49 protein-coding genes, 2 tRNA genes and 1 other RNA gene (1 of these 52 cut by a window edge) are annotated in these 55,892 nt (G+C 69.1%); 28 read left to right on the forward strand and 24 right to left on the reverse strand.

Annotated features, from left to right (window positions below):
- The 3 genes in view from K3A85_RS17050 to K3A85_RS17060 are tightly spaced (each overlapping or abutting the next) and all read left to right on the forward strand, a layout consistent with a single transcriptional unit that may run on beyond the window.
- Positions 1-1,509: the 3' portion of a Tad domain-containing protein gene (locus K3A85_RS17050; protein WP_225207710.1), read on the forward strand. 303 nt of this gene lie to the left of the window's left edge; only the last 1,509 of its 1,812 coding nucleotides appear in the window; its start codon lies off the left edge, out of view; it ends in the stop codon at positions 1,507-1,509.
- The gene (locus K3A85_RS17055) at positions 1,506-2,102 is read left to right on the forward strand and encodes a TadE/TadG family type IV pilus assembly protein (protein WP_225207711.1); all 597 of its coding nucleotides are present in this window, start codon (positions 1,506-1,508) and stop codon (positions 2,100-2,102) included. Before K3A85_RS17050 ends, K3A85_RS17055 begins: the two co-directional genes overlap by 4 nt.
- Positions 2,099-2,767: a TadE/TadG family type IV pilus assembly protein gene (locus tag K3A85_RS17060; protein ID WP_225207712.1), complete on the forward strand. Its 669-nt coding sequence runs from the start codon at positions 2,099-2,101 to the stop codon at positions 2,765-2,767. The genes K3A85_RS17055 and K3A85_RS17060 overlap by 4 nt, the downstream gene beginning before the upstream one ends.
- Before the next feature lie 66 nt (positions 2,768-2,833).
- On the opposite strand, the gene ndk is transcribed toward K3A85_RS17060, so the two are convergent.
- The 5 genes from ndk to K3A85_RS17085 all read right to left on the reverse strand — a co-directional run bounded on the left by ndk (position 2,834) and on the right by K3A85_RS17085 (position 6,683).
- Positions 2,834-3,256, reverse strand: a complete 423-nt coding sequence (gene ndk, locus K3A85_RS17065) for a nucleoside-diphosphate kinase (protein WP_225207713.1) — start codon at positions 3,254-3,256, stop codon at positions 2,834-2,836.
- A gap of 88 nt (positions 3,257-3,344) precedes the next feature.
- On the reverse strand, positions 3,345-3,788 hold the full coding sequence (locus K3A85_RS17070) for a DNA polymerase III subunit chi (protein WP_225207714.1): 444 nt from the start codon (positions 3,786-3,788) through the stop codon (positions 3,345-3,347).
- Positions 3,789-3,791: 3 nt separating this feature from the next.
- Positions 3,792-4,979, reverse strand: a complete 1,188-nt coding sequence (locus tag K3A85_RS17075; RefSeq protein WP_225207715.1) for a M24 family metallopeptidase — start codon at positions 4,977-4,979, stop codon at positions 3,792-3,794.
- Between the two features lie 80 nt (positions 4,980-5,059).
- Positions 5,060-5,203, reverse strand: coding sequence for a DUF2256 domain-containing protein (locus K3A85_RS17080; protein WP_263624931.1), 144 nt, complete (start codon positions 5,201-5,203; stop codon positions 5,060-5,062).
- Between the two features lie 19 nt (positions 5,204-5,222).
- Positions 5,223-6,683 (reverse strand): leucyl aminopeptidase, encoded by a 1,461-nt coding sequence (locus K3A85_RS17085; protein WP_225207717.1) that lies wholly within the window; start codon positions 6,681-6,683, stop codon positions 5,223-5,225.
- A 116-nt stretch (positions 6,684-6,799) separates the two neighbouring features.
- Here K3A85_RS17085 and K3A85_RS17090 point away from each other — a divergent pair, with 116 nt between their 5' ends.
- From K3A85_RS17090 to rsmA, 4 genes are all read left to right on the forward strand, one after another.
- Entirely contained in the window at positions 6,800-9,097 is a 2,298-nt protein-coding gene (locus tag K3A85_RS17090; RefSeq protein WP_404822972.1) for an LPS-assembly protein LptD, read from the forward strand.
- Positions 9,098-9,288: 191 nt separating this feature from the next.
- Positions 9,289-10,680, forward strand: coding sequence for a peptidylprolyl isomerase (locus K3A85_RS17095; RefSeq protein WP_225207719.1), 1,392 nt, complete (start codon positions 9,289-9,291; stop codon positions 10,678-10,680).
- A 43-nt stretch (positions 10,681-10,723) separates the two neighbouring features.
- Complete coding sequence (gene pdxA, locus K3A85_RS17100) at positions 10,724-11,740, forward strand: 4-hydroxythreonine-4-phosphate dehydrogenase PdxA (protein WP_225207720.1); 1,017 nt, start codon at positions 10,724-10,726, stop codon at positions 11,738-11,740.
- Positions 11,737-12,573 (forward strand): 16S rRNA (adenine(1518)-N(6)/adenine(1519)-N(6))-dimethyltransferase RsmA, encoded by an 837-nt coding sequence (gene rsmA, locus K3A85_RS17105; protein ID WP_225207721.1) that lies wholly within the window; start codon positions 11,737-11,739, stop codon positions 12,571-12,573. The genes pdxA and rsmA overlap by 4 nt, the downstream gene beginning before the upstream one ends.
- On the opposite strand, the gene K3A85_RS17110 is transcribed toward rsmA, so the two are convergent.
- The gene (locus K3A85_RS17110) at positions 12,570-12,788 is read right to left on the reverse strand and encodes a DUF4287 domain-containing protein (protein ID WP_225207722.1); all 219 of its coding nucleotides are present in this window, start codon (positions 12,786-12,788) and stop codon (positions 12,570-12,572) included. The two genes, rsmA and K3A85_RS17110, sit on opposite strands and share 4 nt — an antisense overlap.
- Before the next feature lie 39 nt (positions 12,789-12,827).
- Complete coding sequence (locus tag K3A85_RS17115; RefSeq protein WP_225207723.1) at positions 12,828-14,954, reverse strand: malate synthase G; 2,127 nt, start codon at positions 14,952-14,954, stop codon at positions 12,828-12,830.
- 189 nt (positions 14,955-15,143) lie between these two features.
- Between K3A85_RS17115 and K3A85_RS17120 the strand changes: the two genes are divergently transcribed.
- The 3 genes from K3A85_RS17120 to K3A85_RS17130 all read left to right on the forward strand — a co-directional run bounded on the left by K3A85_RS17120 (position 15,144) and on the right by K3A85_RS17130 (position 17,814).
- The gene (locus K3A85_RS17120) at positions 15,144-16,349 is read left to right on the forward strand and encodes a hydrolase (protein ID WP_225207724.1); all 1,206 of its coding nucleotides are present in this window, start codon (positions 15,144-15,146) and stop codon (positions 16,347-16,349) included.
- Between the two features lie 7 nt (positions 16,350-16,356).
- Positions 16,357-17,394: an arginine N-succinyltransferase gene (locus K3A85_RS17125; protein WP_225207725.1), complete on the forward strand. Its 1,038-nt coding sequence runs from the start codon at positions 16,357-16,359 to the stop codon at positions 17,392-17,394.
- A 165-nt stretch (positions 17,395-17,559) separates the two neighbouring features.
- Complete coding sequence (locus tag K3A85_RS17130; protein ID WP_225207726.1) at positions 17,560-17,814, forward strand: hypothetical protein; 255 nt, start codon at positions 17,560-17,562, stop codon at positions 17,812-17,814.
- 124 nt (positions 17,815-17,938) lie between these two features.
- On the opposite strand, the gene ssrA is transcribed toward K3A85_RS17130, so the two are convergent.
- Positions 17,939-18,305: a transfer-messenger RNA gene (gene ssrA / locus K3A85_RS17135) on the reverse strand.
- A 71-nt stretch (positions 18,306-18,376) separates the two neighbouring features.
- Positions 18,377-18,820 carry a large conductance mechanosensitive channel protein MscL gene (gene mscL / locus K3A85_RS17140; protein WP_318248101.1) on the reverse strand — a complete coding sequence of 148 codons (444 nt, stop codon included), beginning with the start codon at positions 18,818-18,820 and terminating at the stop codon, positions 18,377-18,379.
- A 203-nt stretch (positions 18,821-19,023) separates the two neighbouring features.
- On the opposite strand from mscL, the gene K3A85_RS17145 reads away from it, so the two are divergent.
- The 6 genes from K3A85_RS17145 (at position 19,024) to purU (ending at position 23,558) form a co-directional block, all read left to right on the forward strand.
- A complete protein-coding gene (locus K3A85_RS17145; RefSeq protein WP_225207727.1) occupies positions 19,024-19,701 on the forward strand; it encodes a LemA family protein in 678 nt (225 codons plus the stop codon).
- Positions 19,702-19,728: 27 nt separating this feature from the next.
- Positions 19,729-20,520 (forward strand): TPM domain-containing protein, encoded by a 792-nt coding sequence (locus K3A85_RS17150; RefSeq protein ID WP_225207728.1) that lies wholly within the window; start codon positions 19,729-19,731, stop codon positions 20,518-20,520.
- Between the two features lies 1 nt (position 20,521).
- Positions 20,522-21,202, forward strand: a complete 681-nt coding sequence (locus K3A85_RS17155) for a TPM domain-containing protein (RefSeq protein WP_225207729.1) — start codon at positions 20,522-20,524, stop codon at positions 21,200-21,202.
- A gap of 78 nt (positions 21,203-21,280) precedes the next feature.
- Positions 21,281-21,829, forward strand: a complete 549-nt coding sequence (locus K3A85_RS17160; protein ID WP_225207730.1) for an NUDIX hydrolase — start codon at positions 21,281-21,283, stop codon at positions 21,827-21,829.
- A 20-nt stretch (positions 21,830-21,849) separates the two neighbouring features.
- Entirely contained in the window at positions 21,850-22,632 is a 783-nt protein-coding gene (locus K3A85_RS17165) for an SDR family oxidoreductase (protein ID WP_225207731.1), read from the forward strand.
- Between the two features lie 74 nt (positions 22,633-22,706).
- Positions 22,707-23,558, forward strand: coding sequence for a formyltetrahydrofolate deformylase (purU, locus tag K3A85_RS17170; protein WP_225207732.1), 852 nt, complete (start codon positions 22,707-22,709; stop codon positions 23,556-23,558).
- A gap of 3 nt (positions 23,559-23,561) precedes the next feature.
- Here purU and K3A85_RS17175 read toward each other — a convergent pair whose 3' ends face one another.
- On the reverse strand, positions 23,562-23,987 hold the full coding sequence (locus K3A85_RS17175; RefSeq protein WP_225207733.1) for a DUF983 domain-containing protein: 426 nt from the start codon (positions 23,985-23,987) through the stop codon (positions 23,562-23,564).
- A gap of 4 nt (positions 23,988-23,991) precedes the next feature.
- Positions 23,992-25,383, reverse strand: a complete 1,392-nt coding sequence (gene der / locus K3A85_RS17180) for a ribosome biogenesis GTPase Der (protein ID WP_225207734.1) — start codon at positions 25,381-25,383, stop codon at positions 23,992-23,994.
- 124 nt (positions 25,384-25,507) lie between these two features.
- On the opposite strand from der, the gene K3A85_RS17185 reads away from it, so the two are divergent.
- The gene (locus K3A85_RS17185; RefSeq protein ID WP_225207735.1) at positions 25,508-26,320 is read left to right on the forward strand and encodes a CHAP domain-containing protein; all 813 of its coding nucleotides are present in this window, start codon (positions 25,508-25,510) and stop codon (positions 26,318-26,320) included.
- A 12-nt stretch (positions 26,321-26,332) separates the two neighbouring features.
- On the opposite strand, the gene mmsB is transcribed toward K3A85_RS17185, so the two are convergent.
- From mmsB to K3A85_RS17205, 4 genes are read right to left on the reverse strand one after another with little or no spacing between them, the layout of a single operon-like run.
- A complete protein-coding gene (mmsB, locus tag K3A85_RS17190) occupies positions 26,333-27,202 on the reverse strand; it encodes a 3-hydroxyisobutyrate dehydrogenase (RefSeq protein WP_225207736.1) in 870 nt (289 codons plus the stop codon).
- Between the two features lie 11 nt (positions 27,203-27,213).
- Positions 27,214-27,996, reverse strand: a complete 783-nt coding sequence (locus K3A85_RS17195; RefSeq protein ID WP_225207737.1) for an enoyl-CoA hydratase-related protein — start codon at positions 27,994-27,996, stop codon at positions 27,214-27,216.
- Positions 27,993-29,051 carry an enoyl-CoA hydratase/isomerase family protein gene (locus K3A85_RS17200; RefSeq protein ID WP_225207738.1) on the reverse strand — a complete coding sequence of 353 codons (1,059 nt, stop codon included), beginning with the start codon at positions 29,049-29,051 and terminating at the stop codon, positions 27,993-27,995. Before K3A85_RS17200 ends, K3A85_RS17195 begins: the two co-directional genes overlap by 4 nt.
- The gene (locus tag K3A85_RS17205; protein WP_225207739.1) at positions 29,048-30,190 is read right to left on the reverse strand and encodes an acyl-CoA dehydrogenase family protein; all 1,143 of its coding nucleotides are present in this window, start codon (positions 30,188-30,190) and stop codon (positions 29,048-29,050) included. The genes K3A85_RS17200 and K3A85_RS17205 overlap by 4 nt, the downstream gene beginning before the upstream one ends.
- A 152-nt stretch (positions 30,191-30,342) precedes the next feature.
- On the opposite strand from K3A85_RS17205, the gene K3A85_RS17210 reads away from it, so the two are divergent.
- Positions 30,343-31,392, forward strand: a complete 1,050-nt coding sequence (locus K3A85_RS17210) for an AraC family transcriptional regulator (protein WP_225207740.1) — start codon at positions 30,343-30,345, stop codon at positions 31,390-31,392.
- 99 nt (positions 31,393-31,491) lie between these two features.
- Positions 31,492-32,313 (forward strand): sterol desaturase family protein, encoded by an 822-nt coding sequence (locus K3A85_RS17215; RefSeq protein WP_225207741.1) that lies wholly within the window; start codon positions 31,492-31,494, stop codon positions 32,311-32,313.
- 8 nt (positions 32,314-32,321) lie between these two features.
- Here K3A85_RS17215 and K3A85_RS17220 read toward each other — a convergent pair whose 3' ends face one another.
- The gene (locus K3A85_RS17220; protein WP_225207742.1) at positions 32,322-33,818 is read right to left on the reverse strand and encodes a CoA-acylating methylmalonate-semialdehyde dehydrogenase; all 1,497 of its coding nucleotides are present in this window, start codon (positions 33,816-33,818) and stop codon (positions 32,322-32,324) included.
- 100 nt (positions 33,819-33,918) lie between these two features.
- Here K3A85_RS17220 and K3A85_RS17225 point away from each other — a divergent pair, with 100 nt between their 5' ends.
- Positions 33,919-34,815, forward strand: coding sequence for a LysR family transcriptional regulator (locus tag K3A85_RS17225; RefSeq protein ID WP_225207743.1), 897 nt, complete (start codon positions 33,919-33,921; stop codon positions 34,813-34,815).
- Between the two features lie 90 nt (positions 34,816-34,905).
- On the opposite strand, the gene K3A85_RS17230 is transcribed toward K3A85_RS17225, so the two are convergent.
- Positions 34,906-35,202, reverse strand: a complete 297-nt coding sequence (locus K3A85_RS17230; RefSeq protein ID WP_225207744.1) for a DUF3297 family protein — start codon at positions 35,200-35,202, stop codon at positions 34,906-34,908.
- Positions 35,203-35,293: 91 nt separating this feature from the next.
- On the opposite strand from K3A85_RS17230, the gene K3A85_RS17235 reads away from it, so the two are divergent.
- Positions 35,294-35,368 (forward strand) — tRNA-Val (locus K3A85_RS17235).
- 1,067 nt (positions 35,369-36,435) lie between these two features.
- Positions 36,436-36,512: transfer RNA gene (locus K3A85_RS17240), tRNA-Pro, on the forward strand.
- 104 nt (positions 36,513-36,616) lie between these two features.
- Here K3A85_RS17240 and K3A85_RS17245 read toward each other — a convergent pair.
- Positions 36,617-36,961: a hypothetical protein gene (locus K3A85_RS17245; RefSeq protein WP_225207745.1), complete on the reverse strand. Its 345-nt coding sequence runs from the start codon at positions 36,959-36,961 to the stop codon at positions 36,617-36,619.
- A gap of 657 nt (positions 36,962-37,618) precedes the next feature.
- On the opposite strand from K3A85_RS17245, the gene K3A85_RS17250 reads away from it, so the two are divergent.
- Positions 37,619-38,140, forward strand: a complete 522-nt coding sequence (locus K3A85_RS17250; RefSeq protein ID WP_225207746.1) for a hypothetical protein — start codon at positions 37,619-37,621, stop codon at positions 38,138-38,140.
- 25 nt (positions 38,141-38,165) lie between these two features.
- On the opposite strand, the gene K3A85_RS17255 is transcribed toward K3A85_RS17250, so the two are convergent.
- Positions 38,166-38,759: a gamma carbonic anhydrase family protein gene (locus K3A85_RS17255; RefSeq protein WP_225207747.1), complete on the reverse strand. Its 594-nt coding sequence runs from the start codon at positions 38,757-38,759 to the stop codon at positions 38,166-38,168.
- A gap of 14 nt (positions 38,760-38,773) precedes the next feature.
- Positions 38,774-40,312, reverse strand: coding sequence for an acetyl-CoA acetyltransferase (locus tag K3A85_RS17260; RefSeq protein WP_225207748.1), 1,539 nt, complete (start codon positions 40,310-40,312; stop codon positions 38,774-38,776).
- A gap of 147 nt (positions 40,313-40,459) precedes the next feature.
- Here K3A85_RS17260 and K3A85_RS17265 point away from each other — a divergent pair, with 147 nt between their 5' ends.
- On the forward strand, positions 40,460-42,088 hold the full coding sequence (locus K3A85_RS17265; RefSeq protein WP_225207749.1) for a GMC family oxidoreductase: 1,629 nt from the start codon (positions 40,460-40,462) through the stop codon (positions 42,086-42,088).
- Positions 42,089-42,106: 18 nt separating this feature from the next.
- A complete protein-coding gene (gene acuI / locus K3A85_RS17270; RefSeq protein ID WP_225207750.1) occupies positions 42,107-43,084 on the forward strand; it encodes an acrylyl-CoA reductase (NADPH) in 978 nt (325 codons plus the stop codon).
- A gap of 36 nt (positions 43,085-43,120) precedes the next feature.
- Here acuI and K3A85_RS17275 read toward each other — a convergent pair whose 3' ends face one another.
- The 3 genes from K3A85_RS17275 to K3A85_RS17285 form a co-directional block, all read right to left on the reverse strand.
- Entirely contained in the window at positions 43,121-45,007 is a 1,887-nt protein-coding gene (locus K3A85_RS17275; protein WP_225207751.1) for an AMP-binding protein, read from the reverse strand.
- Between the two features lie 74 nt (positions 45,008-45,081).
- Positions 45,082-46,845, reverse strand: coding sequence for an MFS transporter (locus K3A85_RS17280; RefSeq protein ID WP_225207752.1), 1,764 nt, complete (start codon positions 46,843-46,845; stop codon positions 45,082-45,084).
- Positions 46,846-46,879: 34 nt separating this feature from the next.
- Positions 46,880-48,325 (reverse strand): DcaP family trimeric outer membrane transporter, encoded by a 1,446-nt coding sequence (locus tag K3A85_RS17285; RefSeq protein ID WP_225207753.1) that lies wholly within the window; start codon positions 48,323-48,325, stop codon positions 46,880-46,882.
- Positions 48,326-48,510: 185 nt separating this feature from the next.
- On the opposite strand from K3A85_RS17285, the gene acs reads away from it, so the two are divergent.
- From acs to K3A85_RS17300, 3 genes are all read left to right on the forward strand, one after another.
- Complete coding sequence (gene acs / locus K3A85_RS17290) at positions 48,511-50,460, forward strand: acetate--CoA ligase (RefSeq protein WP_225207754.1); 1,950 nt, start codon at positions 48,511-48,513, stop codon at positions 50,458-50,460.
- 162 nt (positions 50,461-50,622) lie between these two features.
- Entirely contained in the window at positions 50,623-51,564 is a 942-nt protein-coding gene (locus tag K3A85_RS17295; protein ID WP_225207755.1) for a MerR family transcriptional regulator, read from the forward strand.
- Positions 51,565-51,642: 78 nt separating this feature from the next.
- A complete protein-coding gene (locus K3A85_RS17300; protein WP_225207756.1) occupies positions 51,643-52,266 on the forward strand; it encodes a LuxR C-terminal-related transcriptional regulator in 624 nt (207 codons plus the stop codon).
- Here K3A85_RS17300 and K3A85_RS17305 read toward each other — a convergent pair.
- Entirely contained in the window at positions 52,263-55,619 is a 3,357-nt protein-coding gene (locus tag K3A85_RS17305; RefSeq protein ID WP_225207757.1) for a hybrid sensor histidine kinase/response regulator, read from the reverse strand. The two genes, K3A85_RS17300 and K3A85_RS17305, sit on opposite strands and share 4 nt — an antisense overlap.
- Positions 55,620-55,892 lie beyond the last annotated feature (273 nt).

Here is a 55,892-nt window from a genome sequence, read left to right on the forward strand (position 1 = left end):
AAGGTCATGCAGATCTTCGGCATGTCCAGCCTGTCGATCTCGGTGAACTGCTCGGCGACGATGGGCGTCGGCAATGCCGATGTCGTCATGGTGCTCGACACGACCGGATCGATGCTCAAGACCGCGTCGGGTGCGACGCCCAGCGGCACGCAGACCAGCAAGCTGCAGGACCTGCGCGCGGCGATGAAGAGCTTCTACACCACGCTGGCGACCGCCAGCGCCGGCACCAACGCGCGCCTGCGCTACGGCTTCGTCCCCTATACCCAGTCGGTCAACGTCGGCCGCCTGCTGCAAAGCCTCAACCCGGCCTTCCTCGCCAACAGCCGGACGATCCAGTCGCGCTTGTGGTCTTCATCCACCAGCTCGCCGACCTACTCGACTGTCACCACCGGCAATTTGACCTCGTATTCGGGCACAGCCTATACCCAGAGCGGCTGTACGACCGCGATCGCGACGCTTCCGAACACCAGCTGGACCAACACCGGGACCGCGACGTCGAACACTGTCCTCGCCAGCAATGGCTATCAGTACGTGACCACGGTGTCGCAGCCGCAGACGCTCAATACCTACAGCTGCAGGCAGAGCGGCAGCAGCTGGTACATCTGGTACACCACCTCGTCGCGCACGATGTATACCGATACCACCAGCCAGTATACCTACCAGGCGGTCGTCTACGACACGAGCCAGTTCAAGAACTTCAACCCGGTGACGACGCGGACCGGCAATGCCGGCGCCAACATCACCACCACCTGGGACGGCTGCATCGTCGAGCGCTCGACCTCGGCATCGGCCACATTCAGCTTCTCGACCCTGCTCGGCATCAGCCCCTCGGCGGCCGACCTCGACATCGACACCGCCCCCGACCCCTCGACGCCGTCGACGCAGTGGGCGCCGATGTGGAAGGAAGTGGCCTACTACCGGACGACCTCGGGCGGGAACCTGACCACCAGCAGCACGTCGTCTTACGGCGGTGCCGCCGCCTATGGCTGCCCCTATCAGGCGCGCACCCTGGCGACGATGACGCAGACGGAATTCAACGCCTACGCCGATTCGCTGACCGCCGATGGGGCGACCTACCACGACATCGGCATGGTCTGGGGCGCACGGCTCAGCTCGCCTGACGGCATCTTCTCCGACATCGTCAACGATCCTCCGGGCAACGGCGGCAAGGTTTCGCGTCACATCATCTTCATGACCGACGGCATCACCGACACCGGCAATTCGATCGATACCGCCTGGGGTGTCGAATGGCACGACCGCCGGGTGACGTCCGACGGTTCCAAGTCGCAGAGCGACTCACGGCATATCTCGCGCTTCCGTGCGCTGTGCGACGCGGTCAAGGCCAAGGGCATCCGCGTGTGGATGATCGCCTTCGGCACGTCGCTGACGACCGACATGAGCTACTGCGCCTCGGACCAGAGCTCCTATACCGCGGCCAACTCCTCCCAGCTCAACGCCGCGTTCCAGGACATCGCCAAGCAGGTCGGCGAATTGCGGATCTATCAATGACCCGCCTCCTTGCCCTGCTCGATCGCCTGCGCCGCGACAGCGAAGGCGCCTACATCCTCGAATTCGGCATTCTCGCGCCCGTGTTCGTGCTGATGATCTTCAGCCTGGTCGACCTCGGCCAGCTGGTCTACGGCAAGGTGCTGCTCGAAGGCGCGGTCGAGGCCGCCGCGCGCGACTCCTCGCTGGAGACCGCCGACACCGTGGCGGCCGACGCGACGGTCACCTCCACGGTCAGGAACATCCTGCCCGGCGCCAACGTCACCTCGACCCGAACCAGCTACTACGACTTCGCCGACATCGCACGCGCCGAGAAGTGGAATGACACCAACAAGGACGGCGCCTGCGCGAGCGGAGAAACCTATGTCGACGAGAACCGCAACGGCCGCTGGGACGCGAACATCGGCCAGTCGGGCAACGGCGGCGCCTATGATGTGGTCATCTACACCGTCACCGTCACGTACAACCCGCTGATCAAGCTGCCCTTCGTGCCGGGCTTTTCCGGTCCGCAGACGCTGGTGTCGAAGTCGGTGCGCAAGAACCAGCCCTTCGCGACGCAGAAGAAGTACGGTTCCTCGAGCGGAATCTGCACATGAAGCGGCAGGTGCGCCCGGCGCTGGCCCGCCTTGCGATCGGCCTCGGCCGCGATCGCTCGGGCGCGGCGCTGATCGAGTTCGCCATCGCCCTACCGGTGCTGATCTCGTTCGGGATGTTCGCGACAGAAGTGGCCAACATCACCATGGTCGACATGCAGCTCAGCGAAATCGCGCTCGCGGTCGCGGACAACGCCTCGCGCCTCGGCCAGGCCGACAACAGCTCGGTGACGCCGACCATTGCCGAAACCGACGTCGATTCGGTGATGAAGGGCGCGAGCGAAGCGGGCAAATCGATCACGCTCTCCACCAACGGCCGCGTGATCCTGTCGAGCCTCGAAAAGGACACCACCACCGGCAAGCAGTTCATCCGCTGGCAGCGCTGCTCCGGCAGCCTGGTGGCGACATCCGCGTTCGGCAACGACACCACGGCCAATGGCCTGAACGGGCCCGCCATCGCCGGGGTCAACATGGGACAGGCGACGCTGACCGCCGATACCGGCAGCGCGGTGATGGTGGCGGAGGTCTACTACCGCTACACCGGTCTTTTCGGCAGCTTCTTCTTTGCGCCGTTCACCATGCGCCAGCAGGCCGCCTTCCTCATCCGCGACCAGCGCAACCTCGCGGTCGGCCTTACCGGCACCGGCGGCACATCGAAGTGCACCTGAAACGCGAAGGGCCGCCGGGATCGTTGCATCCCGGCGGCCCCCTACGTTTTCCGTGTGCCGGTCGAATCAGCCGACGATTTCTTCCGGCTTGAAGAAGAACGCGATCTCGATCGCGGCGTTCTCGTCCGAGTCCGACCCGTGGACCGAGTTCGCCTCGATCGATTCGGCGTAGGTCTTGCGGATGGTGCCTTCCTCGGCATTGGCCGGGTTGGTCGCGCCCATCACGTCGCGGTTGCGCTTCACCGCATCCTCGCCCTCGAGCACCTGGACCACGACCGGGCCCGAGATCATGAACTCGACGAGGTCGTTGAAGAACGGGCGCTCCTTGTGCACCGCGTAGAAGCCCTCGGCCTGTTCGCGGCTCATGTGGATGCGCTTCGAGGCGACGACGCGCAGGCCGGCTTCCTCGAGCATCTTGGTGACGCCGCCGGTCAGGTTGCGACGGGTCGCGTCGGGCTTGATGATCGAGAAGGTGCGGGTAACCGCCATGGGATGTTCCTTGCGAAATGTGGGGTGTTCTGGTTGCGCGCGCCCCTAGCCGGGTTTGTGCTGCATCGCAAGGCAGGCGCCGCCTGCATCATCCGCCGGGCTTGACCTCTTCCCAGCCCCGCTCCCCCTGGCGCCAGTAGCGCAAGTCGGCGCCTGCGCGTGCGCGCAATGTCCGCCAGGTCCCCCGCGCGTCGTCGATCTGCGCGGGCGGGAACAGCAGGAACGCCCGCTCCATCCCCTCCATCTCGCGAAAGTGTCCGTCGGCACAGGCCATGAACCGCGCCCCGTTCGCCGGCACCGGCTCGCTCGACAGCAGGATCGGCTGGCGCGCATCGTCCCTGCCGCCGGCGAAGCCATGCGCGAGAAAGCTCTCGGGCAGCCGGGTCCACAGCGCCTCGTCGATCCGCGCGAGCTGCGCCTCGTCCGACGAGACCACCAGCAGCCGCGCGCCCGCGCCCATCGCCGCGCGGGCGATCAACGGCAGCACGAACTCGGCCGGATCGCGGGTCAGCTGGTAGAAATCGACTCGCATCGCTCAGATCGGATCGTCGATCGAGCGGGCGAGCGGGGTGAACGGCCTCGGCCCGGCCTCGGTCATCACCCAGCAGTCCTCGAGGCGAATGCCGAACGCGCCGGGGATGTAGAGCCCCGGCTCGTTCGAGAAGCACATCCCGGGCGCGAGCGGCGTCTGGTCGCTGCCGACGAGATAGGGGCTCTCGTGCCCGTCCATGCCGATGCCGTGGCCGGCGCGGTGCGAAAGCCCGGGCAGCGCGAAGCCCGGGCCCCAGCCCTCCTTCTCGTAGAAGGCGCGCACCGCCGCATCGAGCGAGGCCACCGGCACCCCGGGGCGCGCCGCCGCGAACACCAGGTCCTGGCCCTGCCGCACCGTCTGCCACACCTTGCGCTGCCTGACGCTCGGCTCGCCGAAGACCCAGCTGCGCGAGATGTCGGACTGGTAGTCCTCCACCGTGCAGCCGCAGTCCATCAGGATGACAGAACCCTCGCGCACCGCCTGGGGCGTGCGCGAGCCGTGCGGATAGGCGCTCGCTTCGTTGAGCAGCACCATCGCGAATTCGCTGGTCGCGCCGGCCCGCGTGGTCGCGGCTTCCATCAGCGCGGAAATGTCGTGCGCGGTCATGCCGGCGCGCACCGCGCCATGGACCTCGCGCAGCGCGGCCAGGGTGATGTCGTTGGCGCTCTGCATCAGCGCCAGTTCGGCGGGCGACTTGAACCGGCGGCAGGCGTCGACCAGCGCCGCGCCCGACACCACGCGGAACGATCCTTCGCGTTGCAGACCCTCGACGATGAATTCGCGGGTCGTCTGCTCGACCGCGATTGCGCCCTGCCCGCCGGCCTCGCGCACGGCCCCGGCAATCAGCGCGAACGGGTTCCGGTCCTCGTGCCAGGTGCGGATCTCGGCGGGGACAGCCAGCGTCTCGCTCACCGACGGCGCTTCGAAGAACGGCGTGACGATGACCGCCTGCCCGCGCGCCGGGATCACCGCCGCGGTCACGCGCTCGGACCGCGACCAGCGGACCCCAGTGAAATAGACGAGGCTGCTGCCGCTTTCGACAAGCAGCGCGCCGATGCCCTGGCGCTGCATCAGGTCCTGCACCCTGGCGATGCGCGCCAGCCGCTCCGCGCGGGTGATCGGCTGCGGCTTGCCCGCCGCGCCCGGGCCGGCAGCGCCGGGACCTGCAGCACCCGGGCCTGCGGCACGCACCGCGGCGGGAGCGACGAGGGCGCTCGCGGCAATTGCGGTGGACGCTCCTGCCAGGACCGCCCTTCGGGACCATGCCGTCGTCATTCCGCCTTCCCCTTGCCGCTCCGGCAGCGGTCGGAACAGAACTTCACGTTGTCCCAGTCGCGCTCCCACTTCTTGCGCCAGGTAAACGGCAGGCCGCAGCCGGCGCAAGTCTTGGTCGGCAGGTCCGACTTGCGCCGCATCTTCGGCACGTGGCGGGCCTCAGGCTTCGAGCACGTCGCGCACGTAGCGGTCGAGCAGGCGCACGCCGAACCCGGTCGCGCCCTTGTCGTGGGTCGCCCCGGCCTTGTCGACCCAGACCGTGCCCGCGATGTCGAGGTGCGCCCAGGCCACGCCCTTGTCGACATAGCGCTGGAGGAACTGCGCCGCGGTGATCGAGCCGCCGTAGCGCGGGCCGACGTTCTTCATGTCGGCGATCGGGCTGTCGATCAGCTTGTCGTAGGCAGCGCCCAGCGGGAAGCGCCACAGGCTGTCGCCGCTCGCCTTGCCGGCGGCGTCGAGCTGGCTCGCCAGCAGGTCGTCGTTGCTGAACATGCCGGCATGCTCGTGGCCGAGCGAGATGATCATCGCGCCGGTCAGGGTGGCGAGGTCGACGATCGTCGCGGGGCTGTATTCCTTCTGCACCCAGGTCAGCGCATCGCACAGCACCAGGCGCCCTTCGGCGTCGGTGTTGATCACCTCGACCGTCTGGCCCGACATCGAGGTGACGACGTCGCCCGGGCGCTGGGCATTGCCATCGGGCATGTTCTCGACGAGGCCGCAGACGCCGATCACGTCGGCCTGCGCCTTGCGCCTGGCGAGCGCGAGCATGGTCCCGGCAACCGCACCGGCGCCGCCCATGTCCCACTTCATGTCTTCCATGCCGGCGGCGGGCTTGATCGAGATGCCGCCGGTGTCGAAGGTCACGCCCTTGCCGACGAACGCGGTCGGGCGTGCGCCCGCCTTGCCCTTCCAGCGCATCGCCAGCAGGCGCGGCTCGCGCACCGAACCCTGCGCGACGCCAAGCAGCGCGCCCATGCCGAGCGCGGTCATTTCCTCCTTGCCCAGCACGACGATCTCGATGCCCGTGCCTTCGAGCCGGGCGCGGCAGCGTTCGACGAAGCTTTCGGGGTAGATCACGTTGGCGGGCTCGGTCACCAGTTCGCGGGTGAACTCCACGCCTTCGGCGATCGCGCTTTCGATCTCCCAGGCAGCCTCGGCGCCGGCGGGCGCGCCGAGCGCGACGATCGTGGCAAGGCTCGCCTTCTGGTCGTCCTTCAACCTGGTGCGATAGACATCGTGGCGCCAGCCGCGCAGCCGTGCGCCGAGCAGCACTGCCGCGGCCTCCTCGGCCGAGAGGCCGCTGTCGGCGAAGTCGATCGCCAGCGCAGGCTCGCCCGAGGTGAGGTACTTCGCGGTCAGCGCGCCACCGGCCTTCTCGAGCGTGGCGATGCGGTCCTTGGCGCCGGGCTCGCCGATGCCGGCAAGCGCATGGCGCACCGTCGCGCCGCCTTCGCCCGCAGCGAAGAACTCGAACACCTGACCGCTCTTGCCGGTGAAGCGCTGCGCTTCGGCGGCCGCACGGGTGACCGCGTCGCAGTCGGCGGGCAGCGCGCCTTCCGCCACCAGGCGGGCAACGAGGCGGGGGCGCTCCGCGCCGGTCTTGCCGAATTCTACGATCATCGTCGGATAGCTCCTGTCGGGTCCACGCGCGGCCCGGCGCGGCGACGAGGCAACACGCGGGAAGATGCGCAATTGTTGGTTTGCAGTTAGGGCCCGCCGATGCGATAGGCAAGCGCATGCAACCCGCCCCGCGGCCGCTGCCGCAAGCCTTCTCCCGACGCTTGCGTGCACGCCGTTTGGCCGCAAGCACTTCTCTTTTCCCGCTTTTCGCCGCCGGGCTGCTCGCTATGCCTTCCGGGGCAAGCGCGCAGGATGCGATGCCGATCGCGCCCGCGCAGGCCCCGGCCGCGACTGGCGCGCCGGCGCAGGAGGAAATCCGCTTCGAGGCCGACAAGGTCCAGTACCTCAACGATTCGGACCGGGTCACCGCCACCGGCAGCGTCGTGCTGCGGCGCGCGAGCCAGACCGTGCGCGCCGACACGGTGACGTGGGACCGCAAGACCGGCAAGATCGAGGCCGAGGGCAACATCCGCTTCGTCGACCAGGACGGCAACGTCCTCTACACCGACAAGGTCGAGCTGACCGAGGAACTCAAGGCCGGCGCGATCGAGGACATGCTGCTCGTCCTGCGCGAAGGCGGCCGGCTGGCCGCACGCAGCGGCGAGCGTGACGACAAGGGCAACATCGTCCTCCACGACGCCGCCTACTCGGGCTGCGGGGTCGAGGACGACGACGGCTGCCCCAAGCACCCGAGCTGGGAAATCACCGCAGTGCGCGTCTATTTCGACGCGGCCGACAAGCGGGTGAAGTACAAGGGCGCCACGCTGCACATGTTCGGCGTGCCGATCCTGCCGCTGCCGGGGCTCGGCCACACCAGCGATTTCCGCGCCGAAACCGGCCTGCTGATCCCCGACCTGCGCCTCGGCGCGTCGAACGGGGTCGAACTGTCGGACACCTGGTACTGGCGCATCGCCGACAACAAGGACCTCGCGCTTACCGGCTTCGTCTATACCGGCGCCTTGCCGATGATCTCGGCGCGCTATCGCCAGCTGATGGACATCGGCGCGTTCCAGGTCACTGGCTACCTGACCCGCAGCGCGGTGGTGCCGATGGTCGACGCCAACGGCGATCCGGTCTCGGGCAACCAGCAGTTCCGCGGCTATATCGAGGCCAACGGACGGCTGCAGTTCTCGCCCACCTGGAGCCTTACCGCTTACGGCCGCTACGCCAGCGACCGCACCTTCCTGCGCCGCTACGACATCAGCCGCGACGATCGCCTGCGCTCGTCGGTCAACCTCGAGCGGATCGACAACGACAGCTACTTCAGTCTCGCCGGGTGGGCGATCCAGACGCTCCGCCTGGGCGACACCCAGGGCCAGATGCCGATCGCGCTGCCGAGCCTCGAGTACCGCCGCCGCGTGCAGGCGCCGCTCGGCAAGTTCGAATTCGAGGTGAACACCCTCGCCATCACCCGCACCCAGGGACAGGACACCCAGCGCGCCTTCGCCCGCGCGCAGTGGGACTTGCGCACGATCACCGGGCTCGGCCAGGAGGTGACCTTCACCGTGCTCGGGCGCGGCGATGTCTACCACAGCGCGCAGAACGACCTGACCTCGACGCTGATCTATCGCGGCACGCCTGGGTGGCAGGCGCGGGCCATCGCCACCGCTGCGCTCGACGTGAAGTGGCCGCTGGTCGGCGCGACGCTTTCGGGGACCCAGGTGCTCACCCCGCGCTTCCAGATCGTCGCCACGCCGCACGTGCGCAACCTGTCGATCCCGAACGAGGATTCGCGAGCCACCGACCTCGAGGACGCCAACCTGTTCTCGCTCAACCGCTTCCCCGGCTACGACCGGATCGAGGACGGGCTGCGCTTCACCTACGGGTTCGACTACCAGCTGAACCGCCCGGGCTGGCGCTTCTCGACCACGATCGGGCAGAGCTACCGCCTGTCGACCGACCGCACCCTGCTGCCCGAGGGCACCGGCCTGTCGAACCGCCTGTCGGACATCGTCGGCCGCACCGACATCCGCTTCCGCGACGTCGTCCAGCTGACCCACCGCTTCCGCCTCGACAAGTCGAGCTTCGCGCTGCGCCGCAACGAGTTCGACGCGACCATCGGCGGCCATCGCACTTATGTCGAAGTCGGCTACCTCAAGCTCAACCGCAACATCGACACGAGCTTCGAGGACCTGCGCGACCGCGAGGAACTGCGCCTCGCCGGGCGCGCCGCCTTCGCCAGGTACTGGTCGGCCTTCGCCTCGGCAGTGGTCAACCTGACCGACCGCAGCGAGGACCCGACGCAGCTGTCCGACGGCTTCCAGATGCTGCGCCACCGGCTCGGCATCGCCTATACCGACGATTGCCTCGACCTCGCCTTCACCTGGCGGCGCGACTACGTCACCACCGGCGACGCGACCAAGGGCAACAGCTACCTCATCAGCCTCTCGCTCAAGAACCTCGGGGTGAAGTGAGCGCGCCGGACGGGCGCCCTTCGCCACCCCCGCTTATCCTGCGGTTTGGCTTTGCAGGCCGTTGCCAACGGGCTATCGCGCCGTCTATCCGGGCTGCACTCAGCTTTGGTTCAGCAGACGGAGCCGATCTGCGGGCGAAACGGTCGAGCGCAGCAAACCCTGCGCTCCTTCGACAGGATGTTGCGATTGCCATGAAGCGTAGTTCCCGCATTGAGCACCGGAGCGGCTCGCGCCGGTTCGGCAAGTCCCTCGTTCTCCTCGGCCTTGCCGCGACCGTTGCCGCCCCGATCGCCTCCGGCGTCGCGCAGGCGCAGGCGGGGGCACAGGCCGCCGATGCGAGCGGCGCGCTCAACATTCCGCAGAACCCGCGCATCTTCGGCAAGAGCGATCCCAACGTCCGCCGCGCCACGGCCGTGGTCAACGGCGAGATCATCACCGGCACCGACATCGACCAGCGCCTCGCGCTGATCATCAACGCCAATGGCGGCAAGGTCCCGCCAGAGGAAATGGACCGCCTGCGCCTGCAGGTCCTGCGCAACCTGATCGACGAAACGCTGCAGATCCAGGAAGCCAAGGCCGCCGACATCGACGTCGGCGACGACGAGGTCATGGAAACCTACACCCGCGTCGCCTCGCAGAACTTCGGCAAGGACGTCGCCTCGCTCGACAAGTACCTCGCCGGCATCGGCTCCTCGTCGGCCTCGCTCAAGCGCCAGATCAAGGGCGAGCTCGCCTGGCAGCGCCTGCTGCGCCGCAACGTCCAGCCCTTCATCAACGTCTCCGACGAAGAAGTGAAGGAAGTGATGGATCGCCTCAACGCGGCCAAGGGCACCGAGGAATACCGCATCGGCGAAATCTACCTCTCGGCCAACGACCAGAACCGCGCCCAGGTCGAGGCCAACGCCAACAAGATCATGGAGCAGCTCAAGCAGGGCGGCTCGTTCGTCGCCTATGCCCGGCAGTTCTCCGAGGCCTCGACCGCGGCGGTCGGCGGCGATCTCGGCTGGATCAAGCTGGCGCAGCTGCCCGGCGAGCTTGCCAGCGTTGCCGCGACGATGTCGGCGGGCCAGCTCACCGGCCCGGTGGCGGTCAGCGGCGGCTATTCGATCCTCTACCTGATCGACAAGCGCCAGGTGCTCACCGCCGATCCGCGCGATGCGCTGCTTAGCCTCAAGCAGATCTCGATCAGCTTCCCCAAGGGCATCGCCGAAAAGGACGCGACCGCCCGCGCCGCCACCTTCGCCGCGGCGGTCAAGGCGATCCGCGGCTGCGGCGAGGCGGAAAGCGCCGCGACCAAGCTGGGTGCGACGCTCGTCGCCAACGACCAGATCAAGGCGCGCGACCTGCCGCCGGCGCTGCAGGACATGCTGCTCAAGCTCTCGATCGGCGAGGCCACCGCCCCGTTCGGCTCGATCGAGGACGGCGTGCGCGTGCTGCTGCTGTGCGGCCGCGACGATCCCAAGCAGGCCGCTGGCCCCAACTTCGACCAGCTGCAGGCGCAGATGGAGGACGAGCGCGTCAACAAGCGCGCGCAGACCTACCTGCGCGACCTGCGCCGCGACGCGGTGATCGAGTACGACTGATCCTGCCCTTCCCGCCGGCGCCGATCGGCGCTAGGCCGAAGCGATGATCCAGCCGTCCAGCCCGCATCCGCTGGCCCTGACCATCGGCGATCCCGCCGGGGTGGGCCCCGAACTCGCCTGCGCGGCCTGGGCGCTCAGCGGCACCGCGGCGCTGCCGCCGTTCTTCGTGGTCGGTTCCAAGCGCGTGCTGGAAAAGGCGGCGCGGCGGCGCGGCCTGCACCTGAAGGTGCGCGCGATCACCGCCCCGCACGAAGCCGCCGCGATCTTCCCGAACGCGCTTCCGGTGCTCGATCTCGGCGATGCCGACTACACCCCCGGCGCACCGGACGACGAAGGCGCGCGGCTCGCGCTCGCAGCGCTCGAACAGGCGGCGCGGCTGGTCCGCGAAGGCCACGCCGGCGCGCTCGTCACCGGACCGGTGGCCAAGAGCCGCCTCGCCCGCGTCGGCTTCGACCATCCGGGACAGACCGAATTCGTCGCCGCGGCCTGCGGCGTTGCGGCAGACGATGCCGTGATGATGCTCGCCGGGCCGAGCCTCAAGGTGGTGCCGGTCACCGTCCACGTCGCGCTCGCCGCGGTCCCCGGGCTGCTCTCGGCCGAACGCGTCGCCCGGCGGAGCATGATCGCCGCGCAGGCGCTGGCGCAGGACTTCGGCATCGCCGCCCCGCGCCTCGCGGTCGCCGGGCTCAATCCCCACGCCGGCGAGGACGGCCGCATGGGATCGGAAGACGCCGCCGTGATCGCGCCCGCCGTCGCGGCGCTGCAGGCGCAGGGGATCGATGCGCGCGGTCCCCTGCCCGCCGACACGATGTTCCACGCCGCGGCGCGCGCGACCTACGACGTCGCCATCTGCATGTACCACGATCAGGCGCTGATCCCGATCAAGGCGCTCGATTTCGACGAGGGCGTCAACGTCACGCTCGGCCTGCCGATCGTGCGCACCTCGCCCGACCACGGGACCGCCTTCGCCATTGCCGGCACCGGCGCCGCGCGCCCCGGGGCGACGCTGGCCGCGCTCCGCATGGCGGGCGAATGCGCCGCGCGCCGGAGCGCCGCATGACCGAGCTTCCCGCCCTCCCGCCGCTGCGCGATGTGGTCAACCGTCACGGGCTGATCGCATCGAAGGCGCTCGGCCAGAACTTCCTGTTCGACGAACAGTTGCTCGACCGGATCGCCACCGTGCCGGGCAGGCTCGCCGGGCAGAACGTGCTCGAAGTCGGCCCCGGCCCCGGGGGCCTCACCCGCGCGCTGCTGCGCGCCGGCGCCAATGTCACCGCGATCGAGATGGACAAGCGCTGCCTGCCCGCGCTCGCCGAACTGGCCGAGGCGTTCCCGGGCCAGCTGCGCGTGATCGAAGGCGACGCCACCAGGATCGACCCCGCCACGCTGTTCGACGAACCGTGGCACGTCGCCGCGAACCTGCCGTACAACGTCGGCACGCTGCTGTTCACCGGCTGGCTTTCGGGCCAGGCCTGGCCGCCGCAGTGGCGCTCGCTGACGCTGATGTTCCAGCTCGAGGTCGCCGAACGCATCGTCGCGCGCCCCGGCAGCGACGCCTATGGCCGGCTCGCGGTGCTCGCGCAGTGGCGCAGCCTGCCCCGCATCGCGATGAAGGTGCATCGCAGCGCCTTCACCCCGCCGCCCAAGGTCATGTCCGCGATCGTCCACGTCGAACCCAGCGCGATGCCCGAAGGCGTTTCGGCGCGCATGCTCGAGCGCGTCACCGAAGCCGCCTTCGGCCAGCGCCGCAAGATGCTGCGCCAGTCGCTCAAGGGCCTGCCCGGCGCGCTCGATGCGCTCGATGCGCTCGGCATCGATCCGCAACGCCGCGCCGAAACGCTCGACGTCGCCGAATTCGTCGCGATCGCGCGGGCGCTGACGCGCGAGGCCTAGCCGGCGGGCTTGTCCTCGGCCAGCGTATGCGCGACGATCGCGTTGGCGTGGCCATGGCCCATGCCGTGCCGCTCCTTCAGCATCGCCACCAGTTCCATGTGCCGCGCCGGATAGCCCGCGCGCACCAGCGCCTTCCATTCCGCAATCGGCTTGCCGTACGTCTTCTCGATCGAAGGAAAGTACGATGCCGGGCCGGTGACCTTGGGTTCGCTCATGGTGCGCAAGGCAACCATGGCGAACCCCCGGCTGTCAACTCATGCCGGTTCGGCCACCTTCAGCGCCGCCTTCTTCTTCAGGCGCCAGGCGTGCAGCAGCGGCTCGGTATAGCCGTTGGGCTGCTCCACGCCCTTGAACACCAGATCGCAGGCCGCGCGGAAGGCAAAGCTGGTGTCCCAGTTGCCGGCCATCGGCTCGTAGAGCGCATCGCCTTCGTTCTGCGCATCGACCTTGGCCGCCATGCGCTTGAGGCTGTCCATCACCTGGCTCTCGCTGGCCACGCCGTGGAGCAGCCAGTTGGCGATGTGCTGGCTCGAAATACGCAGCGTCGCGCGGTCTTCCATCAGGCCCACGTCGTTGATGTCGGGCACCTTGGAGCAGCCGACGCCCTGGTCGATCCAGCGCACGACGTAGCCCAGCAGCCCTTGCGCATTGTTGTCGAGTTCCTCGGCGACCTCGGCTTCGGACCAGTTGGTCCCCTCAGCCAGCGGGATCGCCAGCAGCGCGTCGAGCCCCGGCGTCGGCTCCTGCGCGATGTCACCGCGCAAGCCGAACACGTCGACCTGGTGGTAGTGCGTCGCGTGGAGCGTTGCCGCCGTTGGCGAAGGCACCCAGGCGGTGTTGGCACCGGTCTTGGGATGCCCGATCTTCTGCTCCATCATGTCGCGCATCATGTCGGGCGCGGCCCACATGCCCTTGCCGATCTGCGCCTTGCCCGAAAGCCCATGGGTCAGCCCGATCGAGACGTTGCGCTTCTCGTAGGCCGCGATCCAGCCCGAGCCCTTGATCGCGCCCTTGCGGATCATCGCCCCTGCGCGCATCGAGGTGTGGATCTCGTCGCCCGTGCGGTCGAGGAAGCCGGTGTTGATGAAGACGATGCGGTCCTTCACCGCCGCAATGCAGGCGGCGAGGTTGGCGCTGGTGCGGCGCTCCTCGTCCATCACGCCGACCTTGACCGTGTGGCGCGCGAGGCCGAGCAGGTCCTCGACCGCGTCGAACAGGTCGTTGGCGAAGGCCGCTTCCTCGGGCCCGTGCATCTTGGGCTTGACGATGTAGATGCTGCCCGCCCGGCTGTTGCGATAGCGGCCCAGCCCCTTGAGGTCGTGCATGGCAATCGCCGAGGTGATCACCGCGTCCATGATCCCTTCGGGGATTTCCGAACCATCGGCCAGCAGGATCGCCGGGTTGGTCATCAGGTGGCCGACATTGCGCACGAACAGCAGCGAGCGGCCCGGCAGGGTCAGGTCCGCGCCGTCTTCGCCCGTCCAGGTGCGATCGGCATCGAGCGTGCGGGTCATCGTCCGCCCGCCCTTCTGGAAGCTCGCTTCCAGGTCGCCACGCATCAGGCCGAGCCAGTTGGCATAGGCCGCGACCTTGTCCTCTGCATCGACCGCCGCGACCGAATCCTCCAGATCGACGATCGTCGTCAGCGCCGCCTCGAGCACGATGTCGGCGATGCCCGCCTTGTCGGTGCGGCCGACGTTGTGGTCGCGGTCGATCACCAGTTCGATGTGCAGTCCGTTGTGGCGGAACAGCAGCCCGCCGTCGCGACGCGCGACGAAGGCCGCCGGATCGGCAAGCGCCGGAAGGTCGCCGCCGTCCCAGTCGGCCCAGCTTCCTTGGGCGAGCGGGATCGCCCCGTCGAGGAAGCGACGGCCCGCGGCGATCACCGCCGCGCCGCGCACCTCGTCATAGCCGCCCGGCCGCGCCGGTTCGGCATCGAGCGCGTCGGTGCCGTAGAAGGCATCGTAGAGGCTGCCCCAGCGCGCATTGGCGGCGTTGAGCACGAAGCGGTCGTTGAGCACCGGCACGACCAGCTGCGGCCCGGCCATCGTCGCGATCTCGGGATCGACGTTCTGCGTGCCGATCAGGAAGTCCCCGGGCTCGGGCACCAGGTACCCGATCTCTTCGAGGAAGGCACGATATTCGGCCGGATCCAGCGGCTTGCCGGCGCGCGCGGCGTGCCACGCATCGATCTGTTCCTGCAGATGATCCCGCTTCGCCAGAAGCGCGCGGTTGACCGGCACCAGGCGATCGCACAGCGCCGCGAAGCCCGCCCAGAATCCGGCGGGCGCAATGCCCAGCGGGCCGAGCACGCGCTGGTCGACGAAATCCGCAAGCAGGCGATCAACCTGGAGGCCGCTCAGCGTGACGCGATCGTTCATGACAGTCCAACTTCCCATTCGCTTCGAACAACAACACCGGCGGTCCATGCACGGGCATGGCGCGCCACTCGGAATCGACGATCCTGGGGAGGACGGGACCAGCCTATGGACGAACCGTCGCGCGGTTGCAACCTGACCGCGGCAGCCACGGGGTTCACCCTTCCCGGATCTGGCGCTAGACGGTTGCCGATGAAACAGCTTTCGCGCAACGAACAGGCCCTGCTCGACCGGATCGACGCCGGCGCCATGCTGCCCCGCGTCGAGCGCTGGTGCGCGATCAACACCGGCACGCGCAATCTTGCCGGGCTCGCCGAACAGGCCTCGCTGCTCGCCGATGCCTTTGCCGCGCTGCCGGGCGAAGTGCGGCTGGTCGAGCCCGGTCCGGTCGAGGCCGTCGCGCCCGACGGCGCGCGCCTCGCGCTCGACCACGGCCGCCACCTCGTCCTCTCGGTTCGCCCCGAAGCCGGCCGCCGCTACCTGCTGACCGGGCACATGGACACCGTCTATCCCGCCGACCATCCGTTCCAGGCGCTGACCTGGCTCGAGGACGGCGTCCTCGGCGGCCCCGGCGTTGCCGACATGAAGGGCGGCATCGCGGTGATCCTCGCCGCGCTCGCCGCGTTCGAGCATAGCGCCGCCGCGCGCGACGTCGGCTACGACGTGATGATCAATTCCGACGAGGAGACCGGCAGCCTCGCTTCGGCGCCGCTGATCGCGCAGCTCGCCGCGGGCAAGGCCGCCGCGCTCACTTACGAGCCGTCCGCCCTTCCCGACGGCACCCTCGCCGGCGCGCGCCCGGGCAGCGGCAACTACAGCGCGATCGTCACCGGCCGCAGCGCCCATGCCGGGCGCAACCCGCAGGACGGCCGCAACGCGATCCTCGCCGCGGCGGCGCTGGCGCTCGCACTGCGCGACGCGGTGCGCGAGGGGCTGTCGATCAACCCCGCGCGGATCGACGGCGGAAGCGCCAACAACGTCGTGCCCGATCACGCGATCCTGCGCTTCAACGTGCGGCCGCGCACGCCCGAGCTGGCCGAGGAATTCGCCCGCGACCTCGCCCGCATGATCGCCGGGATCGAAGCCGCGCACGAAGTCTCGATCCACCTGCATGGCGCCGTCACCCGGCCCCCCAAGCCGCTGGACGAAAAGGCCGAGGCGCTGTTCGGCCTCGTGCGCGAATGCGGCGCGGCGCTGGGCCAGCCGATCCGCTGGCAGGCGGCAGGCGGGGTCTGCGACGGCAACAACATCGCCGCCATGGGTGTCCCGGTGGTGGACACGATGGGCGTGCGCGGCGGCGCGATCCACTCGCCCGCAGAATACCTGATCACGGCCTCGCTGGCCGAACGCGCGGCGCTCTCGGCGCTCGTGCTGCACCGACTTTCCGGAGGGGAATAAGCATACCATGACGCATCGCATCCGTGCCGCACGGCTCGACGACCTGCAGCATCTCTACGAGATGGCCAAGCTGACGGGCGGCGGCTTCACCAACCTGCCGCCCGACCGCAAGGCGCTCACCGCCAAGCTCGAGCGCTCGGCCGCGGCCTACGCCAACCTCGAGGAAGGCGATCCCAAGTCGGACCGCGACGAATTGTTCGTGCTGGTGCTCGAGGACATCGCCACCGGCGAGGTGCGCGGCACGTCGCAGATCTTCACCCGCGTCGGCCAGCAGTGGCCGTTCTATTCCTACCGCATCGCCACGCTCACCCAGCATTCCAAGGAACTGAACCGCACCTTCCGGGCAGAGATGCTCAATCTCGTCACCGATCTCGAAGGGTCGAGCGAAGTCGGCGGCCTGTTCCTCCACCCCTCCGAACGCGCCGGCGGCCTCGGTATGCTGCTCGCGCGCAGCCGCTACCTGTTCGTCGCGATGCACCGCAAGCGCTTCTCCGACCGCATCCTCGCCGAACTGCGCGGGGTGATCGACGAGCGCGGCGGCTCGCCGTTCTGGGACGGCGTCGCCGGGCGCTTCTTCGGGATGAACTTCCAGGAAGCCGACTACTTCAACGCGATCAACGGCCACCAGTTTATCGCCGACCTGATGCCCAAGCATCCGGTCTATATCGCCATGCTGCCCGAGACCGCGCGCAGCGCGATCGGCCTGCCCCACCCCTCGGGCCGCGCCGCGATGCGCATGCTCGAGGAAGAAGGCTTCGCGCACGAGGGCTATGTCGACATCTTCGACGGCGGCCCGACGATGACCGCGCGCACCGACCGGGTCGAATCGATCTGCAATGCAAAGCCCGCGGTCGTTGCGCGCATCCGCGCGCCCGAAGGGAGCGGCCCTGCGCGCAAGGCGCTGGTTGCCGCCGGCCGGCTTGCCGATTTCCGCTGCTGCTTCGCCGAAGTCGGCGAGGACGAAACCGGGTTCGTTCTGGATCCGATTGCCGCGGCGGGACTGGGTGTCGGCGAGGGCGACACCGTCTGGCACGTGCGTCGCTAGGGTCGGAACGGCGGGCTTCCATCGTCGTTGTGGGGGCGATGGCGCGGGCGGCTCAGGCCTCTGTCGCCATCCCTTACAGTGAAAATGGCGTTAACCAAAGGCTGGTGCGGAAATCTGCGTCTGGCATAAAGGTTGCGGATGGAGTCTCCAGCAAGAGGACCCACGATGCTCGGCAAGATCGCAAGCCTGTTCCTGATCAAGTCCCGCTTCGAAGCCTTTGCGATCATCTACGCGCTGGCGCTGGGCGCGGTCGAGCGCGGCCATGTCTATCTCGGCCAGTATCCCGGATTCGGCGGCAAGCTGCTGTTCCTAGCCTGCACCGGCGCAGTGTTCATGGCCGGCGCCAAGATTCTCGACGCGCTGCGCTACGAGCAGGCGCAAAAGCAGCGCGAGCGCAAGCGCCTGGCGGAAGAAGCCTGAAAAGGGAAGGAGCGCGTTTCTGTTGCCAGGCTCGCGCGCCTTCACCGACGGGGGGCGGAGCGAGCGAGCCCACAGGTCTGCGCGGAGTGGGGCGATTCTGTTGCTAGGCTCGCCCCGGGCCCCCGGTTTCCGATTCTGTTACCCGGTTCGGTCCGAACCGTGCTCCAACTTTGTAAGATCAGGCCGTTAGGCCGTCAGATTACGCCGCGAGAGCAAGTGCTTCGTTGTCGTTGGCACTTGTGAGTTTTGAGCCTTGAACGGGTTACTCAGCCCGGGCGAAAACAGCGCTTTTCAACACACGTCGATCCTAGTTCGGCCCCATCAACACCCTTGCGACAACAAGGCCCGGCCTGTCTCAGCCGGTGGTGATGGTGGAGCCGCCGGGTACCGCCCCCGGGTCCGCTGCGCCTATTGCACGCCGCAGTTTATCGCCATAGCCGGTCGAAACCGGCATCGACCCATATAGGCGGCCCGCGCCAAATGAAAAGGGGCGACCGGTCCGCTGCCCCCCACTGCGTCCGCTTCGCCTGAAGCCGCGTCCGCTTCTGTCGCAGCTGGACCGTCAGCCCTTCGCCCTGAGCGCGTCGCGGATCTCGGCCAGCAGTTCGATCTCGGTCGGCCCCGCAGGCGCCGCGGGGGCCTCGTCTTTGGGCTTTTCGAGCAGGCGGTTGGCCGCCTTGACGATCAGGAAGATGATGAAGGCGACGATCAGGAAATTGACGCCCTGGGTGATGAAGTCGCCATAGCCGATCATCGGCACGCCCGCCGCCTTGAGCTGGGCATAGTTGGCGGGGTCGCCCTTGTAGTCCGCCGGGATTGGGCCGAGCCGCACGAAATAGCGGGTGAAGTCGACGCCGCCGGTGATGAAGCCGACCACCGGCATGATCACGCTTTCGGTCAGCGAGGTGACGATCTTGCCGAACGCGCCGCCGATGATCACGCCGACCGCCAAGTCGAGCACGTTGCCGCGCGCGATGAAAGTCTTGAATTCCTGCATCATGCCCATGACCCGTCGTTCCCCTTCGGTCATTGTCGTTCCAACTCCTTGGTTGCCATCGGCGCGCCAACGCGACAAGCCGGATCAGGTTGCAGATCGGACCCCGGCGCGGCGCGTGACGTTTCGTGTCGTCCCTTGAACGCCCTTCGCACCGCGCTACATTGCCCGCCGATGCCGGCCGTGCCCGGCGCACCAGAGGACATTTCAAAGCCATGGCCGCTTCCTTCCTGTCCCGCCTCGCCCGTTTCGCCTTCGTCGCCGCAGCCGCCGCCGGGCTCTCGGCCTGCGGGGTCAACTCGATCCCGACGGCAGAGGAAAACGCCAAGGCCAAGTGGGCCGACGTGCAGAACCAGTACCAGCGCCGCGCCGACCTGATCCCGAACCTCGTCGCCACGGTGAAGGGCTACGCCAAGCAGGAACAGGACACCCTGACCAAGGTGACCGAGGCGCGCGCCAAGGCGACGAGCGTGCAGATTTCCGCCGCCGACGTCACCGACCCCGCCAAGATGGCGCAGTATCAGGCAGCGCAGGGCCAGCTCTCGGCCGGCCTCGGCCGCCTGCTCGCCTCGGTCGAAGCCTATCCCGACCTCAAGTCGAACCAGAACTTCCTTGCGCTGCAAAGCCAACTCGAAGGGACCGAGAACCGCATCGCCGTCGCCCGCCGCGATTACAACGAAGCGGTCCAGGCCTACAACACCACCATCCGCACCTTCCCCGCCGTGATCGGCGCCAAGGTGATCTATGGCGCCAAGCCGATGGTGCCGTTCCAGGCGACGACGCCGGGCGCCGACACCGCCCCCACGGTCAGCTTCGACAGCCCGGCCGCGCCCGCCGCAGCCCCGGCCAACGACAATGCCGCCGCTCCGGCGAGCAAGGCGGCGGGCCAGTAAGGCAGCGCGCGGGGGAGCGCCCCGGCGATGCTCAAGCGTCTCGTCCTGATCGCGATGGCCGCGCTGGCGTTTTTTGCCGGCCCGGCCCTCGCGCAGACCTTTCCGAAGCTCACCGGCCGGGTGGTCGATGACGCGCACCTGCTCCAGCCCGATCAGGTGGCGGCGCTCGATGCCAAGCTCGCCGCGCTCGAACAGCAGTCGCAGCGCCAGCTCATCGTGGTCACGCTGCCCAGCCTCGATGGCTACGAGATCGAGGACTACGGCTACCGCCTGGGCCGCGCCTGGGGCATCGGCGACAAGGGGCGCAACGACGGCGCGCTGCTGATCGTCGCGCCCAACGAACGCAAGGTGCGGATCGAGGTCGGCTATGGTCTCGAAGGCATCATCACCGACGCATTGTCGAGCGTGATCATCCAGCGCGAGATCGTGCCCCGCTTCAAGCAGAACGACTACGCCGGCGGGATCAACGCCGCCACCGACCAGCTGATCGCCCAGCTCAGGCTGCCCGACGACGAGGCGCGCAAGGTCGCCGCCAGCGCCGCGCAGCAACAGAAGAAGGCCAGCGAACCGAAGTTCGATTTCGGCACGGTGGTGTTCCTGGTGATCTTCTTTTTCTTCTTCGTCCTGCCCTTCCTGCGCGCCATGCGCGGGGGTGGGCGGCGCTATGGTCGCAGCCCGGGCGTGATGATCTTCCCCACCGGCGGCTGGGGTGGCGGCTCCGACTGGGGCGGCGGTGGTGGCGGCGGCTGGGGCGGCGGCGGCGGCTTCTCGGGCGGTGGCGGCAGCTTCGGCGGCGGCGGCTCGTCGGGGAGCTGGTGAGATGATCCCCGACCTCACTGCCCAAGATCACGCCCGCGTCGCCGCTGCGGTCACGCAGGCCGAACTTGCCAGCGCCGGCGAGATCGTCACCATCGTGACCGCGCGCTCGGACAGCTACCGCGACGTAGCGCTCGGCTGGAGCGCCTTCGTCGCGCTGCTCGCGCTTGCCGCGCTCGAGCTCGCGCCCGATTTCTACATCGCGCTGGTCGATCGCGTGCTCGGCCTGTGGGCCAGCGACTGGAGCCCGCGCGCCGTGCTCGGCCTCGCGCTCGTCGTCGCCACGCTCAAGTTCCTTGGCATGCTGCTGATCCTGGCGTGGTACCACCCCTTGCGCCTCTTTCTCACTCCGGGGCCGGTCAAGGCATCGCGCGTCCATGCCCGTGCGCTCACCTGTTTTCGCGTCGGCGCGCAGAGCCGCACCACCGGGCGCACCGGTATCCTGATCTACCTCTCGCTCGCCGAACACCGGGCCGAGATCATCGCCGACGAAGCGATCGCCGCGAAAGTCGCTCCCGAAGTCTGGGGCGATGCGATGCACGCCATGCTCGGCCACTTGCGCCGGGGCCGCGTCGCCGACGGGATGATCGCCGCGGTCGAGCAGGTCGGCGCGGTGCTGGCCGAGCACTTCCCCCGCGCAGCGGACGATTCCAACGAACTTCCCGACCGGCTGATCGAAGTGTGACGCCGCTCTGCCGTCGATCCCCCAACCGTTCGTGTCGAGCGAAGCCGAGACACCGACCGCAACGACCGGACCATGCCCGTGAGCCTCGAAGAAGAATTCGCCAACGTCCCCGAGGAAGTCCGCTGGGAGGGCCGCTACATCGTCGCCAAGACACGCGGGCGCTGGGAATACGTCAGCCGCGCGCGCAACATCCGCGCCGCAGTGATCCTCGCCATCGACGAGGGCCACATTATCCTGGTCGAACAGTTCCGCGTGCCGCTCGGCCGCCCCTCGCTCGAAATGCCCGCGGGCCTGATCGGCGATCTCGACGGCAGCGAGGGCGAGGACGCCGAGCTTGCGGCCGCGCGCGAGCTCGAGGAGGAGACCGGCTATCGCTCCGGGCGGATGGAGAACCTGGGCGAGTTCTATTCCTCGCCCGGCATGGTCACCGAGACCTTCACGATGTTTCGCGCGCACGATCTGGTCAAAGTGGGCGAAGGCGGCGGCACCGAGGGCGAGGGCATTACCGTCCATCGCGTGCCGCTTGCCGAATTCGACCGGTTCATCGCCGACAAGCGCGCGGCAGGCTACGGCATCGACGTGCGCATGCTGATGCTGCTCGGCGCGCGGATACCCGAACTGAGATAACGACAACGGAGAGGACGAATATGGCTGGCAGGGTAGAGGGCAAGAAGGCGCTGGTCACCGGCGCCGCGCAAGGGCTGGGCGCCGCGCACGCGTGGACGCTGGCGCGCGAAGGTGCCAAAGTGCTGCTGACCGACATCAACGGCGAGGGCGCCGCCGCGCAGGCCGCCGCGATCAATGCCGAGCTCGGCGAAGGCACCGCCTTTGCCCTGCGCCACGACGTGACCAGCGCCGAGGACTGGGACGCCGCCATTGCCATGGCGGTCGCCAAGCTCGGCGGCCTGTCGGTGCTGGTCAACAACGCCGGCGTCGGCGTGCGCGGCAATATCGAGACGGCGACGCTCGAGGACTGGCGCCGCGGCTTTGCCATCAACGTCGATTCGGTGTTCCTCGGCTGCCAGAAGGCGCTGCCGGTGATGAAGGAGAACCAGCCCGGCTCGATCGTCAACATCAGCTCGATCGCCGGCCTGATCGCGTCCGACACCATGCCCGGCTACAACGCCAGCAAGGCGGCGGTGTGGATGCTGACCAAGTCGGTCGCGCTCTACTGCGCCAAGCGCGGCTGGGACATCCGCTGCAATTCGGTCCACCCGACCTTCGTCGACACGCCGATCCTCGACGGCATCGGCGCCAACGCGGGGCTGACCAAGGACGTGGTCATGGGCAAGCTCGCCCGCCAGATTCCGCTGGGCCGGATCGGCGAGCCGCAGGACATCGCCAACGGCGTACTCTACCTCGCCAGCGACGAGAGCCGCTTCATGACCGGCGCCGAACTCAAGCTCGACGGCGGCATCAGCGCCCTTTGAGGTTGCCCGGCGGGGGTTGGCGCGCCCCCGCCGCTCGCCTATGAGCGCCCCGCCAGAGGGGAATTCCACACGACATGCCCGCGCCTTTGATCCTGACCTTTTCGTGCGCCGACCGTCCCGGCATCGTCGCCAAGGTGACCGGCTGCCTGTTCCAGGCCGACGCCAACATCCTCGAGGCGCAGCAGTTCGACGATGTCGAATCCGGCCGCTTCTTCATGCGCGTGGTCTTCGCCGCCGATGCCGGGCTCGAAGGCATGCGCGGCGCCATCGCGCCGATGGCGGCAAGCCTCGGCATGGACTGGTCGCTGCGCGATACTTCGGTCAAGCGCCGCGTCGTGCTGATGGTCTCCAAGTTCGACCACTGCCTCGGCGACCTGCTCTACCGCACCCGCATCGGCGAGCTGCCGATGGAGATCGTCGCGATCATCGGCAACCATCCGCTCGAGGCCTTGAACGTCTCGCTGTTCGGCGACCTGCCCTACCACCACCTGCCGATCAGCGCGGAGACCAAGGCCGCGCAGGAAGCGCAGGTAAAGCGCGTGGTCGAGGAAACCGGCGCCGAACTCGTCGTGCTCGCGCGCTACATGCAGATCCTCTCCGACGATCTCGCCGGCTTCCTCTCGGGGCGCTGCATCAACATCCACCACTCGTTCCTGCCGAGCTTCAAGGGCGCCAAGCCCTATCACCAGGCGCACGCGCGCGGGGTGAAGATGATCGGCGCCACCGCGCACTACGTCACCGCCGATCTCGACGAAGGCCCGATCATCCACCAGGACGTCGAGCCGGTCAGCCATGCCGACACGCCAGAGGATCTGGTGCGCAAGGGCCGCGACATCGAACGCCGCGTGCTGGCCGAAGCGGTGCGCCTGCACCTGGGCGACCGCGCGCTGCTCAACGGCAGCAAGACGGTCGTGTTCAAGAGCTGAAACCTAGGGGCGGCCCGCCTCGCGCCTGCCGGGGCGCGGGGCAAAGCCGTGCATGCCCATCCACCACTGGAAGGCGATGATCGCGCCCTTGGCCGGGCGCAGCAGGCCGACCAGGAGCACCAGCGCCATCGCGGCCACCAGCCCCATCATCGTCGCCAGCGACAGCTCGGTCCGCAGCCCCAGCGCGATGATCACCGGCGCCATCACGTGCCCGGTGATCAGGATCGCGAGATAGGCTGGAAAATCGTCGGCTGCGTGCAGCGTCCAGTTCTGCCCGCACATCCCGCAGCGCTCGACCGGCCTGACGAAACTCGCGAACAGGTGCGCGCCGCCGCAGCGCGGGCAGCGCCCTCGCGCGCCCCGCGCCAGCGCCGCGCCGAGCGAATGCGGCAGCGCGGAAGCGGACAGCGGCAGGGCGGCGTCGGGCATCGGCCTACTTCTTCGTCGCGAACGGGTTCTTGGGGCTGCGCAAGGTCAGCCGGATCGGCACCGCCTCGAACCCCAGCTCGCGGCGGATGCCGTTGACGAGGTAGCGGCGGTAGCTTTCGGGCAGTTCGTCCAGCCGCGTGCCGAACAGCACGAAGCCCGGCGGTCGGGTCTTGGCCTGGGTGATGTAGCGCAGCTTGATCCGCCGTCCTCCCGGCGCCGGCGGCGGGTTGGCGGCGAGCGCGTCGTCGAACCAGCGGTTCAAGGCGGCGGTCGGCACGCGCTTGGACCAGGCCTCGCGGATCTCGAACGCGGCCTTGAGCAGGTCGTCGGTGCCCTTGCCGGTGCGCGCAGAGACCGCGATCAGCGGCACCCCGCGCACTTGCGCCAGCCCTTCGTCGAGCGCGGCGCGCACCCCGTTGAACAGCCCCGAGGCGTTTTCGGCCACGTCCCACTTGTTGATCGCGATCATCAGCGCGCGGCCCTCCTCGATCACCATCGAGGCGATCTTGAGGTCCTGGTGCTCGAGCCCGCGGGTCGCGTCGAGCAGCAGCACGACGACCTCGGCGAAATCGATCGCGCGGCGCGCATCGGCCACCGACAGCTTTTCGAGCTTCTCGGTCACCTGCGCCTTCTTGCGCATCCCTGCGGTGTCGATCAGGCGGACCGGGCGATAGCCTTCGCGCTCGGGATCGAACCACTGCCAGTCGATCGCGATCGAATCGCGCGTGATGCCCGCTTCCGGGCCGGTCAGCAGGCGGTTCTCGCCCAGCAGCTTGTTGATCAGCGTGGACTTGCCCGCGTTCGGGCGTCCGACGATGGCGAGCTTGAGGACGGATTCGGGATCGAATTCCTCCTCGTCCTCGCCCGACGCTTCCTCATCCTCGTCCTCTTCGGCCTGCTTTGCTTCGAGGTGCGGGCGCAGCGCCTCGAACAGGTCGGCAAGCCCCTGGCCATGTTCGGCGGAGAACGCCACCGGCTCGCCGAAGCCCAGCGCGAAGGCGTCGTAGATGCCGGGGTCGCCCTGGCGGCCTTCGGCCTTGTTGGCCATCAGCACGATCGGCACGCGGCTCGAGCGAAGGTAGCGGGCGATCTCCTCGTCGAGCGGGGTCACGCCGGCGCGCGCGTCGATCACGAACAGCGCGACGTCGGCGCCGATCAGCGAGGCTTCGGTCTGCTGGCGCATGCGGCCGGGCAGCGTCTCGGGATCGAGGTCTTCCCAGCCGGCGGTGTCGACGATGGTGAAGTCAAGTCCCAGGAGACTGGCATCGCCGAAGCGGCGGTCGCGGGTCACGCCCGGCTGGTCGTCGACCAGCGCCAGCCGCTTGCCCACCAGCCGGTTGAACAGCGTGGACTTGCCGACATTGGGTCGGCCGATGATGATGACCTGGGGACGCATGGCCCTCCCGTGGCCCTTCTGCGCGCGTAAGGCAAGCGCGCGGGCATCTTGCTAACCAAGGTTAGCGCGTGATTAACTATCCTGTGCAAGGGTCGCTCAACCACGGCGAGGCACAAACACGGCCATGCGGAACTGGACATCAGCGGCGCTGCCGCTCGCGATCCTGCTCGGAGTCGGCCACGGGGCGAGCGCCACGGCCCGCGCGATCGAATCGGCGGTCTATGCCGGCGACGATGCGGGCGTCGGCGAAGATGCCGGGTCCGGCCTCGCCGATACTGGCCTCGAATGCGTACCCTATGCCCGGCAGGTGTCGGGCATCGCGATCTACGGCGATGCCTGGCGCTGGTGGGACCAGGCCGCGGGCCAGTATGCGCGCGGCCGCCGGCCCAAGGTCGGCGCGGTGATGAGCTTTGCCCCTTACGGCCCGATGCGGCTGGGCCACGTTGCCGCCGTCAGCCGGATCATCGACCGCCGCACGGTGCTGCTGCGCCACGCCAACTGGTCGCCCATCGGCGGCCGCCGCGGCCAGATCGAGGACAACGTCCGCGCCGTCGACGTCTCGCCCGACAACGACTGGAGCGAAGTGCGCGTGTGGTACGCCCCGCTCGGCGATCTCGGCACCACGCACTGGCCGGTCAACGGCTTCATCTACAACGAACCCGCGGACCCTGCCGCACGGATGACCGGCAAGGGCGTGGTCCTCGCCTCGGCCTCGCTCCCCGCGGCGCTCGCCCGCGCACCCTATCGCTCGCAGATCGGCGCGGACTTCCTCTCGGGCATCGCGGTCGAGCCGCCGGCGCGGACGAGGCCCGCCGCCGTCCGCCGGAACCTCGCCTATGCCGGACCGGTCGCGCAGACGAAGACGACCGCACCCCGGGGGGCGCGGTCGCTTGCCGACGATCCGATCGGCCGGATCATCGCCGCACGGATGCGGTGACCACCCGGCGCGTTACAGCGTGGTGAAGATCGCGCCGAAGTCCTTGCCGCCGTTCCCGGCTTCGACGAACGCTTCGTAGATCGCCTTGGCGTGCTCGCCCATGGGCACGCTCGCACCGGCGCTCTGCGCGCCTTCCATGGCGAGCTTCAGGTCCTTGAGCATCAGCGCCGAGGCGAAACCGCCGGCATAGCCGTTGTCCGCCGGGCTCGCCGCGCCCACGCCCGGCGCCGGGGTATAGTCGTTGAGCGACCAGCAATAGCCGGTCGACTTCGACGAGATCTCGTAGAACTTCTGCGGATCGAGCCCGGCCTTGCCCGCCAGCGCCAGCGCCTCGCAGGTGCCGATCATGTGGATCGCCAGCAGCATGTTGTTGCACATCTTGGCAACCTGGCCCGCGCCCACCTCGCCGGCATGGATCACCGCCTTGGCCATCGGTTCGAGCACGGCCTTGGCCTTTTCGAACGTCGCGTCCGAAGCGCCGACCATGAACGTCAGCGTGCCGGCACTGGCCGCCGCGATCCCGCCCGAAACCGGCGCGTCGGCCATCTCGTAGCCCGCCTCGACCGCCAGCGCCGCCACTTCGCGCGCGGTGGCAACGTCGATGGTCGAACAGTCGAGCAGCAGCGCGCCCTTGGGCGCCTTGCCGATTACGTCGGCGGTATAGACGCTCTTCACGATGGCGCCGTTGGGCAGCATGGTGACCACCGCGTCGACGTCGGCCACCGCGTCGGGCACGGCGGTAAAGGTCCGGCAACCGCTCTCGCCCGCCTTGGCCAGCGCGTCTGCGGAAAGGTCGAAGGCGTGGACCTGGTGGCCCGCCTTGACCAGGTTCGCGGCCATGCCGCCGCCCATGTTGCCAAGGCCGATGAATGCGATCTTCATGGCGTTGCTCCTCAGCGGCCCTTGAACACGCCGGGGCGCTTTTCGATGAAGGCCTTCATGCCCTCGGCCTTGTCCTCGCTAGCGGTCAGGACCTGGAACACGCGGCGTTCGAACAGCAGGCCCTGGTCCAGCGTCGTCTCGAACGCGGCGTTGACCATTTCCTTGTTGGCCACGGCGGCCATCGGCGGCATCGCCGCGATCGCCTCGGCAGTCTTGATCGCCTCGGCGACGAGGTCGGCCAGCGGGACCACGCGGCTGACCAGGCCAGAACGCTCGGCCTCGGCCGCGTCCATCATCCGGCCCGTCAGGCACATGTCCATGGCCTTGGACTTGCCCACCGCGCGGGTCAGGCGCTGCGATCCGCCCATGCCCGGCGCCACCCCGAGCTTGATCTCGGGCTGACCGAACTTGGCGTTTTCCGATGCGATGATGAAGTCCGCCATCATGGCGAGCTCGCACCCGCCGCCCAGCGCAAAGCCGTTCACCGCCGCGATCCACGGCTTGCGCGTGGTCTTGACGAGGTGGCTGGTCCACTTCGCGAAGAAGTCCTCGTTGTAGAAGTCCGCCGCCGGTTTGTCGGCCATTTCCTTGATGTCGGCGCCCGCGGCGAAGGCCTTCTCGCCCGCGCCGGTCAGCACCGCGCAACGCTGCGAAGCATCGGCCTCGAACGCGGCGAAAGCCTCGATCAGCTCGCCCAGCACCTGCGAATTGAGCGCGTTGAGCGACTGCGGGCGGTTGAGCGTGACGAGGGTGACGGCACCCTTCTGTTCGACGAGGATCGTTTCGTACGTCATAGCGGTTTCCATTCCTCGGTGGCGCCCAGCGGCGCAAAGATGCTGTCGATCAGGGCGTCGCTCACGCCTTCGGGCGTGGCCGGGTCCCACTTGGGCGCATTGTCCTTGTCGACGATCACCGCGCGCACGCCCTCGGCGAAATCGGGGCGGGTCAGCACGCGGGCCGCGATGCGGTATTCCATCACCATGTTCGCGGCGAAGTCCGGCAAAGTCAGGCTGTCGGCCAGCTGGCGCAGCGCGACCTTGCAGGTCTGCGGGCTCTTGCTGGCAAGGCTCGCCAGCGTCGCCGTGGCGAAGTCGCTGCCTTCGGCCTCCAGCGCAGCGAGGATGTCCTCGTAGGTGTCCGAGGCGAACAGCCGCTCGATCTCCTCGGCGTGCGCCGCGATCTTCGCTTCGGGCGGCACTGCCGAAAGCTCGCGCAGGATCGTCGCGATCGCGCCCGGCTCGGCCGCAATCCGCGCCTTGGCCGCGGCCAGGTTCTCGGCCGGCAGATAGTGCGTGGCAAGCCCAGCCCAGACGCATTCCGCCCCGTCAAGCCGCGCACCGGTCAGCGCAAGGTACTGGCCGAGCCGCCCCTTGAGCCGCGACAGGTACCAGCCGCCGCCCACGTCGGGGAACAGGCCGATCCCGGTCTCGGGCATGGCAAGGCGCGTCGCCTCGGTCGCCACGCGATACTGCGCCGGCCCTGCAAGCCCCACGCCCCCGCCCATGGTGATCCCGTCCATGAACGCCACCACCGGCTTAGGGTAGGTCATGATCAGGTGGTTGAGCTGGTATTCGTCGTGGAAGAACTTGCGCCCCGACACGCCGCCATCGTTCAGCGCCGAATTGCGCAGGAAGGCGATGTCGCCCCCTGCGCAGAAGCCGCGGCCTTCGCTGTGGTCGATCAGCACCGCCTGCACGGCGTCATCGCCCTGCCAGCCCTGCATCGCTGCGACCATGGCGTGGACCATGTCGAGGTTGAGCGCATGGATCGCCTTGGGCCGGTTGAGCGACAGCACGCCCGCCGCGCCCTCGCGCTTCACCAGAAGATCGCTGGTCGTCTCGGCGGTCATTTCAGCAGGTCCCTTCCCACGATCATGCGCATCACTTCGTTGGTGCCTTCGAGGATGCGGTGGACGCGAAGGTCGCGCCAGAAGCGCTCGATCGGGTAATCGCGCAGGTAGCCATAGCCGCCGAACAGCTGCAGCGCGCGGTCGACGATCGACGAGCCGTTGTCGGTCGAAAGCTTCTTCGCCATCGCCGAAAAGCGCGTCTTGTCGGGCGCGCCCTGCGTCACCTTGGCCGCCGCGAGGTAGAGCAGCGCGCGCGCCGCTTCGAGGTCGGTCGCCATGTCCGCCAGCACGAACTGGGTGTTCTGGAACTCCGCGATCGACTTGCCGAACTGCTTGCGATCCTTGACGTAGGCGATCGCCTCGTCGAGGCAGCGCTGCGCCCCGCCCAGCGAGCACGCGCCGATGTTCAGGCGCCCGCCGTCGAGCCCCGCCATCGCGAACTTGAAGCCGTCGCCTTCCGCGCCGACGCGGTTGGCCACCGGCACGCGCACGTTGTCGAAGATCACCTGCGCGGTGGGCGAGGCGTTCCAGCCGAGCTTCTTCTCGGGCGCGCCGAAGCTCACGCCCTCCATGTCCTTGTCGATTACAAGGCACGAAATGCCGCGCGCGCTGTCATCGCCGGTGCGCACCATCGTCACGTAGATGTCGTTGACGCCACCGCCCGAAATGAACTGCTTGGTGCCGTTGACCACGTAATGGTCGCCTTCCAGCCGCGCCGTGGTCTTCAGCGCCGCCGCGTCCGAACCCGAGCCCGGCTCGGTCAGGCAGTAGCTGGCGATCTTGTCCATGGTGACGAGGCTCGGAAGGTAGCGGCCCTTGATCTCGTCGCCGCCGAAGCAGTCGATCATCCACGATGCCATGTTGTGGATCGAGATGAACGCGCTCGTCGCCGGGCAGCCATAGGCCATCGCTTCCATGATCAGCGCGGCTTCCAGCCGGCCAAGGCCGATCCCGCCCGATTCCTCGCTGACATAGATCGCGGCAAAGCCCAGCTCGGCTGCCGCCTTGATCGTTTCGCGCGGGAAGGTGTGGTCCTCGTCCCACTGCGCGGCGAACGGGGTGATCGCATCGGCGGTGAAACGGCGCGCCATGTCCTGGATGGCGATCTGGTCCTCGGTCAGGGAAAACTGGTCGGTCATGCTCTGGCCTTGCCTTGCGAAGGGAATGGGGGGGACGGCGGGGCCGCCCGGCGCGCTCCTCCTAACCGAAGCGCGCGGCGTGGCAAGCCGTCGGCGCGGCCAGGGGACAGGCCATGGACCTTGGGGCGAGTGCAGGTCATAGATGAGCGCCGATGGACCAGCTCGACACCGTCCTGCGCCTTGCCGCCATCGGCCAGCTCGCGCTGATCGCGCTGGTCACCTGGCGCAGCGCGGCCGCGCCAGCCCTGCGCCGGACGACGCCGCTGCTGCTGCTCTCGGTGATCGCCTATCTCGTCAACTCCGCGCCGCTGTTTCCGGGCCTGAGCCCGGCGCTGCGGCTGGTGGTGGTGCTCGTGGGCAACCTTGCCGCGCTGTTCCTGTGGCTGTTCGCGCACGCCATGTTCGACCGCACGCCCGATCGCCGCATCGCGCTCGCCGCGGGCGCGCTGCTCGTCGCCTGCGTCGCGGTGTTCGTGGCGGGCGGCAGCGCCGCCGCGATCCAGCCGCTCGCCAATGTCGTCGGCCATTCGACCGCGGCGCTGCTCGCGCTGCACGCCATGGTCATCGCCCTGACCGAGCGCGACGACGATCTCGTCGAACGCCGCCGCCGCTTTCGCGTCGCCTTCGTGCTGATCGTCGCGGGCCTCTCGATCGCCGTGCTGGCCAGCGAGGCCTGGTTCGGCTTCGGCCACGAGCCGGGCTGGATCCTCGCGGCGCAGGCCGCGCTGATCCTCCTGGCGGTCATGGTCATCGGCACCGCCATGCTGGCTGCCGATCCGCTGCTGCTCGCCCCGCCGCGCGGCGCCGCCACGCCGTCGCCCCCCGACGACGACTGGAGCCCGGCCGAGCGCGTCCTGCGCGACCGGCTCGAGGCGGCGCTGGCGCAGCGCGTCTGGCTCGAGCCGGGCTTGACCATCGGCGGGCTCGCGGCGCGGCTCGAGGTGCCCGACCACCGCCTGCGGGCGCTGATCAACCGCCGCCTCGGCCACCGCAATTTCTCCGCCTTCCTCAATGCGCACCGCATCGCCGAAGCGCGGCGCATCCTTGCCGATCCGGCGCGCGTCGACCTTCCGGTGCTGACCATCGCGATGGACCTCGGCTACGGCTCGCTCGCCCCGTTCAACCGCGCGTTCCGCGAAAGCGAGGGCCGCACTCCCACCGAGTATCGCCGCGCGGCCTTCGCCGATCGTGAAAAAGGCTGATCGATTCCGGAAAGGATCGGCATTTTCGGGGCGCGCGGAGCCATTGGGCGCCCGCCGTGCGAGGCGCGGGGCATTACCTGAACGGAGAGCCTCGCCGCCATGCCCATCACCTTCCTGTTCCTGCTCCACCACATTGCCGGCAGCGTGCAGATCGAAAGCCTGCGCTACTTCGCCGGCGCCGCCGGGGTCGCGCTGCTGTGCCGGCTGCTCGGCCCGAGCATCGCGCATCGCCGCATCCAGCCGCGCCGCGCGAGCCGCGCCGACCGCCTGCGCGAACTGCGCCAGTCGCTCTGGGCGATGGGCGTGTTCGCGATCGTCGACCTGCTGACGGTCGTGCTCATCGCGCTCGGCGCGATCGCCTTCAACCGCGGCGCGCCCGCACTCGGCACGATCGCGTGGCAGACGCTCGCGCTGGTCGTGATGCACGATGCCTACTTCTACTGGATGCACCGGGCGCTGCACCACCGCGCGCTGTTCCGCCGCTTCCACGCGGTCCACCACCTCAGCCGCACGCCGACCAGTTGGGCCGCCTACAGCTTCGCGACCGGCGAAGCGGTGTTCGAAGCAGCGATCGTCCCGGCGATGGTCGCCGCGATCAGCACGATCGCGCCTGCCGAACCCTGGGCGGTGTTCATCTTCCTCGGCCACCAGATCGCCCGCAACGCCTTCGGCCACGCCGGCTTCGAGCTCGCCTGGCCCGGGTTCACCCGCAGCCGCTGGACCGGATGGCTCACCACCACGGTCCATCACGATCTCCACCACAGCGAAGGCCGCAGCAACTTCGGGCTCTACTTCACCTGGTGGGACCGCTGGCTCGGGACCGAGCACCCGCGCTACCACGAACGCTTCGAGGCGATCGTTGCGCGCGCCCCCGAATCGTCCGTGCGCGATGTGCCGGTCCACGGTGCGGTCGGTCCCTGACCTTGCCGTCAGCCCATCGTCGGGATGACGAAGGCGTTTCCGCCGTCGGGCGAGCCGTCGGGCCAGCGCTGGGTCACGGTCTTCACCTTGGTCCAGAACTTGACGCCTTCCATGCCGTGCTGGTTGGTGTCGCCGAAGGCCGAACGCTTCCAGCCGCCGAAGGTGTGGTAGGCGACCGGCACCGGGATCGGTACGTTGATGCCCACCATGCCGACGTTGACGCGCGCGGCGAACTCGCGCGCGGCATGGCCGTTGCGCGTGAAGATGGCGACGCCGTTGCCGTACTGGTGCTTGCTCGGCAGCTCGAGCGCTTCCTCGAAGTTCTTGGCGCGCACGATCTGCAGCACCGGCCCGAAGATCTCGTTGTGGTAGCTGTCCATGTCGGGGGTAACGTGGTCGATCAGCGTCGGGCCGACGAAGAAGCCGTTCTCGTGACCCTGCAAGGTGAAGCCGCGGCCGTCGATGACCAGCTCGCCGCCTTCTTCCACGCACTTGCCGATCCAGCCTTCGACTTTTTCCTTGTGCGCCTGGGTCACCACCGGGCCATAATGCGCTTCGGGATCGGTCGACACGCCGACGCGCAGCGCGTTGATCGCGGGGATCAGCTTGGCGCGCAGCTTCTCAGCGGTTTCCTCGCCCACGGGAACGACGACGGGCAGCGCCATGCAGCGCTCGCCGGCCGAACCGAAGGCCGCGCCGGTGAGGTCGTTGACCACCTGGTCGAGGTCGGCGTCGGGCATGACGATGCCGTGGTTCTTCGCGCCGCCCATGGCCTGCACGCGCTTGCCCGCCGCCACGCCGCGGTTGTAGACATAGTGCGCGATGTCGGACGATCCGACGAAGCTGATCGCGCCGATCGCCGGGTGATCGAGGATCGCGTCGACCATTTCCTTGTCGCCGTGGACCACCTGGCAGATGCCCTCGGGCAGGCCCGCCTCGATGAACAGTTCGGCCAGGCGCACCGGCACCGAAGGATCGCGCTCGCTCGGCTTGATGATGAAGGCGTTGCCCGTGGCGATGGCGATCGCGCTCATCCACAGCGGGATCATGCCGGGGAAATTGAACGGGGTGATGCCAGCCCCGATGCCGATCGGCTGGCGCATCGAATAGACGTCGATGCCGGGGCCGGCGCCCTGGGTGTATTCGCCCTTGATCACGTGCGGCAGGCCGCAGGCGAACTCGACGACCTCGAGCCCGCGCTGGATGTCGCCCTTGGCGTCGGCGATGACCTTGCCGTGCTCGGACGACAGCGTGCGGGCGAGCTCGTCCATGTTCGCTTCGACCAGTTCCTTGAAGCGGAACATCACGCGGGCGCGGCGCTGCGGGTTGGTCGCGGCCCAGGCGGGCTGCGCCTTCAATGCGGCCTGCACCGCGCGCTCGAGCGTCTCGGCCGTGCCGAGCGCGACCTGCGCCTGCACGCCGCCGTTGTTGGGATCGAAGACATCGCCCTTGCGGGCGGGCTCGCCGCCGGCACCGCCGACGATGAAATGGTCGATGAGGCGCATGGGAATCCTCTCAGGTTGAACCGCTAAGCGATATTGCGCGCTTCCTGCGCCCCGATCCGGTTGCAAGCAACACGCGAAAATGCGAGGTTCACCTGCAATCATGCAGGCCCTCGACTGGAACGACTTCCAGGCCTTCCTCGCCGTCGCCCGCGCCGGCCAGCTCGCGCGCGCCGCCGCCGCGATGGGGGTCGACGCCACCACCGTCGGCCGCCGCCTGCGCAGGCTCGAAGCGCGCGTCGGCGCCACGCTGTTCGAACAGACGCGCGAAGGGCAGGTCCTGACCGAAGCGGGCGAAGCCATGCTCGCCGAAGTCGAAGCGATGGAGCAGGCCGCCAGCCGCATCGCCGAACATGCCGCCACCGGGGGCGGCCCGGTGGGGCTCTTGCGCGTCAGCCTGTCCGAAGGCTTCGCCAGCTGGATCGTCGCGCCCGCGCTGCCCAGCTTCATCGACGCCAATCCGCGCCTGATGGTCGATCTGGTGGCGAACTCGGGCTTCCTCAGCCCGTCCAAGCGCGAAGCCGATCTTGCCGTCACGCTCTCCCGCCCCCGCGCGGGCCCAGTCATCGCGGGCAAGCTGTCGGACTATGCGCTCAGGCTCTACGCCACGCGCGGCTATCTTGCGCGGCGGGGCATGCCCGAACGCCCGGCGGACCTCGCGCAGGGCCATCGCCTCGTCGGCTACATCCCCGACCTGCTCTATGCGCCCGAACTGCGCTATCTCGCCGAGATCGAGGAGGATCTGTCCGCCACCGTGCGCTCCAGCTCGATCAACGCGCAGCACCGCCTGATTGCGGCCGGGGCGGGCATCGGCGTGCTGCCCTGCTTCATCGGCGATGCGGACAAGTGGCTGGTGCCCGTCCTGCCCGAATCGCGCATCACCCGCAGCTTCTGGCTGGTCACGCACAAGGACACGCACAACCTCGCCCGCGTGCGCGCCTTCAAGGACTGGCTGACCGCGCTCGCCCTGCGCGAACGCGCCCGCCTCCTCCCCCGCTAGATCCTCCCCTGCAAGGGGAGGGGGACCAGCCGCAGGCTGGTGGAGGGGTAAAGAGCTTAAACGAGGCGCCGAACGGCGCCCAACCCGACTTCAGGCCTTGGCGACCGGCGCGTCCTCGCCCAAGTCCTCGTACCACGCCTCGACCGGACCGTTCAGCTTGAGCGTCAGCGGATTGCCCTTGCGATCCATCGTCTTGCCCGCCTGGACACGGACCCAGCCTTCGGAAATGCAGTATTCCTCGACGTTGTTGCGGACCACGCCCTTGAAGCGGATGCCCACGCCACGGCGCAGCTTGTCCGCATCGAAGTACGGGCTGCGCGGATTGATGGCGAGGTGATCCGGCGGCACGTCGGGGCCGGAAGTCTGCGGAATGGTTTCGTCGGTCATGGTGCGCGGCAAATATCTTGCCCACCCCACTTGTCAATCGCAGCCGCACCGGATAGAGGCGCGCCCCTGCCCCGGCTCCACGCCGGCGAGCGGGCGCGTAGCTCAGCGGTAGAGCACACCCTTCACACGGGTGGGGTCACAGGTTCAATCCCTGTCGCGCCCACCACTCAAACCCGCAGGGGTCCCTGCGGGTTTTTGTGTTTCTGGCGACCCGATCTCTCCCGTTTGGACCTTCGCACCCGAAGAGCCGCCCAGCAACTGCCGCCCCCTTCTCATCCTCTCCGTGCAGGAGACGGCGCTGGATGCGGTGCTGGGTCAGAGCCCCGCCGCCTTCGCAAGCCAGGTGTCTGCGCGCAAGGAGAGCGCCCGCCGCCAAATCCGCCCGCCCCGAGCCCGTCGAAGGGCCGCCCTTCCTTGAGCGCAGCACCGAGACAGACCGCAACGCCGCCCCAACCGCAAGGCCAGCGCCGGAAGACGTCCCGGGAGCGCGAGGGGCCCTGCCCCTCGCACCGTCCCTTCTCCTTCAACCCTCCCCAACCCATCTTGACACGACTAACCATATAGGTTATACGCCGCCCCACGGACCGGGAGCGGCATGGCCGGCTTGCTCTTCGCTCCTTCGGGGTTGCGCCCATGCGGCAAGGCCCCGACGCGACCGGCGCGGGTCGGCGCTGCGGGAAGCCGGATCTCTCACCAGATGCGGCGAGCGAGGGCGTAAAGCCCCAAGTCCCTCAGGGCATACCCAGCCAGTGCAACGGACGGGCGGATGTGGTGCGGTGGTTCAGCCGCGTGGCAGCGCTCCCATGAAGTCCGGTTCCGGTCCGGCCTGGCCCCCTCGCGCGGCCCTGCTTATCCCGGAACTTATCCTTAGGGACTCGCTACGGACCCGATGCGGCACGCGAGCCGTCGCAAGGGATACGAGCCCCCGTCCGAACAAGGCCGAGCCGTGCGGGAAGCAACGCCCCCGCCGGCCACTCGCCAGAGCGTTCACCGCCCTCCTTCGCGCAGCGCCAGGCAATGGCGCCCGCGCCGGTCGCGCAGGTCCGTTCCGTTTCCCCAAGGCGTTAGGTCCGGGTTCGCCGCCGGATGGTTTCGTGTGTGCGGCCTCGACGATCACCGCACAAAACGCGCGGCGCGAGCCCTGCGCAAATTGACTCGGCGGCGCACACCTGCCATGCGCCGGGCCGTTCGATGAACGACGTCGATCCGCCGCCGCGGTCGGATCGCCCCGGTCGGGGAGTAGCGCAGCCTGGTAGCGCATCTGGTTTGGGACCAGAGGGTCGTAGGTTCGAATCCTATCTCCCCGACCATTTTTCCCGACGCGACCTTTTTCCTGCGATCTTCGACCGGTTCGTGGATGGCTGGTCTGCGGCCGCACGCCCTCGACACTCTCGATCGCGGCTCGTCCTGTCATTCAGGGCTTGATCAGGACTTTGAGCGCTTCGCGTCGGTCCATGGCAGCATAGCCTTGCGGCACGCCCACGCGACCGACCGCGCCGCCAGCGCGCATGACGCCCATCGACGTTTCCATCGCCTGACCGGTGCCGACGCGTTCCAGCACCGGTTGCGCGCCGAGTCCGCCGGTCAAGGCGCGCACGCGTTCCACGCCTTCATCGCCCCGTTCGCGCAACCCCGGCGCGGGCGAGCACGCCTGTTCGAAGCCTTCAACCAGAGCCTTCTCGAAAACCCCATCCCCATCGGCGCGTGAGGCGCTGCCTTCCGCAGACTGAGGAAATCCGGTGGCCGAGAGCTTCTTCACCAACCTGATCAACAACGCCGCAGACACGGACGTCGAGTTCCCGGCGATCTGGGCCGTGAACGCATAGCGGGGCCTTCGAGGTTTGAGGCAGAACGGCCATCTGCGGGGTCGTGGGCGGGTCCGAACCCTGCCACCGCAGCCAATCGATCGCCTGCCCCCCGAAAGGTCGGGAGCACATTTGGTACGGGATCAGCGGTTGTTGTCGCGATTGCGGGAGCGGCGCAGGCGGCGGCAGAGCCATTCGGCGAAGGTCAGCGCGCAGACGAACACCAGCAGCACGATCGAGGCGACAGTCAGGTACATCGGACGGTCTCCTCGCGGGCGCGCCGCGGCCTGGCGTCAGGCTTCAGGCGATGCGGTCATTCGGCCCGTGCCACGATTATAGATAAAGTTCATAGTTTCGTCGAGTCAGGGGGAGCCCTCCGGGCATTGGGCCGAGAACGCGCGCGGTTCGTCGCGTCCACCAGTTGCGCTCGCCTGCGACAAACAGCGCGCACCGCGCGCTCGCCCCCTCCGCTGCGCGGCGGATAGCCGGGAGTTCCGCTCGTCGGGCCGACCCCGTGCCCGGGTTACGCTCGCCTTTTGCGCCGCCCGCCCGGTGCGGAACGAAGCGCCCGGCGGCTCCTTGTAAGGGCGCACCAAACGCACGGAGCAGCCATGACTACCGCATCAGCCATCTTCGATACCCACGCGCAAGCCGAACGGGCGGTCAGCGACCTGCGCGCGCTCGGCGTCGACGACGCCCGCCTCTCGGTCATCGCGCACCACGGCGGCTCGACCACCGTCAGCAATGTCGACGGCGACGTGACCGACGACGACCATCGCAACGTCCTGCGCGGCATCCTGGGCGGCGGCGCGCTGGGCGCCGGGCTCGGCGTCGCCGCGCTCGCCATTCCCGGGGTCGGGCCGCTGGTCGCCGCGGGCGCCATCGCCGCCTCGGCAGTGCCGAGCGCGATGGGCATCGGCGCCGCGATCGGCGCGATCGGCGGCACGCTCAACGAGACGCTGACCAAGCACGGCGTCAGCGACGAGGACGCCGCCTACTACAACGAACGCATGCGCGACGGCGCGGTCGTGGTCACCGCCGAGGACGATTCGATCGGCTACGATGCGCTGCAGGATGCGCTGCACCGCGCCGGCGGCCACAACGCCCGCCGCGGCGCGACGACGACGATCTGACCCCGGCGCGACGCTCCCGGCGGCCTCACACGCCGCCGGGGCGTCCGTCCCAGGCCGCCACCGCCGCCTCCACAGCAGCCTTGTGCGCGCGGCCGTTCTCGACATAGTGGGCAACGCCCGCGCGCATCCCCGCGATCGCCTCGTCGGTCAGATCGCGCATGAAGGCGGCCGGGCGCCCGCCCCACAGCTGCCGCGCGCCGATCCGCTTGTTCGGCGTCAGCAGCGCGCCCGCCGCCAGCATGCCGTCGCTTTCTATCACGCAGCCGTTCATCACCGTGGTCGACAGGCCGACGAAGCCGCGGTCCTCGATCGTGCAGCCGTGGATCATCGCGATGTGGCCGACCAGCACGTCGTCGCCGATGATCGTCGGAAAGCCGTTCGGATGGCGCGGCTCGGGGCTGTCGCAGTGGATCACCGTGCCGTCCTGGATATTGCTGCGCGCGCCGATCACCACGCGGTTGACGTCGGCGCGGATCACGCAGTTGTACCAGATCGACACGTCTGGCCCGATCTCGACATCGCCGATGATCCGGCAGCCCGGCGCGATGAAGGCGCTGTCGTGGATGCGCGGGGCCTTGCCGTGGATGGCGATGATCGTGGTGTCGGGCCGGTTGGTCATCTCTTCTCGTCTCCTCAGCCCAGCACGAAGCCGTTGCGCTTCTCGTCCGGCGTCACCGTCACCTTCCGGCCCAGCGGATCGCTTTCGATCATCGCGGCGATGGTCGCGGCATCGCGGCTTTCCGCGATGAACCGCCCCCCGCTGTCGAGATCGCCGATCACGATCGCCTGGACCGGGTCGGCCTTGGCATAGACCACCGTATAGGTGCCCACGGTGCCGGCCCCCTCTGGCCTTTCTGCCAGCACCGCCTTGGGTACGGCGTCGAGCTTGTCCTGCACCGTCTTGGTTTCGCAGCTCGGCCATGCGCGCGGGGTGGTGGACAGGATCGCCGCGCCGTACTTCGACTGGAACCCGCCGTTGAGGCCGACGAAGCCGAAGCTGCCGGGCTTTTCGCGCAGAGTTTCGGTCATGCTGGCAAAGGCATGCATCGAATAGTTGTTGCCCGCCCCGCCGAAGTAGGGAAGCCCGCCGGTGACCGTCAGCCCGCGCGGGTCCTGCGGCGAAAGGCCCAGATAGCGCACCGCGGCGTTGAACACCGGGATCGGGAAGCAGGAATAGAAATCGAACGCCGCCATGTCGTCGGCGCTCTTGCCCGCAGTCGCGAAGGCGGCGTCGATCGCGCCCTTGGCCGCCGGGTAGGCTTCGATCTCGGGCCGGTCGAGGATCTCGCGCTCGGTGGCGAGCGCCGCGCCGTGGAGGTAGACCCACTTGTCTTCGGGCACACCCGCCTCGCGCGCGGCCTTGACCGACATCAGCACCACCGCCGCCGCCTGGTTGACCTGGTCGCGCGACACCAGCTTGAGCGGATAGGGATCGGCGATCATCCGGTTGCGCTCGCCCACGGTGGCGATCTCTTCCGCGCTCATCGGCTTGACCGCCGCCGAGCTGTAGGGGTTGGTCGCAGCGACTTCGGTAAACGGGGCGAACAGCTTGCCCATTTCGAGCGCATAGTCGGCGCGCGACAGGCCCAGCTTGGCCCGGCGCGCGTTCTCGCACAGCGCATAGGCGACGACCGGCGCGCGGATGCCATGCGCGATGCTGGTGGCCGAAAGCGTGCCTTCGAAGCCCATCCCCATGTCGATCATCTCGCCATCGTCATGCTCGGCCCAGTCGCGCGTCTCGCCCTTGGCCAGCAGGTGCCGCACGGTGGAGATGGCTTCGCTGCCGAACGCGAGCGCAGCCTCGACTTCGCCGCGCGCGATCTTGTCGCCCAGGTCCGCGATCAGCGCGAGCGGCGACTGGCCGCCGACCTTGTGCAGGATGGCAACGTCGGGCTTGATGCCAAGCCGACGCGCCACGGCGAGCGGCATCTTCTCGGCGCGGCCGAACGGCACCTGCATCGCGCCCGATTCCTCGAACGTGCGCACCGATCCCACCGCCTTGATGCGCCCGGAAATGTCCGCGCCAGAACCGCCCTTGGCATCGGCAATCGCGGCGGCGGCGGCGCGTTCGGACAAGTCGGCGAACGAAAGCCCGGCATAGTCGGGCGCGTCGATCCGCTCGACGAACTGGCCGACGCCGACGATGACGGGGGTGGTATCGCTGACGGTCACGTTCGGGCACCTCTTGCATGGCGGCGGTGCGGCAGGCTTGCTTGCCTTACGCGCACTTGTGCCGGTTGATTCGCGGCTCCATCAGTGTTCTTAACCGGACGATTAATCAACCGCCGTTGCGAGACGGGCGGCGCGAAGGGAGCGGACTTGGCGAGCGCGCGGACGAGACTCGAGGGCGACTGGGACAATATCGTGGTCGGCGCAGGCTCGGCCGGATGCGTCGTCGCCAACCGCCTGTCCGCCGATCCCGGCACGCGCGTGCTGCTGCTCGAGGCGGGCGGGCGCGACGACTGGATCTGGTTCCACATTCCCGTCGGCTACCTGTTCGCGATCGGCAATCCGCGCGCCGACTGGATGTTCGAAACCGAAGCCGAACCCGGCCTCAACGGCCGCGCGCTCAAGTATCCGCGCGGCAAGGTGATCGGCGGCTGCTCGGCGATCAACGCGATGATCTCGATGCGCGGGCAGGCGGCCGACTACGACCACTGGCGCCAGCTGGGCCTCGAAGGCTGGAGCTGGGCCGACGTCGCGCCGGTGTTCCGCCGCTTGGACGACCACTTCCTCGGCGATGGAGAACACCATGCAACCGGCGGCGAATGGCGGGTCGAACCGCCGCGCGTGCGCTGGGCCGTGCTCGATGCCGTGGCCCGCGCGGCGAACGCGATGGGCGTCGCTTCGGTGCCCGATTTCAACACCGGCGACAACGAAGGCGTCGGCTATTTCCATGTGAACCAGAAGCGCGGGGTGCGCTGGTCGGCGGCGACGGCGTTCCTCAAGCCGGTGCTGGGGCGGCCCAACCTGCGGCTCGAAACCGGGGTGCTGGTCGACCGCGTGGTGATCGAACAAGGCCGCGCCGCCGGCATCCGCTATCGCCGCGACGGCGAGGTGGTGGAGGCGCGCTGCCGGGGCGAAGTGATCCTGTGTGCAGGCGCGGTGGCGAGCCCGCTGATCCTGCAACGCTCCGGCGTCGGCCCGGCGGCGGAGCTGGCGCGCCACGGCATCGCCCCTCTGCTCGACCGGCCGGGCGTCGGCGGCAACCTGCAGGACCATCTGCAGCAGCGCGCGATCTACACCGTGGCGGGGGTGCGCACGCTCAACGAAACCTACTGGAACCTCGCCCGCCGGGCGTGGATGGGGGTGGAATACGCGCTGTTCCGCAGCGGGCCGCTGACGATGGCGCCTTCGCAGCTCGGCCTGTTCACCCGCTCATCGCCCGAACACGAGCGCGCCAACATCCAGTTCCACGTCCAGCCGCTGTCGCTCGACAAGTTCGGCGATCCGCTGCACCGCTTCCCCGCGATCACCGTGTCGGCCTGCAACCTGCGGCCCACCTCGCGCGGGGTGGTGCGGCTGCGCTCGGCCGATCCGGCGGACAAGCCGGTGATCGCGCCCAATTACCTGGCGACCGAGGAAGACCGCCGTGTCGCCGCCGACGCCATCCGCGTCACCCGGCGGCTGATGGGACAGAAGCCGCTCGCCCCCTATCGCCCGGCCGAATGGCTGCCCGGCCCCACCGTCGGCGACGACGAGGCCGCCCTGGCCAAGGCCGCCGGCGACATCGGCACGACGATCTTCCACCCCGTCGGCACCGCCAGGATGGGCCGGACCGACGATCCTGCCGCGGTGGTCGACGCCCGGCTGCGCGTGATCGGCATCGCGGGCTTGCGCGTCATCGATGCCTCGGTCATGCCGACGATAACTTCGGGAAACACCAATACCCCGACCGTGATGATCGGCGAAAAGGGCGCGCAGATGGTGCTCGCCGACCGCAGATAACCCGAGAGGACAGCGACGATGAAGGCGATCGTGATCGACAAGAGCGAAGGCGGGCAGACCGTCGCGCTCAAGGACTTCCCCGAAGGCGAGCTGATGGACGGCGAAGTCACCGTGCGCATCAGCCATTCGACGATCAACTACAAGGACGGCTTGGCGCTCACCGGCGCCGCGCCGATCGTCCGGCGCTTTCCGATGATCCCCGGCATCGACTTTGCCGGCGTGGTCGAAAGCTCGTCGAACGCAGACTACAAGCCGGGCGATGCGGTGCTGCTCAACGGCTGGGGCACCAGCGAGACGCACCTTGGCGGCTATGCCGAAAAGAGCCGCGTGCCAGCGCACATGCTGGTGCCGCTACCGGAGGGCCTGACCGCGCGCCAGGCGATGGCGATCGGCACGGCGGGCTATACCGCGATGCTTTCGGTCATGGCGATCGACGCTGCGGGCGTGACGCCGGAGCATGGGCCGGTGGTGGTGACGGGCGCCGCGGGCGGTGTCGGCTCGGTCGCGATCGCGCTGCTCGCTCGCGCCGGCTGGCACGTGATCGCCTCGACCGGGCGGACGGAGGAAGCGGACTATCTGAAGGGCCTCGGCGCTGCCGAAGTGATCCACCGCGACGAACTGTCGGGGAGCCCCAAGCCGATCGCGGGCGAACGCTGGGCGGCGGCGGTCGATTCGGTCGGCTCGAACACGCTCGCCAACGTGCTCGCGCAGACCAAGTACGACGGCGCGGTGACGTCCTGCGGCCTTGCCCAGGGCATGGACCTGCCCGCCTCGGTCGCGCCGTTCATCCTGCGCGGGGTGAAGCTGCTCGGCATCGAATCGGTCCACTGCCCGCGCCCGCGCAGGCTCGAGGCCTGGCGGCGGCTGGCGAGCGAACTCGACCTCGACAAGCTCGAGGCGATGATCACCACCGTGCCGCTCGAGGGCGTGATCGAGCTCGGCCCGCAGATCCTTGCCGGCAAGGTGCGCGGCCGCGTGGTGGTCGAGATCGGCTGAGAACGGCGGCCTCGCGCCGCCCGCGCCCTGCGCCGGTCAGACCTCGGCGTGGGCGCGGACGCGGGCCAGCAGCATCGCCGGCACCGCCGGATCGTCGATGGTGGGCGGCGTCGCCACCTCCTCGCCGTTGACGATCTTGCGCAGCAGGTTGCGCAGCGTCTTGCCCGAGCGCGTCTTGGGCAGCGCGGGGACGACATAGGCGGTCTTCAATGCCGCGACGGCGCCGAGTTCGCTGCGGACAGCCCGGATCACCGCATCGTGGAGCGCCTGTTCGCTTCCCGCCCCGGCGCGGGGCACGACGAAGGCGACCGGGATCATCCCCTTGATCGAATCGTCCGCCCCGATCACCGCGCATTCGGCGACGCCGTCGACGGCGGCGACGATCTGCTCCATCTGTCCGGTCGAGAGGCGATGCCCGGCGACGTTGATGATGTCGTCGGTGCGGCCCATGATGTGGACGAAGCCGTCCTCGTCGATGAAGCCGGCGTCGCCGGTTTCGTACCAGCCGGGGAAGGTGGCGAAGTTCTTCGCGAACCCGGCATGGTTGTTCCACAGCGTGCGGAACACGCCGGGCGGCAGGGGACTGCGCAAGACCACCGCGCCGCTCTGCCCGGTGGGCACCGGATGCCCGCCTTCGTCGAGGATCGCGAATTCATAGCCGGGCACCGGAAAGCCCGCGCTGCCGCGCTTGCGGCGCAAGTCGCCGAGCGCGACGCAGGAGGCGAGCGCGGGCCAGCCGAGTTCGGTCTGCCACCAGTGGTCGATCACCGGCAGGCCCGACTTGTCCTCGAGCCAGCCGATGGTGTCGGGATCGGCGCGCTCGCCGGCAAGGAAGATCGCCTGGCACTGGCCGGTGCCGATCTCGTTGAGGAAGGTGGCGTCCGGGTCCTCCTTGCGCACCGCGCGGATCGCGGTGGGGGCGGTGAAGAAGGTCTTCACGCCGTGGCGCGCGATGGTGCGCCAGAAGGTGCCGGGATCGGGCGTGCCGACCGGCTTGCCTTCGAACAGGACGGTGGCCGCGCCGACCAGCAGCGGCGCATAGACGATGTAGCTGTGCCCGACGACCCAGCCGACGTCGCTCGCGGCCCAGAACACATCGCCCGCGCCGATGCCGTAGATGTTGGCCATCGACCAGGCGAGCGCGACGGCGTGGCCGCCGTTGTCGCGCACCACGCCCTTGGGCGTGCCGGTGGTGCCCGAGGTGTAGAGCACGTAGAGCGGATCGGCGGAGGCGACCTCGACCGGGGCCGGCGCGGGATCGCCGGCAGTGGCGGCGCGCAGGGTGTCCCAATCGAGATCGCGGAGGGAGGAAAGCTCTGCCACGGGGCCTGTATCGCGCTGATGGAGCACGACGTGGTCGACCGCGTGGGCGGCGAGGCGCAGGGCTTCGTCGACCAGCGGCTTGTAGGCGATCGTCCGCGCGCCCTCGATCCCGCAGCTGGCGGTAAGGACGAGGCGGGGCGCGGCATCGTCGATGCGCTTGGCGAGTTCGAGGGGCGCGAAGCCACCGAACACGACCGAATGGATCGCGCCCAACCGCGCGCAGGCAAGCATGGCGAAGACCGTCTGCGGGATCATCGGCATGTAGAGCACGACGCGATCGCCCCTGGCCAGCCCAAGCGAAGCCAGCATCGCGGCGACGCGGCCGACTTCTTCGAGCAGCTCGGCATAGCTGTAGGCGCGGACGGTGCCGGTGACCGGGCTGTCGTAGATCAGCGCGGTTGCCTCGCCGCGCCCCGCCGCGACATGGCGGTCGACGCAGTTGGCGCAAGTGTTGAGCGAGGCGCCGGGATACCAGCCCTGCGCTTCATCGAAAGAGCGCGCAGGCGGAGTGATCCACTCCACGCTGCGCGCCGCCTGCGACCAGAAGTGCTCCGGCTGGTCGATGCTGTCGCGCCAGGCCTGTTCGTAGGCTTCGCTCATGTCCTGTCCCTGCATTATGTGCTGGCGCCCGGTGTGCCGCGTGTGCGGGCCGGGCGCCAGTTCGACTTTGGTCGTCAGTTGTCGATGCTGCGCTTGTAGGTTTCGGGCAGCACGACGAGGCCGATCACCACCGTCGCCGCGGCGACGACCACGGGGTACCAGAAGCCGTGGTAGATATCGCCGTTGGCCGCGACCATGGCAAAGCCGATGGCGGGCAGCAGGCCGCCGAGCCAGCCGTTGCCGATGTGATAGGGCAGCGACATCGACGAGTAGCGGATGCGGCTGGGGAACAGTTCGACCAGCATCGCTGCGATCGGGCCGTAGACCATGGTCACCAGCAGCACGAGGTAGAACAGGAGCGCGACGACCAGCGGCTTGTTCATCCGTGCCGGGTCAGCCTTGGCGGGATAGCCGACCTTGGCGAGTTCACCGACCACGGCGGGCTTGGCTTCGACCGCGGGCTTGCCGGCGCTGGCAGGCGCGGCCTTCACTTCGGGCGCGCCGACGACCTGCGCGGTGAAGGCGGCGATGGCCTTCTTGCGATCGTCGCCCGAAATCTTGGCCGGATCGGGAGCGACGATGGTGGTGCCGCCGATGGTGACCGAAGCGATGGTACCGGCAGGCGCGGCGACGTTTTCGTAGTTCACCGAGGCCTTGGCGAGGGCGTTCTTGACGATGTCGCAGCTGGTGCTGTCGAACTTGTTGGCGCCGACGGGATCGAACTGCGAGGAGCATTCGCCCGCGTAGGCGGTGACCTTGACCGGGGCATTGGCCTGCGCATGGGCGAGCGCGGGGTTGGCCGCTTCAGTCAGCGCGTGGAACACCGGGAACATGGTTGCCGCCGCAAGCGCCGCGCCGCCGAGAATGATCGGCTTGCGCCCGACCTTGTCCGACAGCCAGCCGAAGAACAGGAAGAAGGGCGTCGCCATGACGAGTGCGATGATCGTCAGCGTGTTGGCCTGGATGCCATCGACCTTGAGCATCTTTTCAAGGAAATACATCGCGTAGAGCTGGCCGGTGTACCACACCACGGCCTGGCCCATGATTGCGCCGAAGAAGGCGATGAGCACGATTCTGAGGTTCTTCCACTCACCGAAAGCTTCGGTCAGCGGCGCCTTGGAAGCGGTGCCTTCGCTCTTCATCTTCTGGAAGACGGGGCTTTCGTGCAGCTTGAGGCGCAGCCACAGGCCGACACACAGGAACACGCCCGACAGCAGGTAGGGCACGCGCCAGCCCCAGGCCTTGAACGCGTCTTCGCCCACGCCCGTCACCGGCGAGCGCACGGTGATGACGATCAGCAGCGCCATGGCAAGGCCGGCGGTGGCGGTGATCTGGATCCAGCTGGTGTAGAGCCCGCGCTTGTTGTTCGGCGCGTGTTCGGCGACGTAGGTCGCCGCGCCGCCGTATTCACCGCCCAGCGCCAGGCCCTGGAACATGCGCAGCACGACGAGCATGATGGGGGCGGCGACCCCGACCGTCTCGTAGGTCGGCAGGCAGCCGACGAGGAAGGTCGAGAGGCCCATGACCAGCAGGGTGATGATGAAGGTGTAGCGGCGGCCGAAGGTGTCGCCGATCTTGCCGAACACCAGCGCGCCGAAGGGGCGGACGATGAAGCCCGCCGCGAACACCAGCAGCGCCATGATGAACGAGGTGGTGGGGTTGAGCCCGGTAAGGAACTTGGCCGCGATGATCGAGGTCAGCAGGCCGTAGAGGTAGAAATCGTACCATTCGAACACCGTGCCGAGCGAGGACGCGGTGATGATCAGCTTTTCGCTGTGGGTGGCCCGGTGGTGCCTAGGCAGGGCGCTGAAATCGTCAGCTATGTCGATTTGCGACATGGGTTGGTCCTCTCCGTCGTTTGTCTTGTCTTTATCAGAAGCCGTACTTGGCGGCGAATTCGACCCGGTCGAGCTTGCCGCTGCCGCCGTTCACCAGCGTGCGCTGGCCGTGGCGCAGTTCGACGCCGAGGTCGATGTTCCTGACCGGCGACCAGAACAGGTTGCCGGCAAGGCTCCAGGCCTCGCGGTTGTAGGTGGCGATGCTGGCGGCCGCGATGTCGTCGGCGTAGCGGACGTGCTGGTAGCTGCCCATCAGGTTGGCGCGCAGGCCGGCTGCGATGCCGAGCCGCAGCGCCGCCATCGCGGCGAAGGTCGAAACGCCGTGCAGCGTGCCGCTGGCGGGATCGAGCACGGCGTCGGGCGCGAAGTTCACGCCGATGTAGCGGCTGGCGCCGTTGCCGTAGGTCGCCATGAAGCGCAGGTCGCTCACCCTATCGGTGCTCAGGTAGAGCTTGCCCGCGGCGCTGAGGCCCCAGCCGAAGCGGGTGTCCGAAAGCGCGCCGTTCTGGACGCGCAGCTGGCGGGCAAGGCCGGCCAGCGACAGTTCGCCGATCTTGCCCGCATAGGCGAGGCGCGCGGTCGCATCGGGCAGGTGGTCGTCGCCGGTTTCGGTCAGCGCCGGGGCGCCGAGGCTGGCCGAGGCGGTTTCCGGATTTTCCGCCGCGAGGTGGAGCGTCAGCGCCTTCGACAGCGGTTGCGAATAGCGCACCAGCGGCTGGCGGACGAAGACGGTGCCTTCGGTGGTGCCGACGTAGTCGGTGCTTTCGGGCAGCGCGCCGGTGTACTGGAAGGTGGTCCAGTCCTGGCCGAAGGTCCATTTGTCGACCTGCATCCACGCCCGGCGCAGCGCGAGGGTATAGCCGTTGGTGGTGCGCTGGTTGCCGCCGCCGGTGACATTGGCCGAGGTGTTGGGCGTGGTTTCGAAGTCGGTCTCGACATAGCCCTTCACCGCGTGCCCGGCGATGTCCGAGGCGAAGTTCAGCCACAGCCGGGTCTGGCGTGCGCTGAAGTCCTGATCGCGTGAGGCCGGCCCCTTCCCCACCGGGATCGACTGCGGCAGCCAGAAATCGCGGCCTTGCGTGTTGTTGGCCATCTCGCCGCCCGAGAAGCGGCTGTTGGTGGCAACGAGCTTGAGATAGCCGCCGAGCCGGACGGTGGTGTTGCCGTCGCGGAACCCTTCGGCGGGCGCGGCAGGCCGCGCTTCCAGCGTGGTGACGCGCTTTTCGACCGCCTCGGCCTTCGCGGTGGTCGCGGCGATCGCCTCGGCCTGCGCCTGCGCGGCGCCGGCCGCTTCGGCGCTCGCTGCCTGCTGCCGGCGCGCGGCCTCGAGATCGGCCCTGAGCGCGCTCATCTCGCCTTCGAGCTTCGTAAGCCGCGCCTCGAGCTCGGCTTCGTGGGGGGTGCGCGCCTGCGCCAGCGCGGGCAACGCCAGCGCGCCAGTCAGCAAGAGCGCCCGCAGCGCTTGTCTTGGTGTGTTCATCGGCCCTCTCCTCAGGCGTCCGTCTTGCGGGACGCTTCGTTCGATCCGAGGCGAGTTTCGGTCCGGGAGGCCTTGGCAACCAGAGCGCGAATGGTCTTATATCTACGACCAAGGTCTATCCGCGCAGCGTCGCCGGGCTGCGGTATCAGCAGCCCAAACGCAATAACGAGAGGAGTCCCAAGTCGATGGGCGAAGCCGTCTATCCCGTGCCTGCAAGCTGGGCCGCCAACGCGCTGGTCGACGAGGCGCGGTACGCCGAAATGTACCGCCGCTCGGTCGAGGATCCCGAAGGCTTCTGGGCCGAACACGGCCGACGCCTCGACTGGATCAGGCCCTACACCAAGGTCAAGAACACCTCGTACCACGAAGCCAATTTCGGGATCCGCTGGTTCGAGGACGGGTCGCTCAACCTTTCGGCCAATTGCCTCGACCGGCATCTGGCGAGCCGCGGCGATGCCATCGCCATCCTGTGGGAGCCGGACAGCCCCGACGAGAGCGAACGGCGCATCACCTATCGCGAACTGCACGCGGAAGTCTGCCGCTTTGCCAATCTGCTGAAAAGCCGGGGCGTGAAGAAGGGCGAGCGGGTGACGATCTACCTGCCGATGGTGCCCGAGGCAGCAGTCGCCATGCTCGCCTGCGCGCGAATCGGCGCGATCCATTCGATCGTCTTTGCCGGCTTCTCTCCCGATGCGCTGGCGGGCCGCATCACCGACTGCGACAGCCGCGTGGTGCTGACCGCGGACGAAGGCCTGCGCGGCGGCAGGAAGGTTCCCTTGAAGGCCAACGTCGACGAAGCGCTCAAGCAGTGTCCCGATGTCGATACGGTGGTGCTGCTGCGCCGCACCGGGGCCGACGTCGCCTTCGTCGAAGGCCGCGACGTGGACTGGGCGAGCGCGGTGGCCGGGCAGAGCGCCGACTGCGCGCCTGAGGAAATGAACGCGGAAGACCCGCTGTTCATCCTCTATACCTCCGGCTCCACCGGCAAGCCCAAGGGCGTGCTGCACACGACCGGCGGCTATGCGGTGTGGGCCTCGATGACCCACGAGTACGTGTTCGACTATCGCCCGGGGCAGATCTACTGGTGCGCCGCCGATATCGGCTGGGTAACCGGCCATTCCTACGTCGTCTACGGCCCGCTGATGAACGGCGCGACCACGGTGATGTTCGAAGGCGTGCCCAACTTCCCCGATCCCAGCCGGTTCTGGCAGGTGGTCGACAAGTTCGGCGTCGAGATCTTCTACGGCGCGCCGACCGCGTTGCGCGCGCTGATGCGCGAAGGCGACGACTGGGTGAAGCGGACCAGCCGGAAGTCGCTGCGGCTGCTGGGGTCGGTGGGCGAACCGATCAATCCCGAGGCGTGGGAATGGTATCACAAGGTGGTGGGCGATGGCCGCTGCCCGATCGTCGACACCTGGTGGCAGACCGAGACCGGTGGCGCGATGATCACGCCGCTGCCCGGCGCGACGCCGTTGAAGCCAGGGTCAGCGAGCCGTCCGTTCTTCGGGGTGAAGCCCGCGCTCGTCGACAACGACGGCAACCTGCTCGACGGGGCGACCGACGGGTGCCTCGTCATCACCGACAGCTGGCCGGGCCAGATGCGCACAGTCTGGGGCGACCACGAACGCTTCTTCCAGACCTATTTCAGCACGTTCAAGGGCCTGTACTTCACCGGGGACGGCTGCCGCCGCGACGAGGACGGGTACTACTGGATCACCGGCCGAATCGACGACGTGATCAACGTGTCGGGCCACCGCATGGGCACCGCCGAAATCGAGAGCGCGCTGGTCGCGCATCCCAAGGTGGCCGAGGCGGCGGTGGTGGGCATGCCGCACGACATCAAGGGCCAGGGCATCTACGCCTTCGTTACCTGCAACGCCGAGATCGAACCCGACGAGGGCTTGCGCAAGGAACTGGTCGCCTGGGTGCGCCACGAGATCGGCCCGATCGCGACGCCCGACGTCATCCAGTTCGCGCCCGGCCTGCCCAAGACCCGCTCGGGCAAGATCATGCGCCGCATCCTGCGCAAGATCGGCGAGAACGACGTGTCGAACCTGGGCGACACCTCGACGCTGGCCGATCCCTCGGTGGTCGACAACCTGCTCGCCAACCGGCCGCAGCTGGCGCAGGCCTGATCCCGCAAGCCGGCCAACGCCCCAGGGTTCGCCTGCCCCCGCGCGCCGCAGCCTCCGGCGCGTGGGGGCGATCCCTCCGAAATTGAGCAGGTTCGGATTTGCATCGCCCCGCAAGCCCGTAGGATCGCGCGCCAAATAAAGGTGTCGCTTTGGGGAGCGGCTATGAAACTGCAGCGTAGCCCGAGCGACCTGTTCGACCTTGCCGGCGAAACCGGACTTTCGACCGAATTGCTGCGCCTGTGGCAGGCGCACGTCGGCTTTCCCCTGCCCGAGCGGACCGAGCAGGGCGAGGCCTACTTTCCCGACTGGCAGGTCCGCCGCCTCAAGATCATTCGCCGCCTGATCGCGCTGGGCGAGCCGCCCGCCCGGCTGCACGAGCTGGACGAGGAGGAGCTGGCCGCGCTGCTCGACTATCGCTCGCGCGTCCACGATGCCCCGCCCGCTGCGCCCGCGACGACGCGGATCGAAGACTACATCCACATGCTCGCCTCGAATGCGTTCGACGATGTCGAGGCGGCGATGCAGGGCCACGTGATCGAGCAGGGGCTCGAAGACTTCGTGCTCACCGTGGCCGCGCCGCTCGGCGTCGCGGTCGGTCGCGCCTGGGAACGCGGCGTGCTTACCATCGGGCAGGAGCACATCTTCTCGGACCTTTTGATGCGCACCTTGCGCGCCTGTTCGAGCACGCTGTTCCAGCCGGTCAGGCTGGTCCAGGCCAAGCCGCTGGTGCTGCTCTGCACGCCGCCGGGCGAAGTCCACGTGCTCGGCCTCGCGATGGTCGAGACGCTGCTGCTGCTGCAGGACTGCCGCCCGCTCCACCTCGGCGCGGGCCTGCCGACCGACGAGATCGCGCGCACCGCGCAAGGCGTCGGGGCCGACATCGTGGCGATCTCGGTCTCGGCCGCATATCATCCCGGGCGCGCCGTCGAGGTGCTCGCCGAGCTTGCCGCGACCCTGCCGGGACCGATGGAGATCTGGGCCGGCGGGGGCAGCAGCGGCCTGTGTCAGCCCCTGCCCGCGCGGGTGCGCACCTTTACCGCGCTCGATGCGATCGCCCCGGCGGTGGAAGCCTGGCGGCGCAGCCACACGCCCCACTTCGGATAGAGCTTTCCCCCGCCCGCGCAGGTGGTTAAGCTGGCTTCGCGCGTCGCCTGCCGGCGCGCAGGGGGAGAGCACGAGACCTTGAGCGGGACCATCCTGATCGCGGACGACCACCCGCTGTTCCGGCAGGCGCTGGCGCTTGCGGTCGCCACGGTCGCCCCCGACGCGACGGTGGTCGAGGCGGGCACGCTCGCCGCCGCGGCGAGGGCCGCGGCAGAAGCGCAGGACCTGCGGCTGGTGACGCTCGACCTCAAGATGCCGGGCGCGATCGGCTACTCCGGCATCGCCCTGCTCCATGCCGAGCGGCCGCACGTGCCGATCCTCGTCGTTTCGGGCGCGGAGGGCGCCAATGCCGCCGAGGAGGCGCGCGCGTTCGGCGCGGTCGGCTTCCTGCGCAAGGACGCCGACCTCGCGCTGATCGAGCAGGCCATCGCCGCCGCGCTGGGCGGCGCGCCGGTCGCGCCGCGCCGCGCCGATGCGGTGGACGAGGTGCGCAGCGCCGTGGCAGGGCTCACGCCGACCCAGCTCAAGGTGCTGCTGGCGGTGCTCGACGGCAAGCTCAACAAGCAGGTCGCCCACGAACTCGGCATGAGCGAGGCGACGGTGAAGGCGCACATGACCGCGATCATGCGCAAGCTCGACGTGCGCAACCGCACCCAGGCGGCGCTGGTCGCCCGCTCGCTCGGGCTCGACCTCAGGCCTTAGGCCGCACCCTCCGCTCCCGGCGCGGCCGCGGCGAGGAACGCTTCGATCGCGGCGGGATCGGCGGGCTTGGCGAGGAACGGAAGGCGCCGGTTGCGCGCGGTGCGCACCAGCGCCGGATCGCTCTCGGCCGTGACCAGCGCGACCGGCAGCCCGGGACGGCGGCGGCGCAGGCGGGTGATCAGGGCGAGGCCGTTCTCGCCGTGGTCGAGGCTGTAGTCGACCAGCGCGGCATCGACCCCGTCGGCCACCGCCAGCGCCTGCGCGCCGTCCCGCGCGCCGCAGGCGGCATGGCCGGCGCTCTCGAGCAGGGCGGTGGTCGCCTCGAGGATCGCCGGGTCGTTGTCGACCACGAGCACGCGCAGTGCCCGCGGCGGGCGCAGGCCGCCGGACGCGCGCCCGGGCGCCGGCGCCTGGGCCGGGCCCGCCGCGGCGGGCAGGGTGACGCTGAAGCGGCTGCCATGGCCGGGGCGCGAGGCGAGCGCGAGGTCGAGCCCGAGCAGGCGCGCGATCCGTTCGACGATCGCGAGCCCCAGCCCCAGCCCTTCGGCCTCGACCGCGTGGAGCCGCGTGAATTCGGCGAAGATCGCGCGCGCCTGGTCGGGCGGGATGCCGACGCCGCTGTCAACCACGTCGATCCGCCAGGCCGCGCCGCGCCTCCGCACCCCGATGACGATGCCGCCCGACGGAGTGTATCGCACCGCGTTCGACAGCAGGTTCTGCAGCACCGAGCGCAGCAGCCCGGGATCGGTCAGCGCCCAGCCCTGCGCCGAGCCGACCGCGAGCCGCAGCCCCTTCGCCTCGGCCAGCGGCCGCAGTCCCTCGGCGATGTCGCGCACCAGCGGTCCCAGCGCGACCAGCTCGGGGTCGGGCGTGATGCCGCCGGCATCGAGCTTGGAGATGTCGAGCAGCGCGCGCAGCAGGTCCTCGGCGGCGACGATCGCGCGGTCGACCCGCGCCACCAGCGGGCGCTGCGGCTCGCTCGCCTGGCGCTCCAGCGCGCGCGCGAACAGGCGCGCGGCGTGGAGCGGCTGGAGCAGGTCGTGGCTCGCCGCCGCGAGGAAGCGCGTCTTCTCGCGCGTCGCATCGGCGAGACGGCGGTTGGCCTGCGACAGCGCCTCGGTGCGCTCGGCGATGCGGTCCTCCATTGCGTCGAGCGTGCGGCGCAGCTCGGCGCGCAGGGCGGCGTCGTCGGTCACGTCGGTGAACGAGGTGAGATAGCCGCCGCCGGGCATCGGCCCGCCGACCGACTTGATCACCCGGCCATCGCGCCGGATGCGCTCGGAGACATAGGGCCGGCGCGCGCGCAGGCGTTCGAGCCGGCGTTCGACCTGCGCCTCGACATCGCCGGGAAAACCGCCGCGGCGGACGTTGTGGCGGATCAGTTCGGCCACCGGCACGCCGACCCGGACCAGCCCGGGCGGATAGTCGAACATCGCGACATAGCGCTGGTTCCAGGCGACGAGGCACAAGTCGGCGTCGATCACGCTGATCCCCGAGGGCAGGTTCTCGAAGCTGGCGGCGAGCAACTGGCGCGAGAAGCGCAGCGACTGCCCGCCTTCGTCGAGCAGGCGGGTGACGTCCTCAATGCCGAGTTGCCCGCCGACCAGCGCCGAGCCGACCAGCGCGCGCGCCGAGGAGGCGCCGACCACCGCGGCGATCAGGTCCTGCGCGCGGCGCGCGGCGGCGCGGTCGACCGGCGCGGTGTCGGTCGCGGGCGGGAACGCGGCGGCAGCGCCTTCCTCGCCGATGAAGCGGGCGGCGAGCGCGCGCAGTTCGCCGATGTTGCGCACCGGCCGCTGGCCGCGGGCAAGGCGCGGCGCCGCCGCCCCCGCGCCGCGCCGCGCCGAAAGCGCTAGCAGCGCGATCGCGTTGGCGCTGAGGCTCCACAGCGCGCCGTGGACGAGCGGCGTCGCCCGGCCGATGCCGAGCAGGCGGAGCGGATCGAGCGCGGTCCCGGCAAGCGTCGCGAGCCAGGCCGGCGGCAGGATCGGCGGAAGCGCCAGCGTCCACACCCACAGCGCAAAGCCCACCGCCAGGCTCACCTTGCCCGCCAGCGGATCGCGGCCGTTGCGGTTCACGGCGAGGACGAGATGCGGCGCGAACTGCGCCATCGCGGCAAAGGCAACGAGGCCGATCGAGGCAAGCGAGCTGCGCGGCGGCAGCAGCAGCGCCCAGGCGAGCGACAGCCCGACCACGCCGAGGATCGTCGCGCGCCGCACCAGCAGCATCCGCCGTCCCAGCGCGCCCGCACGGGCGCCGTCCTCGCCTTCGCCCTCGCTGCGCAGGACGGCAGGGAAGATCAGGTCGTTCGAGACCATCGTGGCGAGCGCGGTGGCGTCGACGATGACCATCGCCGCGGCCGAACTGAGCCCGCCGAGCAGCGCGGCCACGGCAATGGCGTGGGCGCCGGTCGCCTCGGGCAGCGCCAGCACGAACAGGTCGGGCGGCGTGCCCGGCGGCAGCGCGATCAGCCCCGCCGCCGCGATCGGGATGATCAGTGCCGCCATCGCGGCGAGATAGGCGGAAAAGCCGAATCGCGCGCGGGGCAGATCCGATGGGTGCTGCGCCTCGGCCAGCGCGATGTAGAACTGTCGCGGCAGGACCAGCACCGCCATCGCCGACAGCGCGCCGATCACCGCGACCTCGAGCGAGAGATGCCCCGGCGCGAAGCGCGCGGCGAGCTCGCCCAGGCCCTGCGCGCGGCGCACCGGCGCGGCGCCTGCGATCGCCATCACTGCCGCCGTGCCGACCAGCACCAGCGCGGCGAGCTTGATCGCGGATTCGAGCGCGATCGAGAACAGCAGCCCCTCGTTGCGACCGGCCACCTCGTAGCGGCGCGCGCCGAACAGGATCGCGAACAGCCCGAGCACCAGCGCGGCCGCGAGCATGACCGGCACGGTCACGTCCGCGCCCGAGACGACCGCGATCGCGCTGCCGATCGAACGCAGCTGGAGCGCGCCGTAGGGCACCACGCCGCACAGCGCGATCAGCGTGACGAGCCGGGCGATGCCGGGATCGTGGCCAAAGCGCGCGGCGAGGAAGTCGGAGATGGTGGTCGCGCGCTCGGCATGGACCGCTTCGGCGAGCCGGCGCAGGAAGCCGGGCGCGGCCAGGAGCACGATGCAGGGAGCAAGGTAGATCGGCAGATAGTTCCAGCCCTCGCGCACCGCGCTGCCGACCGCGCCGTAGAAGGTCCAGCTCGAGCAATAGACCCCGAGCGCAAGGGTATAGGCCGAGTGCCGCAACCGCTGGGCGGCGCGCCAGCGCATCGCGCGCGATTCCACCGTGGCGGCGAAAGCGAACAATGCGGCGATCAGCAGCAGCGCGAGCAGCGCGGCGAACCCCAGGCTCATGCAACCTCTCTCGTCCCGGCCGCTTCACCCGCGCGGCGGCGGAGCAGGCGATGGCGGAGCGCGGAGTTTGAACCCGCCGGGGCCGAAGGCAAGACCTTCGTGATCCTTGCGCGCGCCAGGGGTTGCACGGCGCTTACCCGGCAGTCCGCCGGACGCAACGAATCCCGGCGCCGCATGGAGACGCAGCACGGAGGCAGAAAGCGGGAAAGGCGGGTGATCGTCTTCAGGAGCTGGTCGTAACACCCGGCGCGGTGCGTTTTAACGCATCCTCTC

This window comes from Novosphingobium huizhouense (genome assembly GCF_020179475.1).
GTDB lineage: Bacteria > Pseudomonadota > Alphaproteobacteria > Sphingomonadales > Sphingomonadaceae > Novosphingobium > Novosphingobium huizhouense.

Bases quoted from the DNA above. Each gene is read 5' to 3' on its own strand.
- pdxA (WP_225207720.1), top strand. From the start codon at position 10,724: ATGATCCAGCCGTCCAGCCCGCATCCGCTGGCCCTGACCATCGGCGAT.
- K3A85_RS17225 (WP_225207743.1), top strand. From the start codon at position 33,919: ATGCAGGCCCTCGACTGGAACGACTTCCAGGCCTTCCTCGCCGTCGCC.
- K3A85_RS17280 (WP_225207752.1), bottom strand. From the start codon at position 46,845: ATGTCGCAAATCGACATAGCTGACGATTTCAGCGCCCTGCCTAGGCAC.
- K3A85_RS17095 (WP_225207719.1), top strand. From the start codon at position 9,289: ATGAAGCGTAGTTCCCGCATTGAGCACCGGAGCGGCTCGCGCCGGTTC.
- K3A85_RS17090 (WP_404822972.1), top strand. From the start codon at position 6,800: ATGCAACCCGCCCCGCGGCCGCTGCCGCAAGCCTTCTCCCGACGCTTG.
- K3A85_RS17230 (WP_225207744.1), bottom strand. From the start codon at position 35,202: ATGACCGACGAAACCATTCCGCAGACTTCCGGCCCCGACGTGCCGCCG.
- K3A85_RS17130 (WP_225207726.1), top strand. From the start codon at position 17,560: ATGCTCGGCAAGATCGCAAGCCTGTTCCTGATCAAGTCCCGCTTCGAA.
- acuI (WP_225207750.1), top strand. From the start codon at position 42,107: ATGAAGGCGATCGTGATCGACAAGAGCGAAGGCGGGCAGACCGTCGCG.
- K3A85_RS17220 (WP_225207742.1), bottom strand. From the start codon at position 33,818: ATGCGCCTCATCGACCATTTCATCGTCGGCGGTGCCGGCGGCGAGCCC.
- K3A85_RS17055 (WP_225207711.1), top strand. From the start codon at position 1,506: ATGACCCGCCTCCTTGCCCTGCTCGATCGCCTGCGCCGCGACAGCGAA.
- K3A85_RS17200 (WP_225207738.1), bottom strand. From the start codon at position 29,051: ATGACCGCCGAGACGACCAGCGATCTTCTGGTGAAGCGCGAGGGCGCG.
- mmsB (WP_225207736.1), bottom strand. From the start codon at position 27,202: ATGAAGATCGCATTCATCGGCCTTGGCAACATGGGCGGCGGCATGGCC.
- rsmA (WP_225207721.1), top strand. From the start codon at position 11,737: ATGACCGAGCTTCCCGCCCTCCCGCCGCTGCGCGATGTGGTCAACCGT.
- K3A85_RS17195 (WP_225207737.1), bottom strand. From the start codon at position 27,996: ATGACGTACGAAACGATCCTCGTCGAACAGAAGGGTGCCGTCACCCTC.
- K3A85_RS17060 (WP_225207712.1), top strand. From the start codon at position 2,099: ATGAAGCGGCAGGTGCGCCCGGCGCTGGCCCGCCTTGCGATCGGCCTC.
- K3A85_RS17305 (WP_225207757.1), bottom strand. From the start codon at position 55,619: ATGAGCCTGGGGTTCGCCGCGCTGCTCGCGCTGCTGCTGATCGCCGCA.
- K3A85_RS17250 (WP_225207746.1), top strand. From the start codon at position 37,619: ATGACTACCGCATCAGCCATCTTCGATACCCACGCGCAAGCCGAACGG.
- K3A85_RS17295 (WP_225207755.1), top strand. From the start codon at position 50,623: ATGAAACTGCAGCGTAGCCCGAGCGACCTGTTCGACCTTGCCGGCGAA.
- K3A85_RS17115 (WP_225207723.1), bottom strand. From the start codon at position 14,954: ATGAACGATCGCGTCACGCTGAGCGGCCTCCAGGTTGATCGCCTGCTT.
- K3A85_RS17285 (WP_225207753.1), bottom strand. From the start codon at position 48,325: ATGAACACACCAAGACAAGCGCTGCGGGCGCTCTTGCTGACTGGCGCG.
- K3A85_RS17275 (WP_225207751.1), bottom strand. From the start codon at position 45,007: ATGAGCGAAGCCTACGAACAGGCCTGGCGCGACAGCATCGACCAGCCG.
- ndk (WP_225207713.1), bottom strand. From the start codon at position 3,256: ATGGCGGTTACCCGCACCTTCTCGATCATCAAGCCCGACGCGACCCGT.
- K3A85_RS17110 (WP_225207722.1), bottom strand. From the start codon at position 12,788: ATGAGCGAACCCAAGGTCACCGGCCCGGCATCGTACTTTCCTTCGATC.
- purU (WP_225207732.1), top strand. From the start codon at position 22,707: ATGCCCGCGCCTTTGATCCTGACCTTTTCGTGCGCCGACCGTCCCGGC.
- K3A85_RS17175 (WP_225207733.1), bottom strand. From the start codon at position 23,987: ATGCCCGACGCCGCCCTGCCGCTGTCCGCTTCCGCGCTGCCGCATTCG.
- K3A85_RS17185 (WP_225207735.1), top strand. From the start codon at position 25,508: ATGCGGAACTGGACATCAGCGGCGCTGCCGCTCGCGATCCTGCTCGGA.
- K3A85_RS17150 (WP_225207728.1), top strand. From the start codon at position 19,729: ATGCTCAAGCGTCTCGTCCTGATCGCGATGGCCGCGCTGGCGTTTTTT.
- K3A85_RS17080 (WP_263624931.1), bottom strand. From the start codon at position 5,203: ATGCGGCGCAAGTCGGACCTGCCGACCAAGACTTGCGCCGGCTGCGGC.
- K3A85_RS17125 (WP_225207725.1), top strand. From the start codon at position 16,357: ATGACGCATCGCATCCGTGCCGCACGGCTCGACGACCTGCAGCATCTC.
- acs (WP_225207754.1), top strand. From the start codon at position 48,511: ATGGGCGAAGCCGTCTATCCCGTGCCTGCAAGCTGGGCCGCCAACGCG.
- K3A85_RS17120 (WP_225207724.1), top strand. From the start codon at position 15,144: ATGAAACAGCTTTCGCGCAACGAACAGGCCCTGCTCGACCGGATCGAC.
- K3A85_RS17085 (WP_225207717.1), bottom strand. From the start codon at position 6,683: ATGATCGTAGAATTCGGCAAGACCGGCGCGGAGCGCCCCCGCCTCGTT.
- K3A85_RS17205 (WP_225207739.1), bottom strand. From the start codon at position 30,190: ATGACCGACCAGTTTTCCCTGACCGAGGACCAGATCGCCATCCAGGAC.
- K3A85_RS17070 (WP_225207714.1), bottom strand. From the start codon at position 3,788: ATGCGAGTCGATTTCTACCAGCTGACCCGCGATCCGGCCGAGTTCGTG.
- K3A85_RS17210 (WP_225207740.1), top strand. From the start codon at position 30,343: ATGGACCAGCTCGACACCGTCCTGCGCCTTGCCGCCATCGGCCAGCTC.
- K3A85_RS17145 (WP_225207727.1), top strand. From the start codon at position 19,024: ATGGCCGCTTCCTTCCTGTCCCGCCTCGCCCGTTTCGCCTTCGTCGCC.
- K3A85_RS17215 (WP_225207741.1), top strand. From the start codon at position 31,492: ATGCCCATCACCTTCCTGTTCCTGCTCCACCACATTGCCGGCAGCGTG.
- K3A85_RS17255 (WP_225207747.1), bottom strand. From the start codon at position 38,759: ATGACCAACCGGCCCGACACCACGATCATCGCCATCCACGGCAAGGCC.
- K3A85_RS17165 (WP_225207731.1), top strand. From the start codon at position 21,850: ATGGCTGGCAGGGTAGAGGGCAAGAAGGCGCTGGTCACCGGCGCCGCG.
- mscL (WP_318248101.1), bottom strand. From the start codon at position 18,820: ATGGGCATGATGCAGGAATTCAAGACTTTCATCGCGCGCGGCAACGTG.
- K3A85_RS17155 (WP_225207729.1), top strand. From the start codon at position 20,522: ATGATCCCCGACCTCACTGCCCAAGATCACGCCCGCGTCGCCGCTGCG.
- der (WP_225207734.1), bottom strand. From the start codon at position 25,383: ATGCGTCCCCAGGTCATCATCATCGGCCGACCCAATGTCGGCAAGTCC.